This window comes from Nonomuraea sp. NPDC049784, from assembly GCF_040659615.1.
Lineage (GTDB): Bacteria > Actinomycetota > Actinomycetes > Streptosporangiales > Streptosporangiaceae > Nonomuraea.
This window is the reverse complement of the sequence record NZ_JBFAMX010000019.1, coordinates 1-53213: the sequence shown is the minus strand read 5'-3', so window position 1 is coordinate 53213 and position 53213 is coordinate 1. Positions and strand designations below refer to the sequence as shown.

45 protein-coding genes and 1 pseudogene are annotated in these 53213 nt (G+C 68.8%); 22 read left to right on the top strand and 24 right to left on the bottom strand.

Annotated elements, in window-relative coordinates; genetic code table 11:
* Positions 1 to 1065, bottom strand: a pseudogene (locus tag AB0J09_RS07785) (hypothetical protein); the annotation flags it as partial.
* A 137-nt stretch (positions 1066 to 1202) separates the two neighbouring features.
* On the opposite strand from AB0J09_RS07785, the gene AB0J09_RS07780 reads away from it, so the two are divergent.
* Both AB0J09_RS07780 and treS read left to right on the top strand, forming a co-directional pair.
* Entirely contained in the window at positions 1203 to 2837 is a 1635-nt protein-coding gene (locus AB0J09_RS07780; protein WP_360686848.1) for an asparagine synthetase B family protein, read from the top strand.
* A 279-nt stretch (positions 2838 to 3116) separates the two neighbouring features.
* Positions 3117 to 4808, top strand: coding sequence for a maltose alpha-D-glucosyltransferase (gene treS / locus AB0J09_RS07775; protein ID WP_360686845.1), 1692 nt, complete (start codon positions 3117 to 3119; stop codon positions 4806 to 4808).
* On the opposite strand, the gene AB0J09_RS07770 is transcribed toward treS, so the two are convergent.
* From AB0J09_RS07770 to AB0J09_RS07760, 3 genes are read right to left on the bottom strand one after another with little or no spacing between them, the layout of a single operon-like run.
* The gene (locus tag AB0J09_RS07770) at positions 4795 to 7062 is read right to left on the bottom strand and encodes an FtsX-like permease family protein (RefSeq protein WP_360686841.1); all 2268 of its coding nucleotides are present in this window, start codon (positions 7060 to 7062) and stop codon (positions 4795 to 4797) included. The two genes, treS and AB0J09_RS07770, sit on opposite strands and share 14 nt — an antisense overlap.
* Positions 7059 to 7787, bottom strand: a complete 729-nt coding sequence (locus AB0J09_RS07765) for an ABC transporter ATP-binding protein (RefSeq protein WP_360686838.1) — start codon at positions 7785 to 7787, stop codon at positions 7059 to 7061. The genes AB0J09_RS07770 and AB0J09_RS07765 overlap by 4 nt, the downstream gene beginning before the upstream one ends.
* The gene (locus AB0J09_RS07760) at positions 7784 to 8290 is read right to left on the bottom strand and encodes a PadR family transcriptional regulator (RefSeq protein WP_360686835.1); all 507 of its coding nucleotides are present in this window, start codon (positions 8288 to 8290) and stop codon (positions 7784 to 7786) included. The genes AB0J09_RS07765 and AB0J09_RS07760 overlap by 4 nt, the downstream gene beginning before the upstream one ends.
* A gap of 115 nt (positions 8291 to 8405) precedes the next feature.
* Here AB0J09_RS07760 and AB0J09_RS07755 point away from each other — a divergent pair, with 115 nt between their 5' ends.
* From AB0J09_RS07755 to AB0J09_RS07730, 6 genes are all read left to right on the top strand, one after another.
* On the top strand, positions 8406 to 9668 hold the full coding sequence (locus tag AB0J09_RS07755) for an ABC transporter substrate-binding protein (RefSeq protein WP_360686832.1): 1263 nt from the start codon (positions 8406 to 8408) through the stop codon (positions 9666 to 9668).
* A 7-nt stretch (positions 9669 to 9675) separates the two neighbouring features.
* Positions 9676 to 10998, top strand: a complete 1323-nt coding sequence (locus AB0J09_RS07750) for an ABC transporter substrate-binding protein (RefSeq protein ID WP_360686829.1) — start codon at positions 9676 to 9678, stop codon at positions 10996 to 10998.
* A gap of 12 nt (positions 10999 to 11010) precedes the next feature.
* Positions 11011 to 12387 carry an ABC transporter permease subunit gene (locus AB0J09_RS07745; protein ID WP_360686826.1) on the top strand — a complete coding sequence of 459 codons (1377 nt, stop codon included), beginning with the start codon at positions 11011 to 11013 and terminating at the stop codon, positions 12385 to 12387.
* Positions 12384 to 13283 carry a carbohydrate ABC transporter permease gene (locus AB0J09_RS07740; RefSeq protein ID WP_360686823.1) on the top strand — a complete coding sequence of 300 codons (900 nt, stop codon included), beginning with the start codon at positions 12384 to 12386 and terminating at the stop codon, positions 13281 to 13283. Before AB0J09_RS07745 ends, AB0J09_RS07740 begins: the two co-directional genes overlap by 4 nt.
* Before the next feature lie 61 nt (positions 13284 to 13344).
* Complete coding sequence (locus tag AB0J09_RS07735; RefSeq protein ID WP_360686820.1) at positions 13345 to 14718, top strand: M1 family metallopeptidase; 1374 nt, start codon at positions 13345 to 13347, stop codon at positions 14716 to 14718.
* 69 nt (positions 14719 to 14787) lie between these two features.
* Positions 14788 to 15465, top strand: coding sequence for a uracil-DNA glycosylase (locus tag AB0J09_RS07730; protein ID WP_360686817.1), 678 nt, complete (start codon positions 14788 to 14790; stop codon positions 15463 to 15465).
* 205 nt (positions 15466 to 15670) lie between these two features.
* On the opposite strand, the gene AB0J09_RS07725 is transcribed toward AB0J09_RS07730, so the two are convergent.
* Positions 15671 to 15961, bottom strand: a complete 291-nt coding sequence (locus tag AB0J09_RS07725; RefSeq protein ID WP_360686814.1) for an MTH1187 family thiamine-binding protein — start codon at positions 15959 to 15961, stop codon at positions 15671 to 15673.
* Positions 15962 to 16072: 111 nt separating this feature from the next.
* Positions 16073 to 16393 (bottom strand): hypothetical protein, encoded by a 321-nt coding sequence (locus tag AB0J09_RS07720; RefSeq protein WP_360686811.1) that lies wholly within the window; start codon positions 16391 to 16393, stop codon positions 16073 to 16075.
* A gap of 249 nt (positions 16394 to 16642) precedes the next feature.
* Between AB0J09_RS07720 and AB0J09_RS07715 the strand changes: the two genes are divergently transcribed.
* Positions 16643 to 18238 carry an FAD-dependent monooxygenase gene (locus AB0J09_RS07715; RefSeq protein WP_360686809.1) on the top strand — a complete coding sequence of 532 codons (1596 nt, stop codon included), beginning with the start codon at positions 16643 to 16645 and terminating at the stop codon, positions 18236 to 18238.
* Between the two features lie 196 nt (positions 18239 to 18434).
* Here AB0J09_RS07715 and AB0J09_RS07710 read toward each other — a convergent pair whose 3' ends face one another.
* The 5 genes from AB0J09_RS07710 to glgX form a co-directional block, all read right to left on the bottom strand.
* Positions 18435 to 19004 (bottom strand): hypothetical protein, encoded by a 570-nt coding sequence (locus AB0J09_RS07710; protein WP_360686806.1) that lies wholly within the window; start codon positions 19002 to 19004, stop codon positions 18435 to 18437.
* Positions 19005 to 19246: 242 nt separating this feature from the next.
* Complete coding sequence (locus AB0J09_RS07705) at positions 19247 to 20275, bottom strand: hypothetical protein (protein ID WP_360686803.1); 1029 nt, start codon at positions 20273 to 20275, stop codon at positions 19247 to 19249.
* A gap of 131 nt (positions 20276 to 20406) precedes the next feature.
* On the bottom strand, positions 20407 to 22122 hold the full coding sequence (gene treZ / locus AB0J09_RS07700; RefSeq protein ID WP_360686801.1) for a malto-oligosyltrehalose trehalohydrolase: 1716 nt from the start codon (positions 22120 to 22122) through the stop codon (positions 20407 to 20409).
* Complete coding sequence (gene treY / locus AB0J09_RS07695; RefSeq protein WP_360686798.1) at positions 22112 to 24241, bottom strand: malto-oligosyltrehalose synthase; 2130 nt, start codon at positions 24239 to 24241, stop codon at positions 22112 to 22114. The genes treZ and treY overlap by 11 nt, the downstream gene beginning before the upstream one ends.
* Positions 24234 to 26327: a glycogen debranching protein GlgX gene (glgX, locus tag AB0J09_RS07690; protein ID WP_360686795.1), complete on the bottom strand. Its 2094-nt coding sequence runs from the start codon at positions 26325 to 26327 to the stop codon at positions 24234 to 24236. The genes treY and glgX overlap by 8 nt, the downstream gene beginning before the upstream one ends.
* Before the next feature lie 190 nt (positions 26328 to 26517).
* Between glgX and mscL the strand changes: the two genes are divergently transcribed.
* Complete coding sequence (gene mscL / locus AB0J09_RS07685) at positions 26518 to 26937, top strand: large conductance mechanosensitive channel protein MscL (protein ID WP_360686792.1); 420 nt, start codon at positions 26518 to 26520, stop codon at positions 26935 to 26937.
* 85 nt (positions 26938 to 27022) lie between these two features.
* On the top strand, positions 27023 to 27598 hold the full coding sequence (locus AB0J09_RS07680) for a hypothetical protein (protein WP_360686789.1): 576 nt from the start codon (positions 27023 to 27025) through the stop codon (positions 27596 to 27598).
* On the opposite strand, the gene AB0J09_RS07675 is transcribed toward AB0J09_RS07680, so the two are convergent.
* Positions 27595 to 28506, bottom strand: a complete 912-nt coding sequence (locus AB0J09_RS07675; RefSeq protein ID WP_360686786.1) for a threonine/serine dehydratase — start codon at positions 28504 to 28506, stop codon at positions 27595 to 27597. The two genes, AB0J09_RS07680 and AB0J09_RS07675, sit on opposite strands and share 4 nt — an antisense overlap.
* A 43-nt stretch (positions 28507 to 28549) precedes the next feature.
* On the opposite strand from AB0J09_RS07675, the gene pip reads away from it, so the two are divergent.
* Complete coding sequence (gene pip / locus AB0J09_RS07670) at positions 28550 to 29521, top strand: prolyl aminopeptidase (RefSeq protein ID WP_360686783.1); 972 nt, start codon at positions 28550 to 28552, stop codon at positions 29519 to 29521.
* Here pip and AB0J09_RS07665 read toward each other — a convergent pair.
* Entirely contained in the window at positions 29475 to 30023 is a 549-nt protein-coding gene (locus AB0J09_RS07665; RefSeq protein ID WP_360686780.1) for a phosphatase PAP2 family protein, read from the bottom strand. The two genes, pip and AB0J09_RS07665, sit on opposite strands and share 47 nt — an antisense overlap.
* Positions 30024 to 30115: 92 nt before the next feature.
* The gene (locus AB0J09_RS07660; RefSeq protein WP_360686777.1) at positions 30116 to 30421 is read right to left on the bottom strand and encodes a hypothetical protein; all 306 of its coding nucleotides are present in this window, start codon (positions 30419 to 30421) and stop codon (positions 30116 to 30118) included.
* A gap of 78 nt (positions 30422 to 30499) precedes the next feature.
* On the opposite strand from AB0J09_RS07660, the gene AB0J09_RS07655 reads away from it, so the two are divergent.
* Positions 30500 to 31294 carry a universal stress protein gene (locus AB0J09_RS07655; protein ID WP_360686774.1) on the top strand — a complete coding sequence of 265 codons (795 nt, stop codon included), beginning with the start codon at positions 30500 to 30502 and terminating at the stop codon, positions 31292 to 31294.
* Positions 31295 to 31333: 39 nt separating this feature from the next.
* Here the strand turns inward: AB0J09_RS07655 and AB0J09_RS07650 are convergent, their stop codons facing one another.
* Together AB0J09_RS07650 and AB0J09_RS07645 are read right to left on the bottom strand one after the other, a co-directional pair.
* The gene (locus tag AB0J09_RS07650; protein ID WP_360686771.1) at positions 31334 to 32449 is read right to left on the bottom strand and encodes a glycosyltransferase; all 1116 of its coding nucleotides are present in this window, start codon (positions 32447 to 32449) and stop codon (positions 31334 to 31336) included.
* Complete coding sequence (locus AB0J09_RS07645) at positions 32446 to 33417, bottom strand: glucosyl-3-phosphoglycerate synthase (protein WP_360686768.1); 972 nt, start codon at positions 33415 to 33417, stop codon at positions 32446 to 32448. Before AB0J09_RS07645 ends, AB0J09_RS07650 begins: the two co-directional genes overlap by 4 nt.
* A gap of 18 nt (positions 33418 to 33435) precedes the next feature.
* On the opposite strand from AB0J09_RS07645, the gene AB0J09_RS07640 reads away from it, so the two are divergent.
* A complete protein-coding gene (locus tag AB0J09_RS07640) occupies positions 33436 to 34578 on the top strand; it encodes a Gfo/Idh/MocA family oxidoreductase (RefSeq protein ID WP_360686765.1) in 1143 nt (380 codons plus the stop codon).
* Complete coding sequence (locus tag AB0J09_RS07635; protein WP_360686762.1) at positions 34575 to 35678, top strand: zinc-binding alcohol dehydrogenase; 1104 nt, start codon at positions 34575 to 34577, stop codon at positions 35676 to 35678. The genes AB0J09_RS07640 and AB0J09_RS07635 overlap by 4 nt, the downstream gene beginning before the upstream one ends.
* Positions 35679 to 36862: 1184 nt before the next feature.
* Here the strand turns inward: AB0J09_RS07635 and AB0J09_RS07630 are convergent.
* Both AB0J09_RS07630 and AB0J09_RS07625 read right to left on the bottom strand, forming a co-directional pair.
* A complete protein-coding gene (locus AB0J09_RS07630) occupies positions 36863 to 37648 on the bottom strand; it encodes a sugar phosphate isomerase/epimerase family protein (protein WP_360686759.1) in 786 nt (261 codons plus the stop codon).
* A gap of 2 nt (positions 37649 to 37650) precedes the next feature.
* Positions 37651 to 38679 carry a zinc-binding alcohol dehydrogenase gene (locus AB0J09_RS07625; protein ID WP_360686756.1) on the bottom strand — a complete coding sequence of 343 codons (1029 nt, stop codon included), beginning with the start codon at positions 38677 to 38679 and terminating at the stop codon, positions 37651 to 37653.
* A gap of 377 nt (positions 38680 to 39056) precedes the next feature.
* Between AB0J09_RS07625 and AB0J09_RS07620 the strand changes: the two genes are divergently transcribed.
* From AB0J09_RS07620 to AB0J09_RS07605, 4 genes are read left to right on the top strand one after another with little or no spacing between them, the layout of a single operon-like run.
* The gene (locus AB0J09_RS07620; protein ID WP_360686753.1) at positions 39057 to 40427 is read left to right on the top strand and encodes an extracellular solute-binding protein; all 1371 of its coding nucleotides are present in this window, start codon (positions 39057 to 39059) and stop codon (positions 40425 to 40427) included.
* Positions 40424 to 41332, top strand: a complete 909-nt coding sequence (locus AB0J09_RS07615) for a sugar ABC transporter permease (protein WP_360686750.1) — start codon at positions 40424 to 40426, stop codon at positions 41330 to 41332. The genes AB0J09_RS07620 and AB0J09_RS07615 overlap by 4 nt, the downstream gene beginning before the upstream one ends.
* Entirely contained in the window at positions 41319 to 42164 is an 846-nt protein-coding gene (locus AB0J09_RS07610; RefSeq protein ID WP_360686747.1) for a carbohydrate ABC transporter permease, read from the top strand. The genes AB0J09_RS07615 and AB0J09_RS07610 overlap by 14 nt, the downstream gene beginning before the upstream one ends.
* A gap of 3 nt (positions 42165 to 42167) precedes the next feature.
* A complete protein-coding gene (locus AB0J09_RS07605; RefSeq protein ID WP_360686744.1) occupies positions 42168 to 43325 on the top strand; it encodes an ROK family transcriptional regulator in 1158 nt (385 codons plus the stop codon).
* A gap of 4 nt (positions 43326 to 43329) precedes the next feature.
* Here AB0J09_RS07605 and AB0J09_RS07600 read toward each other — a convergent pair whose 3' ends face one another.
* The gene (locus AB0J09_RS07600) at positions 43330 to 44088 is read right to left on the bottom strand and encodes a helical backbone metal receptor (protein ID WP_360686741.1); all 759 of its coding nucleotides are present in this window, start codon (positions 44086 to 44088) and stop codon (positions 43330 to 43332) included.
* A gap of 68 nt (positions 44089 to 44156) precedes the next feature.
* Here AB0J09_RS07600 and AB0J09_RS07595 point away from each other — a divergent pair, with 68 nt between their 5' ends.
* Entirely contained in the window at positions 44157 to 44960 is an 804-nt protein-coding gene (locus AB0J09_RS07595) for an SAM-dependent methyltransferase (RefSeq protein WP_360686738.1), read from the top strand.
* Positions 44961 to 44964: 4 nt separating this feature from the next.
* The gene (locus tag AB0J09_RS07590) at positions 44965 to 45861 is read left to right on the top strand and encodes a TIGR03619 family F420-dependent LLM class oxidoreductase (protein ID WP_360686735.1); all 897 of its coding nucleotides are present in this window, start codon (positions 44965 to 44967) and stop codon (positions 45859 to 45861) included.
* 46 nt (positions 45862 to 45907) lie between these two features.
* Here AB0J09_RS07590 and tpx read toward each other — a convergent pair whose 3' ends face one another.
* The 3 genes from tpx to icmF form a co-directional block, all read right to left on the bottom strand.
* On the bottom strand, positions 45908 to 46408 hold the full coding sequence (gene tpx, locus AB0J09_RS07585; protein ID WP_360686732.1) for a thiol peroxidase: 501 nt from the start codon (positions 46406 to 46408) through the stop codon (positions 45908 to 45910).
* Between the two features lie 133 nt (positions 46409 to 46541).
* Positions 46542 to 46919: a hypothetical protein gene (locus AB0J09_RS07580; protein ID WP_360686729.1), complete on the bottom strand. Its 378-nt coding sequence runs from the start codon at positions 46917 to 46919 to the stop codon at positions 46542 to 46544.
* 109 nt (positions 46920 to 47028) lie between these two features.
* Positions 47029 to 50220, bottom strand: coding sequence for a fused isobutyryl-CoA mutase/GTPase IcmF (gene icmF / locus AB0J09_RS07575; protein WP_360686726.1), 3192 nt, complete (start codon positions 50218 to 50220; stop codon positions 47029 to 47031).
* 126 nt (positions 50221 to 50346) lie between these two features.
* Here icmF and AB0J09_RS07570 point away from each other — a divergent pair, with 126 nt between their 5' ends.
* Complete coding sequence (locus tag AB0J09_RS07570; RefSeq protein WP_360686723.1) at positions 50347 to 51396, top strand: glucose 1-dehydrogenase; 1050 nt, start codon at positions 50347 to 50349, stop codon at positions 51394 to 51396.
* A 38-nt stretch (positions 51397 to 51434) separates the two neighbouring features.
* Here AB0J09_RS07570 and AB0J09_RS07565 read toward each other — a convergent pair whose 3' ends face one another.
* A complete protein-coding gene (locus AB0J09_RS07565; RefSeq protein WP_360686720.1) occupies positions 51435 to 52463 on the bottom strand; it encodes a CHAP domain-containing protein in 1029 nt (342 codons plus the stop codon).
* Positions 52464 to 52559: 96 nt separating this feature from the next.
* On the bottom strand, positions 52560 to 53213 hold a 654-nt coding region (locus tag AB0J09_RS07560), incomplete at its 5' end, for a hypothetical protein (protein ID WP_360686717.1).

Below are 53213 nucleotides of genomic sequence, written 5' to 3'. Positions count from 1 at the left end.
CGTGTCATCTTCCCATCTCCGCCAGGGGGGCGTCCCCGGCGGGCAGTCCACGCCCGCCGGCCACCGGTAGGAGGTCAGCACGTCGGGGTACATGAGGTGCTCGGGCAGGAGCTGGTCGAGCGTGAGCGTCCGGTCGATGCGCCCGCTGGAGAGCGGCAGCGGATTGTGCACCCTGGGCTGCACCCCGAACTGCAACCGCGGCCAGGCCACCGTGAGATCGGTCGTGAACCGGTGCTCGAACAGCTCGGCCGCCGCGGCGTACGCGGCCACGTCGCCCTGCGTGTGCCAGAAGACGGTGCGGATGCCGCGCTCGGCGCACCAGGCGAGCAGCGCCTTGAGCCCCTCGCCCGGCTCGCCGATGATCTCCTCGGCCCACGGTCCCCGCGTGACGGACTCGACCACCAGCAGGTGCGGCACCTCCAGCGGGAGCACCCTGGCGAAGTCGCGGGGCGTGAAGCCGGTCGTCTGCCGCCACTCGTAACGCAGCAGCGCCTCGACGTGCGGGTCGGCGATCACCGCGGCCGTCAGATGCGGCCGGGTGTTGGGTCCCGTCGGCACCCGGAAGGGCTTGAGCTTGAACGAGGCGCCCCCGACCGTCCTGGTCGTACTCGTGGCCTGGAACGCGGCCCCGGGGCGCTCGTCCTTGGGCTTGACGGCCGCGGGGGGCCTGCGCTTGGGCGCGATGGGTCGCTTGACGGGCTTGGCGGCGCCCCTGAGCCCCTTGGCCAGCCGCACCGGGTTGCTCTTGCCGCTCTTGATCGCGTCGCCGAGGCGGTTCCAGCGGGCGACCTTGATCGAGGACAGCTTCCAGTTGGCGACCTCGGCCTGGAAATGCTGCTCGGCCAGCTCCCTGCGCAGCTTCTCAGCGGTCGCCTCCTCGGCGGCGAGCCGTTCCTCGGCCTCACTCAGCCGCGCGGCCAGCGCCCTGGCCTCCTCGACGCTCTGCTCGGCGGCGGCCAGCTTGGCCTGGGCGGCGTCCAGCAGCCTGGCCAGCTCGGCCGCTCGTTCCGCCTGCGCGACGGCATCCCGCAGGGCTCTGCGCGTGCTCTCAAGCTCCGTGGTCACCAGGCCTCCTTCGTCGGCCCGGCGACCAGGACGCTGCGTTCAATTGTTCGCTCGCTCCGCTCGCTCACGGCCCTCCGCTCCCTCAGCCCGGCAAAGGATACTCTTTTGCCGGAAGCGTCTCGAAGGGGTGAGATCCGGTGCAGTTCAACGTGCGGCCCTACGTCTGCGGAGCTCTAGGCCGGATCGACACCGCCATGCTCGGCAAGCTGATCGCCGCCGGGCCGCGGGTCCTCCCGGCGCTCCAGTCGCCCGAGGCAGCCTTGTTCAGCTCCACGCCGCTGCCGCCCTACCACCGGGCCGGCCAGGCGTTCGCGTTCTCCTGGGGCGAGCGCAAACCCGCCGCCGCCGAGGACTGGATGGCGGTGGCGGAGACGTACGAGACTCCGGGGCTGATCGGCGACGGCGAGCGTGTCACGCTCCACACGGGCGCCCTGGGGCTCGTGGACGTCTACTACGTGCGCCACGGCGACGCGGTCTACTTCTCGTCCCTGATCCAGCCGCTGCTCAGCCTCGTGCCGATCGAGATCGACTGGTCGGCGTGGGCCTCGATCATCCAGGTGACCTTCCCGCTGGGCGAGGCGACGCCGTACGCCGACGTCAAGCGGCTGCCCGGGTCGAGCGCGCTGGTGTGGCGGCACGGCGGGTTCGCGACGGAGCGCAGGCTGCCCCGATGGCTGCGCACGGAGCCGTACGAGTCGTGGATCAGCCCGCGCGAGATCGTCGACCTGCTGCACGAGGTCTACCAGGACTACGACGGCCGCAAGCTGCTCGTCCCGGTCAGCGGCGGCTACGACTCCCGGCTGCTCGCCGGCGTGGCCAAGGCCCGCGGGATGGACGTCGAGTCGTGGACGACCAGCCCCGACGACGGCACCGACACCGACATCGCGTTCGCCAGGTCGATCACCAGGGAGCTGGGCATCCCGCACCGGGTGATCACCCAGGACGCCGCCGACTACCCTGGCGACGCGGTCGAGGTTGCCCGCAGGCTCGAGTACCTGACGCCTCACCACGCCTGGTACGCGCCCTTCGCCAAGGAGGTGCACGGCGCGGGCCGGATCCTCGTCGACGGCCTGGCCGGCGGGCCGCTGCTGAAGAACTTCATGGTCAGCGGGGCCGCGCTGGAGGCCAGGACGCAGGCGGAGCGCACCGCGGCCGTGTTCGGCTCGCTGTCCCTGGGGGCACCTTCCCAGCCGCTCCTGTCCAAGGCCGCCGCCCAGTGGATGGAGGAGACCGTTCGGGAGCAGTTCGCGGGCGCCACCTCCATGTTCCACGGTCACCGGGCCGAGCTGCCGCTCTCGGTGCTGCACACCAGGACCGTGCGGGGCATCGCGCGCTCGGCGGTCAACCTGGTGGGGCCCGAGGCGTCGTTCGCGGCGCCGTTCATCGACCCGCGTTTCTTCGACGCCGCGCTTTCTGTCGGCGTGGCCCGCAAGGACAAGGGCCGCTTCTACCGTGAGGTGCTCCACGCGGCCAATCCACGAGTGGCCGCACTGCCCTCCACCAATGTGGTCAAGCAGCCCCTCCAAAGGGTGCCGCTGCGGTCCACGGCCGCTCCCGCCCGAAATTATTCGCACCGCATGTTGGAGACTGTGGTGAGACGGGTGCCGGGACTGCTGTCCGACGAGCTGCACGAGGTGATCGCCGGCGGACCCGACGCTCTGACCAGGTTCAACGGATGGAACGACCGCTTCTGGGTGCGGGGATTGGTGCTGTTCGGACTATGGCTGAGCGACTTCGAGAACGACCTCTCGGACCTCGCGCCACCTTTTTAGTGAACTCTGGGTAACAGGGCGATTACATACGGATCTCTCGGGTATTAACCCCGGCACAGCAGAAGCGGGTTCCGGAAAGCCACCGGGCTGGTAGTGTTCGGCCCGTAAGCGCCGCACAAACGGGCACCAGATCACAAATCAGGTCTCGTTCAAGGGCAGTGGGGTTCGCAGGGATGACGACTCCACGCGGCGCGGTCACCAGATAAACGCCGGGGCAACCGGTGACTTCGTCCTGCCCACATCTCTTCCTGTGAGCGACATATGATCAACGCATCCCCAATGCCGGAGCCGATCTCCGAGGCGTTCGTCTCGGAGGATCCAGCCTGGTACAAGCGGGCGGTGTTCTACGAGATTCTCGTCCGGGGGTTCAAGGACTCCAACGGCGACGGCACCGGCGACCTGCGCGGTCTCATCGAGAAGCTCGGCTACCTCGAGTGGCTCGGTGTGGACTGCCTGTGGCTGTTGCCGCTGTATGAGTCGCCGCTGCGTGACGGCGGCTACGACATCTCGGACTATATGAAGATCCTCCCCGACTTTGGGGACCTGGGCGATTTCGTGCAGCTGATCGAGAAGGCGCACGAGCGTGGCCTCCGGATCGTCACCGATCTTGTGATGAACCACACAAGTGATCGCCACCCCTGGTTCCAGGCGTCCCGGCACGACCCCGAGGGTCCGTACGGCGACTTCTACGTGTGGTCGGACCACCCCACGGGGTTCCCCGACGCGCCGGTGATCTTCATTGGCGCCGAGGAGTCCAACTGGACCTACGACCCGGTGCGCAAGCAGTACTACTGGCACCGTTTCTTCCACCACCAGCCGGACCTGAACTATGACAACCCGGCGGTGCAGGAGGCCATGCTGGAGGTCCTGCGGTTCTGGCTGGACCTGGGCATCGACGGGTTCCGGCTGGACGCGGTGCCGTACCTGTTCGAGCGCGAGGGCACGGCGTGCGCCGGGCTGCCCGAGACGCACTCGTACCTGAAGAAGATCAGGGCCGAGGTGGACCGGCTCTACCCCGACCGGGTGCTGCTCGCGGAGGCCAACGGCTGGCCCGAGGACGTGGTGGAGTACTTCGGCGACCCCACCACGGGCGGCGACGAATGCCACATGGCCTTCCACTTCCCGCTCATGCCGCGCATCTACATGGCGGTCAAGAAGGAGACCCGCGAGCCGATCTCCGAGATCATGTCGCGCACGCCCAAGCTGCCGGAGAAGGCGCAGTGGGGCATCTTCCTGCGTAACCACGACGAGCTCACCCTCGAGACGGTGACCGAGGAAGAGCGCGACTACATGCACAAGGAGTACGCCAAGGATCCGCGCATGCGCGCCTACCTGGGCATCCGCCGCCGGCTCGCCCCGCTGCTCGACAACGACCGTGACCGGATCGAGCTGTTCACGGCGCTGCTGCTGAGCCTGCCGGGCTCACCGATCATGTACTACGGCGACGAGATCGGCATGGGCGACAACATCTGGCTGGAGGACCGCGACTCGGTCCGCACGCCGATGCAGTGGAGCCCCGACCGCAACGCCGGCTTCTCCTCGGCCGACCCGGGGCGGCTCTACCTGCCCGCGGTCATGGACCCGATCTACGGCTACCAGGCGGTCAACGTGGAGGCCCAGCAGCGCCACGAGGGCTCACTGCTCCACTTCACCCGCAAGATGCTGGAGATCCGCCGCAAGCACCCGGTGTTCGGCGTGGGGGCGTACACGGAAATGTGGTCGTCGAACCCGTCCGTGCTCACCTTCGTCCGCGAGGACCGCGACGACATCATGCTGTGCGTGAACAACCTGTCGAAGTTCCCGCAGCCGGTCGAGCTGGACCTGCGCAGGTTCGAGGGGATGATCCCGGTCGAGGCGCGGGGCGGTGTGCGCTTCCCGCCGATCGGCGAGTTGCCGTACCTGCTCACGCTGCCGGGACACGGCTTCTACTGGTTCGCCCTGAAGACCGAGAAGTCTCTCAGCGGGAAGTGACCGGCACCTGGGCACGGGCCGCGCGGCGGGCGGGAATGAGCGCCACCGCGAGGGCCGTGCCCACGGCGACCGCGACGGCGGCGACCAGCGTCAGGGCCGAGGGCGCTCGCCCGATACCCGCGCCGACGCCGCTCGTGTGGCCCTGCAGGTCGATCAGCCCGGTCACGACGGACATGCCCGCCGCGGCGCCCACGCCGACCCCGAGCACCACCAGCAGCCCCGTGCCCGTCACGAGCGTGGCCATGACCTGGCGCGGCGTCAGGCCCATGGCCTTCAGCACGGCCAGGTCGAACGCGTGGTCGCGCAGCCCGAGCGCGCTGGCGGTGAGCAGGTTGGCCAGGCCGATCAGCATCAGCACGGCGATCAGCGCCACGATCACCACCCGGATGACCGACAGCCGGTCCGCCGGGTTGACCGCGGCCTGGACGTCCAGGCTCTCGCCCGACTCGGCCAGCAGCCGTCCGCGTACTTCGGCCTTGTCGGCGCCCGGTTTGAGCGCGAGCGCGTAGAACTCGGGCGGCACCGAGTCCTTGGCCGCCAGGCTGTCGAGCCCCACCGAGATCACTTCGCCGTCCAGGTCGGGCTCGACGGTCCTGCCGACGATCCTGACGATCAGCGGCGTGCCGCCCACGGTCAACCGCACCCGGTCGCCGATCTTGACTCCGAGCAGGTCGAGCAGGCCCTGCCCGGCCACCGCCTCGCCCTGGCGGGCGTACATGCGCCCCTCGACCACGGGGAACGGGTACGGCTCCGTCGAGCTGCCGATGGCCCGCACGCGGACCGAGCGGGCCTCTCCGGGCGCCAGGGCGTTCACATCGGTGCCCGGATAGACCTGGGCCACGTCCCTGTCCAGTTCGGCGATGCGCTTGGCGTCGGCCGGCTCCAGCTTTCCGGGCCTGACGTACAGGCTGGCGTGCTGGCCGACCTGCTCGGGGTGGTCGGCGAAGTTGTCCAGCGTGGCCCAGACGCCGAGCCCGATCGTGATCATCATCATCGGCACGGCCAGCCCGAACGCCGTCAGGAACGCCGGCACACGCCGGGTGAAGGCGTCCCTGGTGCCGAGGACGAGCGCGGGCGGGAGGCGTACGAGGAGGGCCAGCCGGGCCAGCCGGGACAGGTGGCCGCGTGGCGGCAGGGCGGGCGCGTCGGGGATCGGCGGCGTGCGGCCGCCGCGCCACGCGGGCACGCCCACCGCGGCCAGCACCACCAGGGCCGTGCCCGCGACGATGGCCAGCACGGGGATGGGCGCCACGGACGTCGCGCCGAGCACCGCCGCCGTCACGCTCCAGCCCACCAGAGCGCCGATCGCGACGCCGAGCAGCCCGAGCGCGCCGTGCTCGACCAGGAGCAGCAGCGCGATCTGGCCCCTGGTGAAGCCCATCGACTTGAGCGTTGCCAGGTCGCGGAGCTGGCCCAGCACCCGCCCGCCGGCGGCGTTGGCCAGCGCGAGTGCGGCGGCCACGAGCCCGACCACCCCGAACAGCGCCAGCAGCGTGCCCAGCAGCCGGTTGTCCAGCTCCATGGCGGCCCTGACCTCGCGCCAGGTGTAGACGCGCTGGAGCTTGTCCTCCAGCATGACGACCACCCGCTGCGAGACGACCTGCGTGGCGTCGGGGTCGGCCAGGCGCAGGCCCGTCACCCACTCGCTGCGGCCCAGCATGGGTTCGATGCGGTCGAGCATGGCGGGCAGCACGTAGGCCAGGCCGGGCGTCCACTGAGGGTAGAAGCCCTGCTCGGCGGAGTCGGCGATGCCGCGTACGTACAGGGTGTGGCGCTCGCCGCTGAGCGCGATGATCGTGAAGGGGGCGCCGATCCTGAGCCGCAGCGAGGTCGCGAAGGAGCGCTCGACGACCACCCCGTCAGGCTGTGAGGGGTCCAGCCACCTGCCCTCGGCCACCACCGGGTGCGCCACCTGCGGCGGCGTGGCGGGCATCGCGCGCAGCGCCGCGGGCTCCTTCTTGCCGTCCTGCGCCACGGTCACGGGCGCCGAGCGGTACGGGCCCGCGACCTGCGTCACGCCGTCGATGCCGCCCAGGGCCACCTGGGGGCTGTCGTCGGTGTAGAGCCAGACGTGGGCGCCGTCGGTCTGGGCGAACAGGCTCCGCCACGGGTTCGTGCCGTCCTCGAGCAGGGTCGCGGCGGTGATCAGCGCGGCCACGATCCCGGCCACGGTCAGCACCGTCAGCACCGCCTGGGCCTTCCTGGCCCGCAGGTCGGCCTTGATCCACCTGCTGCCCGCGAGAGTGGCACTCATCGAAGATCGATCACCTCGCCGGCCGTTCTCGTGCGCCTGCGCGAGATGCGGCCGTCGTCCACGATCTCCCCGTCGAACAGGGACACCAGCCGGTCGGCCAGGCTGGCCACGCGAGCGTCGTGGGTGACCATGACGATCGTCTGGCCCTCCTTGTGGACGTCGCTGAGCAGGCGGAGCACGTCACGGGTGTTGCGGCTGTCGAGGTTGCCGGTGGGCTCGTCGGCCAGCAGCACGCTGGGCTGGTTGGCCAGCGCCCTGGCCAGCGCGACCCGCTGCTGCTCCCCGCCGGACAGCTGGGCGGGCGCGGCGTCGGCGCGGTCGGTGAGGTTGAGCGCGCCGAGCAGGCTCTCCCTCCGCTCTCGGGCCACCTTGGGCGAGGCCCCGGCCAGAAGCGCGGGCAGCTCGACGTTGTCGCCGACGGTCATGTTGGCGACGAGGTTGAAGAACTGGAAGACGAACCCGACCTTCTTGCGCCGCAGCAGCGCCCACGCGCTTTCCGAGAGCGTGTCGACCCGCTTGCCGTCGAGCCAGATCTCGCCGCTGGTCCTGGTGTCGAGCCCGCCCAGCATGTGGACGAGCGTGGACTTCCCCGACCCGGAAGGACCCATGATCGCGACGAACTCACCCGGCTCCACCTGCAGATCCACACCGCGCACGGCAGGCACGGGCACTGCGCCATCCTGGTAGATTTTGACCAGATTGACCGTTTTCACAACCGCGCTCATGCCAGATCCTCCTGGCAACGCTCCAGCCAGTCAAGATCCGCCTGCAGGTGGAGCATGGCGCCCTCGATAAGAAGCGTCGCCACCCGGTCGGTGGGCGACGTACGGGCCAGGAGGTCGTTGAGATCGCCCATGAGCGACAGGTAGTGGCGGCGCTGCCGGCTGATCAGCGCCATCCGGTCGGCGATGCCGGTGAGGGGGGCGAGCACGAGCTTCATGAAGAACTCGTCGCGCACCCTGGGGCCTTCCGTGGGCTCGTCCACCCAGGTGGTGAGCACCTCCCGGCCCTTGGCCGTGAGGTAGTAGACCTTCTTGTTGGGCCGGTTGGACTGTTCGACGTCCACCGCTCTGACGAGGCCGTCCTTCTCCAGCCTGCCGAGCGTGACGTAGATCTGGCCGATGTTGGGGGAGGGATAGGCGCTGCCGAACGTCTGCTCCAGCGCCTGTTTGAGCTCGTAGCCGTGAGCCGGCTCTTTAGCCAGGAGCGCCAGCAGGTGAAGCCGCACTGCCTCACCTCCCCGCCGTGTTACGAATGCGTTACGTAGGTATCCGTTGACCTACAGATTACATGTGTGCATAACATGAATGCATCTACCTAACACGTATGTAACCCCTCTGAACATGGAGGAAACAGAGGTGCGCTCGCTTCCGCTCTTCCTAGCCGTGCTCCTGGCTGCGGCCGGATGCGCTTCGGCGAGCAATGAGGGCAGCGGCGAGACGGGTACGGGCGGCACAGGCCCCATCACGTTCGCCACCGGCCGCGACACCACGGCGTACCTGCAACCCCTGCTGGACCGCTGGAACCAGGCCCACCCGGCCGAGAAGGTGACGCTGCTCGAGCTGCCCGAGGCCGCCGACGAGCAGCGCGCTCAGATGGTGGCCAACCTCCAGGCCAAGAGCGGCCGGTACGACGTACTGGGGCTCGACGTGGTCTGGACCGCCGAATTCGCGGAGAACGGCTGGATCATCCCCCTGGAGCGCGGGTTGTTCCCGCTCGACAGGTTCCTGCCGCCCGTCGTGGAGACGGCGGTCTACAAGAACAAGCTCTGGGCCGTCCCGTACACGAGCAACGCGGGACTGCTCTACTACCGGACCGACCTGGTCAAGAAGCCGCCGCGGACGTGGGCGGAGCTCCGCGACCAGGCACGGCAGGTTACGAAAAAGAATGACATTGGAGGCTATGCCGGGCAGTTTCTGGCGTACGAAGGGCTCACCGTCAACTTCTCCGAGGCCCTGCAGTCCGCCGGCGGGCAGATCGTCAGCCGGGACGGCACGGAGGTGACCCTCGATCCGGCCAAGGCTCAGATCGCGCTCGACTTCCTGCTTCAGGGTCTGCGCGAGGGCTGGATCCCCAAGGAGTCGCTGAGCTACAAGGAGGAGGAGTCGCGCCTGGCCTTCCAGGAGGGCCGGCTGGCCTTCGCCCGCAACTGGCCGCACGCGTACGGCCCCGCCAAGGCGAAGCTGGGCGACAAGCTGGGCGTGACCCGGCTGCCCGGGCTCACCGGTCCCGGGTCCAGCACGCTGGGCGGCGCCAACCTGGCGATCAGCGCGTACTCCAGGCATCAGCACACGGCGCAGGAGTTCATCCGCTACTTCACGAGCCTGGAGAACGAGCGCCGGGTGCTCACCGAGGGCTCGTTCCCGCCCGTGTGGACCGAGCTCTACGACGATCCCGCCCTGATCAAGCGCTTCCCCTACCTCCCCGTGCTCAAGGAGAGCATCCTCGCGGCCAAGGCCCGGCCGGTGAGCGCCAACTACAACCAGCTGAGCCTGGTGATCGCCAGTTCGGTCGCCAAGGCGCTCGGCAACCCCTCCAGCGAGTCCGCCGACGACGTCGCGGCCTCCATGAAGTCAGAACTCGAAGAGATCATCAGAACCCAGTGAGGCAGCCATGCGAAAAGCCAGAGCAGCAGTCATCCTTGCCGGGCTCGCGGTAGCCGTCGCCGCCTGCGGCAACGCCCCCACGACCACCCCCACCACTTCGGGCTCCGCGTCGGCCCCCGCCGCCGCCAAGCCGCTCCAGGGCGTGAAGCTCGAGGTCGCCGCCAAGTGGACCGGTGCCGAGCAGAAGAATTTCGAGCAGGTGCTCAAGGCCTTCACCGACAAGACCGGCGCCGAGGTCACGTACGCCTCCACCGGCGAGGACACCGGCGCCTACCTCGGCCCCCGCATCCAGGGCAAGAACCCGCCGGACGTGGCCATCCTCCCGCAGCCCGGCCTGGTGCAGCAGTACGCCGACCAGAACGCGCTCAAGCCGCTCTCCGACGACGTCATCAAGGAGATCGACACCAACTACACTCCGTACTGGAAGGAGCTCGGCTCCGCCGGCGGCAAGGTGTACGGCGTGCTGATCAAGGCGGCGCACAAGTCGCTGGTCTGGTACCGCGGGCAGGCGTTCGACGACGCGGGCGTGCAGCCTGCGACCACCTGGGACGAGCTGGTCAAGAACGCGCAGACCATCGCCGACTCCGGCACCGCGCCGTTCTCGCTCTGCGCCGCCTCGGGCTGGACGCTGACCGACCTGTTCGAGAACGTCTACCTGTCCACCGCCGGCGCCGAGAACTACGACAAGCTCTCCAAGCACGAGATCCCGTGGACGGACCCGACCGTGACGACCGCGCTGGAGAAGATCCAGCAGATCGTCGGCAAGAAGGAGTTCCTGCTCGACGGTAGCTCCGGCGCCCTCCAGACCGACTACCCGACCTGCGTGTCCAAGGTCTACGGCAACAAGAAGTCCGCCATGGTCATCGAGGGTGACTTCGTGGCCGTCGAGGCCGCACAGTCGGGCGCCAAGGTCGGCGAAGAGGCGAAGTACTTCCCCTTCCCCAAGGCCGGTGACACGGCGCCCGTCGTACTGGGCGGCGACGTCGCGGTCGCGATGAAGGACTCCCCAGGCGCGATGGCGCTGCTGCAGTTCCTGGCCTCCAAGGAGGGCGGCGAGATCTGGGCCAAGCTGCCCGGCTACCTGTCGCCCAACAAGAACGTCTCCCCCGACAACTACCCCGACGAGCTGACCAAGCAGCTCGGGCAGACGATCGTCTCGGCCGGCGACGCCGTCCGCTACGACATGTCCGACCTCGCGCCGAGCGCGTTCGGCGGCACCGACGGCAAGGGCGAGTGGAAGGTGTTGCAGGACTTCCTGCGCAACCCGAGCGACATCAAGGGCGCACAGACCGCACTCGAAGCCGAGGCCAAGAAGGCCTGGAAGAAGTAAAGAGGTAAGGCCGTGACCGAACGGTTGGACGGCCCGCAGGCCCCGTCCGCGGAGATCGCGGACGGGTCCTCCACCGGACCGGCTGAAACCCCCCGTACCAAGAGACGCCTCGGCCCATCGCCGACGGTCGCCATCGCCTTCCTCCTCCCGGCGGCGCTGCTGCTGGGCATCTGGGTGGTCTACCCGATCGTCTACTCCATCTTCCGGAGCCTGTTCGACTCGGCGGGCACCGGATTCGTGGGACTGGGCAACTACGCCACGATCTTCTCCGACTCCGGCACGCTCACGACGATCCGCAACAACCTCATCTGGGTCGTCGTCGCGCCGATCGTGGTCACCACGCTGGGCCTGATCTTCGCGGTGCTGACCGAGCGGATCAGGTGGTCGACGGCGTTCAAGCTGATCGTGTTCATGCCCATGGCCGTCTCGCTGATGGCGGCCGGCGTCATCTTCCGTCTCGTCTACGAGCAGGACCCCGCCAAGGGCCTTGCCAACGCCGTGCTCACCACGGTGCACGACACGTTCTCCTCCTCGCAGGGCTACCCGGAGGCGCGCCCACGCGAGGGCGACCAGTCGCCGGTCGCCGCCGACGGCGGCGCGGTCGTCACCAAGCAACCCGTCCAGGCGGGCCAGCCGGTGCTGATCCCGATCGTGGGCGTCAAGCCGAACGTGCTGCCGGGCAACGCCCAGGCCGCCAAGGCCCCCGCGGCCGCCGGCGACCTCTCAGGGACCGTCTGGTTCGACTTCACGCCGGGAGGCGGCGGCAAGAACGGCGAGGTCGACAGCTCTGAGAAGGGCCTGCCGGGCATGACCGTCGAGGCCGTGCAGAACGGCAAGGTCGCCGGAACCGCCACGACGGCCGACGACGGCTCGTTCCGCTTCCAGGGCCTGCCCGCGGGTTCCTATGTCGTACGGCTCCCGCAGTCGAACTTCCAGGCCTCCTACGGCGGCCTGAGCTGGCTGGGCCCGGCGCTCATCACCCCGGCGATCATCGGCGCGTTCGTCTGGGTGTGGGCGGGTTTCGCCATGGTGCTGATCGCGGCCGGCCTCGCGGCGATCCCGCGTGACGCGCTGGAGGCGGCCCGCATCGACGGCGCCACGGAGTGGCAGGTGTTCCGCAAGATCACCGTGCCGCTGCTGTCGCCGGTGCTGCTCGTCGTCTTCGTGACGATGATCATCAATACGCTGAAGGTGTTCGACCTGGTCTTCATCATCGCGCCAGGCTCGGTCCAGCCGCAGGCGAACGTGATCGCGCTGGAGATGTGGCGCGTGTCGTTCGGCGGCGGGAACAACCAGGGCCTGGGCAGCGCGCTGGCTGTCTTCCTGCTCATACTGGTCCTCCCCTTCATGATCATGAACATCCGCCGGTTCAGGAGGGGAGACTCATGACGACCGCGACCGCTACCGCGCCAACAGGGCTGGAGACGGGGGCGCCGCGCAGGGGCGTGCTGGGCAAGATCGTGGACCGGATCGGCGGCGGCGCCGTCCAGGTCGTGATGGTGGTCCTCGGCCTGTTCTGGCTGGTGCCGACGCTGGGACTGCTGGTCGTCTCGATGCGTACGACACAGGTCAACACCGCAGAGGGCTGGTGGACGGTCTTCACCAAGCCGGCCGAGCTGACCCTCGCGAACTACAAGAACCTGCTGGCCAGCGGCTTCACCTCGTCCTTCTGGAACACCGTGGCGATCACGGTGCCGACCACGATCCTGGTGATCGGCATCGCGGCCATGGCCGCCTACGCGTTCGCCTGGATGGAGTTCCCCGGGCGCGACCTGGGGTTCCTCGTCGTGGTCGGGCTGCTGATCGTGCCCATCCAGATCGCGCTGATCCCCGTCGCCTCTTTCTACGGAGGCATCGGGATCTTCGGCTCGATCCCGGGCGTGGTGCTGTTCCACACGGCATTCGGGTTGCCATTCGCGATCTTCCTGCTCCGCAACTTCTTCGTCGGCATCCCTTCCTCTCTGCTGGAGGCGGCGCGGATGGACGGAGCGCCCGAGTGGAAGATCTTCGTGTCGGTGGTCTTCCCGCTGGGCAAGCCCGCCATCGCCTCGCTGGGCATCTTCCAGTTCCTGTGGGTGTGGAACGACATGCTCATCGCGCTGGTCTTCGCCAACACCGAGAACCAGCCGATGACCAAGGCCCTGCAGTCTCAGATGCGGCAGTTCGGGTCGAACGTCGACATCCTCTCGTCCGGTGCGTTCCTGTCGCTGATCATTCCGCTGGTCCTGTTCTTCGCGTTCCAGCGGTACTTCGTCCAGGGCATGATGGCCGGATCCGTGAAGTGACACGCTTGCGGGCGCCCGCCGGTTCCGGCGGGCGCCCGCACCGCGGCTCTATGATCCTTCAATGAAGCGCCTTCTCGCTCTCGCCGCAGCAGCCTTCATCTCCCTACCCCTCACCCCCGCCATAGCGCAGGAGGCCCAGCCCGGCACACCGGGCGCGGGCGACCCGTACTTCCCCGACCAGGGGAACGGCGGTTACGACGCCGGCCACTACGACCTCACGCTGGGCTACGACCCGGGCCCTGACCGCCTGGCCGGGGTGGCGCGCATCTCCGCCCGGGCCACGCAGGCGCTGAGCCGCTTCGACCTCGACCTCGTCAGCACACTCTCGGTGCGCTCCGTGACGTTGGACGGCCGGCCCGCCACGTTCTCCCAGAGCGGCTCCGAACTGGTGATCACACCCCGTTCCACGCTGCCCGCCGGGCGGGACTTCTCCGTCATCGTCCAGTACGACGGCAAGCCCGAGCACGTCGTCGACCCGGACGGCTCCATGGACGGCTGGATCAGGACAAACGACGGCGTCTTCAACGCCAACGAGCCCCAGGGCGCGATGACCTGGTATCCCGGCAACCACCACATGACCGACAAGGCCACCTACCGCTTCACGGTGACCGTGCCCAGGAGCCGGGTGGCGGTGGCCAACGGCGACCTGGTGTCGAAGGTGACGAAGGACGAGCGCACGACGTACGTCTGGAACTCCCGCGAGCCTATGGCGAGCTACCTGGTCACCGTGTCGATCGGGAAGTTCCAGCTCACCGATACCCGGGTCGGCGGCTACCGCGTGATCACCGCCGTGGACTCCAAGCTCGCCGACAGCGCGAAGAACTTCGCCGAGCGGCACGCCCCCGTGCTCGACTACTTCAGCTCGCTCTTCGGCCCGTACCCGTTCTCCTCCACCGGCGGGATCGCCGACGACGCACCCGAGGTCGGCTACGCCCTGGAGAGCCAGAGCCGGCCCATCTACCCCCATGTGCCGAGCGAGTCGCTGCTGGCCCACGAGCTGGCACACCAGTGGTTCGGCGACTCGGTGACGCCGACGCTCTGGCGCGACATCTGGCTCAACGAGGGCTTCGCCACGTACGCGCAGTGGCTCTGGGCGGACAAGCAGGGCACCCGCACCGTGCAGAGCTCGTTCGACGCGGCCTACGCGCGGGCGGCCGACGACGAGTTCTGGCAGACGCCCCCTGCCGACCCGGGCGGCCCGGCCAACCTCTTCCACGACCCGGTCTACGACCGCGGCGCGATGACACTGCACGCCCTGCGCCGCACGGTGGGCGACGAATCGTTCTTCAAGATCCTGCGCACGTGGGCTTCTGAGCACAAGTACGGCAACGCCGACACCGCCGCCTTCATCGCTCTTTCGGAGCGGGTGTCCGGTAAACAACTCGACGCCCTCTTCGACGCCTGGCTCTTCAAGCCGGGCAAACCGTCGTTGTGATCATTCTGGTACGGCTTGAGCCGACGTTTCGGCAGCAAGCCGTACCAGACCTAGATAAGCTCAACGGCCATGGCCGGTCGTCCACTGAACGAAGTCGTCGAAGCCGGATGGGCCCGTGCGCTCGAGCCCGTCGCCGAGCGGATCTCCGAGATGGGCGAGTTCCTGCGTAAGGAAATCGCCGAAGGCAGGCAGTACCTGCCCGCGGGCGCGCACGTGCTGCGTGCTTTCAACCAGCCCTTCGACGAGATCAAGGTCCTGATCGTGGGTCAGGACCCCTACCCCACGCCCGGCCACCCGGTCGGCCTGTCGTTCTCGGTGGCCCCCGATGTGCGGCCGCTGCCCGGCAGCCTGGTCAACATCTACAAGGAGATGGAGACCGACCTCGGCCTCCCCCGCCCCTCCAACGGCGACCTGACGCCATGGGCCGAGCAGGGTGTCCTGCTGCTCAACAGGGTCCTCACCGTGATGCCCGGCAAGCCCGCCTCCCACCGGGGCAAGGGCTGGGAGCAGGTCACCGAGCAGGCCATCCACGCGCTCGTGGCACGCGACAAGCCGATGGTCGCCATCCTCTGGGGCCGCGACGCGCGCAACCTGGCGCCCATGCTGGGCGACATCCCGCGCATCGAGTCCGCCCATCCCTCCCCGCTCTCGGCCCGCAGCGGTTTCTTCGGCTCGCGCCCGTTCAGCCGGGCCAATGAACTGCTCGTCCAGCAGGGCGCCACCCCTGTCGAGTGGAAGCTGCCCTAAGAGCTCGGGGGTGCGGCCGGCGGTTGACTCGGACAAGGCTTCTTGCAGCCCTCGGATCGTGTAGGTCTGGATCACGCGTGAAGTCCACCCGGGCGCTCTTGGGGTCGGTCAGGGTGACGCAGGAGGCCGCCATGGCGCCACCGAAAAGCCACAAGCGCGTGTGCCCCTGCGGCCTGGGTGTTTCCCGGCATGCCCCCTACGCAAGCTACGACAGGTGACGTTCCAGGGACTCCACCTTGGAGCTCATGGCATCCGTGACCCCGGGTCGGATGTCAGCCTTCAAAACCAGGCTCACTCGCGGGGCGACCTCGCCCACCGCTTCCGCGGCACGCTTGATCACGTCCATGACCTCGTCCCACTCGCCCTCGATCGTGGTGAACATCGCGTCCGTTCGGTTGGGCAGCCCGCTGTCGCGGACCACCTTGACGGCGCGGGCGACGGGCTCAGCGACCCCTTCGCCGACGCCCAGCGGGGTGATGGAAAATGCGACAATCACTGCCTGCTCCCTTGCGACCTGCCCGTGGAATTCGATCTTAGCGAGCTCCCGAGGCAGCCCCAAAGCGCGAAAAGCCACGACGTCTCAGAACGCCGTGGCCGCCGCCGCACGTCACACGTGGTCGTGCTCTTCTTCCTCGTCCTCGCTCGGCCCTTCCGACGGCTCCACCCCGAGCACCGCCTCACGCGGTTCGATCTCGGTGATGTGATCGACGAGCTGCAGCACGTGGTCGGGCTCGATCAGCCACTGCAGCGCCGAGGCGCCGGTCTCGTCGGAGGCGACGAGCTCGGCCTGCTCGGTGCGCTCCTCTTCGGTCAGGTCGGCATCGGGGTGCCTGATCTCGGCCAGCGCCGCCGCCTGTAGCGCGTCCACGTCGAGCACCTCGACAGTCAACTCGACCGTGAGCCGCAGGTATTTCGGTTCATCACTCATGGCGACGATGTTATGGGTTGTCGCCACCGGAGGCGGCGCCTCGGGGCTCAATCAAGGCAGCAACCTGGATGTCAGGTTGTGCGGCTCGGTGCCGGTCGGGACTGCCGGCCAGTCCTTGATGCCGACGTGGACCGGGGAGAGGCGTGCGCCCTCCAAGTTCGAGATATGTCTTGACTGTCCCTCCAGACGCGACATATCGTGTCGCTCGACCGCAAACGCGATACTACGCGTTCCCGGAGGTGGAGAAGCATGGAACAAGATCGGGTTGCCGTCCTGGTGGTGGGCGGTGGGTACGCGGGACTGAGCACGGCGGCACTCCTGGCATGGCGCGACGTACCGGTCATGCTGGTGGAGAAGCATCCGAGCACCTCGGTCCAGCCGAAGGCGTTCGGCGTCGGCCCGCGAGCCGTCGAGCTGCTGCGTCCCGTACCTGGCATAGAGCAGGAACTCAGCGACGTCTGGGCCGGCATCGGCGAGAGCATGCGCATCGCGATCGCCAAGAGCCTTGCCGACCCGAACCCTCACATGATCATGAACGACGAGCGCGAGGATTTTGCCTTCCTGGCCGACATCACGCCCGTCGCGCAGGTGGGGGCACCGCAGGCGGAGATCGAGCGGATACTGCGGTTCAAGGCCGAGGAGCTAGGCGCCGACCTGCGTTTCTCGACCGAGCTGATCTCGCTGGAACAGGACGAGGACGGTGTGACGGCGCTCATCCGTGACGCGAGCGGGGAGCACCTCGTGCGGGCCGACTACATGGTGGCCGCCGACGGATACCGGAGCCCGCTTCGGAGCCTCCTGAACGTGCCCACCTCAGGCAAGGGCGAGCTGGGCCGGATGTGCTCGATCATGTTCGACGCCGACCTGACCGGGCTGGTGCGCGAGCGCGAGGTCACGCTCTGGTACCTGCAGAACGACGCCTTCACCGGCGTGATCGTGACCGGCACCGGGGTGGGGGCGCACGTGCTGGGCGTCAACTACGCCGAGGGCGAGAGCGAGGCCGGCTTCACCGAGGAGCGCTGCATAGACCTGGTACGGATAGCGGCCGACCGGCCCGATCTGGACGTCCGAGTGCTGGACAAGGCGTCCTTCGCCATGGCGCATGTGCTGGCTGACACGTACCGCGTGGGCCGGGTCTTCTTCGCCGGGGACGCGGCCCACACCATGCCGCCGACCGGCGGGCAGGGCGGCAGCACGGGGCTCCAGGACGGCTGCGACCTCGCCTGGCGACTCTGGCTGGTCGTCACGGGCCAGGCCGGACCCGCGTTCCTCGACACATACGACGCCGAACGCCGCCCGATCAGCATCCTGACGGCCGACGCCCAGCTCGCCAACCTCGGCGTACGCATGCCTCCCGCGGCCCGTGTCGGCTACCCGGAACCCCTCGACGATCCCGTGGGCGCCATCATCGGGTTCCGCTATCACTCCACGGCCATCCTGGACGAACCCGGCGACGACGGCTCGATCCTGGAGGACCCACGCATACCGAACGGACGTCCTGGCAGCCGCGCCCCTCACGTGACCCTCGACTGGGAGGGACAGCGCATCTCGACCATCGACCTGTTCGGCTCCGGTTTCGTGCTGCTGGCCGACAAGGAGGGAGGCCAGGTGTGGATGGACGCCGGGCGGGTGGTTAAGGAACGGCTCGGGATCCAGCTCACGCGGGTGATGGTGGATGAGGAGCTGATGGACGTGGAGGGGCGCTTCCGAAAGCGGTACGGGGTCAGCGGGGGCGGCGCCGTACTGGTCCGGCCGGACGGCTACGTGGCCTGGCGCTCCACCGGCCCCGCCCCGAACCCGGCAGCGACCCTGGAGCACGTCCTGAGGCAGGTCCTCAGCCGCTAACCCACCGGCCCGCCCGCCACGGGACGGTTCCGGCACCGCTTCCGCCTCCGGTGCCGGGCCCACCACCGCTCGTCCCGCCATTCTCCGCGGCCGTGCCCAACCCCGGCTCGTCCACCGACCTCCGGCGCCAGGCCCAGTTGGCCCGTCCGCCCGGCTCCAACCGGATTTGAGCGTGACCCTCAGATCAGCAGCCGGCTCAGCCGAGGAGCACTTCCTCCCGACGAGTCCGCAGCCGGTGACGCAGTCCCTCCAGTTCGCGACAGCGCTCCCCCAGCCGCTTCACCAGGTCATGGACGGCGTCCATCCCCTCAACGCCAGCCATCATCCTGCCGAGGGCCTCCACCTTCCGGACGAACTCGTCCACCACCCCCTCACCACGCAGGACCTCGAACCCGGCCGCCCTGGCGCATTCCCAAGCAGGCAGCTCGACGTTCAGCTCGGCCAGCAACCGCCCGATCTCCAGCAGCTCAGCGCCCCGAGGATCGGCCGACGCGGCCAGCCGCCGCTCCTCACGTGCCAGCAGTTCCTCGTAGAGGGCACGCGCCGGCCCCACTTCTGCCAGCTCCTGATCCACCTCTGCGAGCACGACCCCGTAAGCCCGCAGCTTCGCCTCCTCGACGGCTGCCTGCTCCTGATCCCACACCTCGATCGCATCGAGCTGCTGCCGGGCCTCGCGCACCAGGCCGGCGATGACCGCGCGCCGCTCGTGCAGCTTCTCCCACCTGTGGGCTCGCTGGCGGGCCGTACGCAGATCTTCGTCGATCATCTCAAACGGGATCACGTCACTTGGACGGTCAGACGTCCCATTTTGGTTCAGGACAATCAGGACTTTTATTAACAAATCACGCAACAGCCGTCACATCTGTCCCATCCGTTGCAGCCCGCCGGCGTCTCAGGCCTGGGTGCGGACGGGCCTCCGATGAGACGCCGCCCCCAGCTCAGTGCTCACTGGGCGCTCGTCCGCACTGGCTTGTCGGTGGCTCGGAGGACACCGCTCCAACGAGGGCGTCAGGCTGCGATGCCCGGAGGCGCCATTCGGGCTGGGGAATGCGGACGGATCGGGGCTGGGGGCTGAGGTTCGGTTGGGCGGTGGGGGGCGATCAGCGTCAGTGGAGGGTGGACGGTTGTCTGGGTGGCGCATAGCCAGTCGTTCAGGGAGCCGGGAAAGCCTGAAGGTGGGCCGACCTTGAGGCAGGTGATCTGGCCTGTGCCGGGAGCCGGGCCGATCTTCAAGCGGCGGATGGTGCCTGTGCGGCCCAGTTCGCCCAGCTCCGCGTCGTACGGCGTCAGCTGGACGCCGAAGGGCAGGCCGCCGTCCGGCTGGTCCGAGGCGTGGATTTGGAGGAAGTCGTCGATCTCGCGCTCGGTGGCTTCCGGGTGGGTGGTGACGTATGCCAGCTGGTCTGCCACCAGACGATGGGCCACTGTGCGCAGGAGGTTGGTCGCGCACAGGTTGTGGGCGCAGGCGGCGCCGTCGAGGGTGATCTCCGGGAGGGCGAAGCGGCGGAGGCCTCGGGACGTGACGCGGAGGCAGTTGCACACGCCCGTGTCCGCCGGGTCCCAGGGTGGGCAGGTCGCGGCGTCGTGGACCTGCACGTCCCAGGACAGCCAGTCGTCGTTGAGGCGGAAGTCCGTGGGCTCGCCCGCGCAGCTGCCGCAGGTGAGGATGGTCGAACCCGTCAGGGGGTCGAGCAGCAGGCCGTCGCATTCGCGGGCCAGCGCGCGGGCGGCGGCTCTCGCGGCCTGGACGCTGGCAGGGAGCTTGTGCGCGGGCGCGGTCGTGGAGACCACCACATGTTGCTTGGTACGTCGTAGGCGGCGTCTTTCGTCGTCGGTGAGGTTGGCCGCTGTCGGTTTCCACGGGGTCCGATGGTGGGTCACCGTCAGGACCCCGCTGCCCATGGCGCCGATCGCGACTCTCCGGTAGGGGCCGCTGATGCGCCAGGGCAGGAACGACTCGACGTCGAACAGCAACTGCTCCATGGCCACGATGAAGAGGGACGTGAGCGTGCCAGGCAAGGGGAGGACGATCTTCATAGGTGAGTGCTCCAAGGAGGGGAGTCGGTGAGGCACTCAGGATCATCGGTGAACGGGGACCGCTTGGGTGGAGTGGAGCGGGGTTCTGTGGATGGGGCCCGGAGTTGCGATCGTCCCTGTGGATAACGGGGTCAGGGGAGGGTGGGTCTGCTGATGGCCATGGACTGGGCCGGGAGGCGCAGGTTCTTCCCGTCCGCCACCACCGGCTCGTCCGACGCCAGCAGCACCGTCCCCGGCGGCACCGGCACCGTGACCGACTCCTGTGCGAAGTTCACCGCCACGGCCAGCGACCCCCGCCACATCAGCAGCCACTTCTCCAGCGGATCCACCTCCACCCGAACCCGATCCAGCCGCGGATCCGACAGCTCCGGCAGCGCCTTGCGCAGCGCGATCAGGTCGCGGTACCAGCACAGCAGCGACCAGTGCTCCTCTTCCTTGGCCTCGCTCCAGTCCAGCTTCGACCGCAGGAACGTCTCCTCCTCCGAGGGGTCGGGCGCGTCCCACACGTACCCGAACCCCTCGAACTCGCGCTCCCTTCGCGCGCCCTCGCTCTCGCGAAGCGCGGGCTCCACGTGATCGGAGAAGAACAGGAACGGCGTACGCGCCCCCCACTCCTCCCCCATGAACAGCATCGGCGTGAACGGGGAGGTCAGCAGCAGACCCGCCCCCAGCTTGAGCGCGGAGACAGGCAGCCGATCGCCCTTGGGGCGGTTGCCTATCTGGTCGTGGTTCTGGACGCAGGCCACCAGCCGGTGCCCCGGCACGCCCGCGAAAGAGCCGCCGTGGGAGCGGCCGCGGAAGGTCGAATAGCTCCCGTTGTGCAGCACGCCCGAGGTCAGCACCTTCGCCAGCGCCGGCAGCGAGGCGAAGTCCGAGTAGTAGGCGTGCGACTCCCCGCTCACCGCGCAGTGCAGGGCATGGTGTACGTCGTCGTCCCACTGAGCGGTCATGCCCAGGCCGCCGGCGTCCAGCGAGCGCACCATGCGCGGGTCGTTCAGGTCGGACTCGGCGATCAGCGACAGAGGGCGGCCGACCGAGCAGGCCAGCGCGTCGACCTCCTCCGACAGCTCCGCCAGCAGGTGCCGGGCGCGGCGGTCGTGCAACGCGTGAACGGCGTCCAGCCGCAGCCCGTCGATGTGGTAGTCACGCAGCCACTGAACGGCGTTGCCGACGAAGTACCGCCGCACCTCGTCGGAGTCCGGCCCGTCCAGATTGACGGCATCGCCCCAGTAACTGCCCTTAAATCCAGAAAAATAGGGCCCGAACGGGTGCAGGAAGTTCCCCGACGGCCCGAGGTGGTTGTAGACGACGTCCAGGATGACCCCGATCCCGGCCCGATGACACGCGTCCACGAACGACTTGAGCCCGTCAGGCCCCCCGTACGTCTCGTTGACCGCGTACAGATCCACCCCGTCATACCCCCAGTTACGCCCCCCGGGCACGGGCGCGACCGGCATGACCTCCACGAAGTCGACGCAGAGCTCCACGAGGTGCGGCAGCTTCTCGATGGCCGCCGAGAACGTCCCCTCCTGCGTGAACGTTCCCACGTGCAGCTCGTAGATCACGCCTCCCCGCAGGTCACGACCCTTCCAGTCGTAGTCGGACCAGGTGAAGCGAGCGTGGTCGTACACCGCGCTGGACCCGAAGATCCCCTCCGGCTGCCGCCGCGACCTGGGATCCGGGTACGGCCCTTCACCGTCCACCATGTACGCGTACCGTGTGCCGTGCGAGGCCCCCGCCACCGCGACCGACCACCAGTCCCCCTCCCCGCGCGACATCGCGTGGCGGACATCCCCGACGGACAGTTCGACAGTCGTGGCCTTGGGTGCCCAGACCTCAAAGATCATGTCTCTCCAGAAGTGAGACCGGATACTGACCGAGCAGGTGCGCGAGCGGGATCCGGCCCGTGTGGAGGGCGCCGGTGAGCAGGTCGCGCCAGTTGCCGGCGGGGAGCGTCAGGGACGTGGAGCCCCACCCCGACCGAGCAAGCCGCACAGGTAGCCGGGTGGCGACCGCGACGGCCTGAGGACGATCGCCCCGGGCGAAGGCGATCACGTGTTCCGCGGAGGGCCCCTCCGCCTCCAGCGGCCGGTACGGCGCCGCGCCCCCGAGACGGCGGCGCAGCCGCAGCGCCTGCGTCGTCACCAGCAGCTTGGCGGCGTCCCACGAGGTCTCCGGTTTGCGGGGGTACGTCACGGGCCGCCGGTTGTCGGGATCGACCAGCGAGAAATCGGTCGTCTCGTTGCCTTGGTACACATCGGGCACCCCCGGCATCATGAGCTGCACGAGCTTGGCTCCGAGCGAGTTCGACGTCGCGAAGGGCTCGATGCGTGCGGTGAACTCGCCCACGGGCAGCCGCACGGCCGCCGCCGCGAACTCCCGCAAGCCTCGCTCGTAGGACGGATCCGGATTTATCCAAGAAATGGCGGTCTTGGCCTCGCGCGCCGCCTTGAGCAGGTAGTCCGTGAGCCGCTCGGCCGAGATCGGCCAGGCCGCCATGAGGTTCTGCCAGGCCAGGTAGTCAAGATGGGGGTCGAAGCGCACCGAGGACGACCACGACGACACCGCGGCGGCCCACTCCCCGGGCATCTCCGACAGCACCGACAGCCGGGCGCGCACGTCCTCGGACCGCTTCGTGTCGTGCGTGGACAGCGTGGTCATCGTGTACGGCCACATCTCGGCGCAGAAGTCGTGGAACTCCTCCACCGGCACCCCAAACGCGTCCGGCTCCCCACCCACCTCGTTCAGGCACGCCAGCGGATACCACCGGTAGAGCGCCGTGTCCTCCACGCCCTTGGCCATGACCGGGCCGCACGACTGCTGGAAGCGCACGATCGCCTCGGCGGAGCCGTACAGGACCTCGCGGGCGAGCGGCAGCACGGCGGGCGAGCACGCCTCGGCGGCCAGCTCGACGATCTCGGCGGACTCGGGCGGCGGCGGCTCGCCCGGCACCACGTACGCGCGATAGACCGGCATCGCGGCCAGCAGCTCGCGCACGGCGGCGGGGTCCTGGCCGGCGGCGTCGGCGAGGCGTGCGACCTCGGCGCCGAAGAACAGGTCGAGCACCTCCCGCTTGGCCTGCGCCATCACGGGCCGGTACTCGGAAGGTTGCCCGGTCATGTCCGCGAAAAGCTGGACAAGGGGAGCTTTCCCGGCGGGATCCACGAAGAGGCCGTTGACGCGATTGAGCACGTCGTAGCCGGTGGTGCCGTCGCAGGCCCAGTCGCCCGGCAGCCGCTCGGGCCCGATGAGGATCTTCTCGACCACGGTCCAGGTCTCGCCCGCCCTGGCGCGCAGCCGTTCGAGGTAGCCCCGCGGATCGGCCAGCCCGTCGGGGTGATCGACGCGCAGCCCGTCCACCAGCCCCTCGTCGAGCAGCCAGAAGATCACCTCATGGGTGGTGAACAGCACGGACGGATCCTCGACCCGCAGCCCGATTAACGATGACACGTCGAAGAAACGCCGGTAGCCGGGCCCCTCGCGCCAGTCGACCAGCCGGTAGTGGCCGGGATGGGGGTAGGCGTGGTCGTGGTAACGCAGCACGTCGCCGTCCACGTGAGGCTCCGTGTCGTCCCCCAGCACGGGCAGGGCGACCTCCCCCTCGGACCAGTCGATGTCGAACCAGTTCGCGTACGGCGAGGCGGGCCCGTACTTGAGGACCGACCAGAACTGCGCGTTGACCGTGTTCATGTGGTTCGGCACGATGTCCACCACGATGCCAAGGTCATGGGCGGCGAGCTGCTGCGCCATCTCCCTGAACCCCGTCGCCCCGCCGAACTCCTCCCTGATCCTGGAGTGGTCGGTGACGTCGTAGCCGTGACGCGACTCGGGCGTCGCCTGCAGAACCGGCGACAGGTAGACGTGGCTGACGCCGAGATCGCGCAGGTAGCCGGCGATCTCGGCCACCTCGGCGAAGCCGAAGTCGGGGGTCAGCTGCACCCGGTAGGTGGAGGAGGGCCTAGACACGACGCAGCACCCGCACACTGCGTCCCGGCACCTCGATGGCCTCGCCGCCGCGGCACATCCGCGCATCGAGCTTGATCGGCATGGCGGTGTCGATCTCGGTCTGCCACATCTCTCCGTAATCCTTGGGGATCGTGAATTTGATGGTGTCGTGGTGGGCGTTGAACAGCAGCAGGAACGAGTCGTCCCTGATCGGGCGGCCGCGACGGTCCGGCTCGGTGATGGCCTCGCCGTTGAGGAACACGGCCAGCGACTTGGCGTATCCGACGTTCCAGTCGCTGTCGGTCATCTCCTCTCCTGTGGGGGTGAGCCACGCGATGTCGTTCTGGCCGCGTACCGGCTTGCCGTAGAAGAAGCGCCTGCGGCGGAAGACCGGATGCCTCTTGCGCAGCGCGGCCAGACTCTGGGTGAACTCCAGCAGCAGCCAGTTCTCCCGCACGTCCGACCAGTCGACCCAGGTCAGCTCGTTGTCCTGGCAGTAGCCGTTGTTGTTGCCCTTCTGCGTGCGGCCCAGCTCGTCGCCGTGGGAGAGCATCGGCACGCCCTGTGACAGGAAGAGCGTGGTGAGGAAGTTGCGTTTCTGCTGCTCGCGCAGCGACTCCACGACGTCGCCGGCGGGGCCCTCCTCGCCGCAGTTCCAGGACCTGTTGTCGTCGGTGCCGTCGCGGTTGCCCTCCTTGTTCGCCTCGTTGTGCTTGAAGTTGTACGAGACGAGGTCCTGCAGGGTGAAGCCGTCGTGGCAGGTGACGAAGTTGATCGAGGCGGCGGGACGGCGGCTGTCGTCCTGGTAGAGGTCGCTCGACCCGGTGAACCTGGAGCCGAACTCGGGCAACGTGGCAGCCTGCCCGCGCCACAGGTCGCGGATCGTGTCGCGGTAGCGCCCGTTCCACTCCGTCCACCGAGACGGGAAGTTACCGACCTGGTATCCGCCCGGCCCGACGTCCCACGGCTCGGCGATCAGCTTGACCTGCGACAGCACCGGGTCCTGCTGCACCAGGTCGAAGAACGAGCTCAGCCGGTCGACCTCGTGCAGCTCCCTGGCCAGCGTCGAGGCCAGGTCGAAGCGGAACCCGTCGACGTGCATCTCGATGACCCAGTAACGCAAGGAGTCCATGATCATCTGCAGGACGTGCGGCGAGCGCATGAGCAGGCTGTTGCCCGTGCCCGTGGTGTCCACGTAGTACCGCTTGTCGTTCTCGACCAGCCGGTAGTAGTTGAGGTTGTCGATCCCCCTGAGCCCCAGCGTCGGCCCCAGGTGGTTGCCCTCGGCGGTGTGGTTGTAGACGACGTCGAGGATGACCTCGATGCCCGCCTCGTGCAGCGCCCTGACCATGGCCTTGAACTCCAGCACCTGCCCGCCGCGCTGCCCCTGGCTGGAGTAGCGGTTGTGCGGCGCGAAGAAGCCGATCGAGTTGTAGCCCCAGTAGTTGGACAGGCCGCGCTGCTCCAGGATGTGGTCGGTGACGAACTGGTGCACCGGCATGAGCTCCAGCGCCGTCACGCCGAGCTTGGTGAGGTGGTCGAGGATCTCTGGGTGGCCGAGCGCCGCGTACGTGCCGCGCAGGTGATTGGGGATCTTCGGGTGGCTGATCGTCAGGCCCCGCACGTGGGCCTCGTAGATCACTGTGTCGTGGTACGGCGTCGCGGGCGGCCGGTCGTGCCCCCAGCCGAAGAACGGATTGATCACGATGGAGCGCGGCACGTACGGGGCCGAGTCCATGTCGTTGCGCGTGTCCGGCTGGCCGAACCGGTAGCCGTAGACCGCCTCGTTCCAGCTCACGCCCCCCTCGATGGCCATGGCGTACGGGTCGAGCAGCAGCTTGCCCGCGTTGCACCGCAGGCCGTGGGCCGGGTCGTAGGGCCCGTGGACGCGGTAGCCGTACCGCTGGCCCGGCCCGATCCCCGGCAGGTAGCCGTGCCAGATGAACCCGTCGACCTCGGTGAGCGGCACCCTCGACTCGACGTTGTCCTCGTCGAACAGGCACAGCTCAACCGCGTCCGCGACCTCGGTGTAGAGCGAGAAGTTCGTGCCCGCGCCGTCATAGGTCGCCCCGAGGGGATAGGGGTCACCCGGCCAGATCTCGATCATCGAGGCTCCCTTGCGGTCTCTCCCATGTTCCGTTCCCTCGCTCAACCCGACAAGCCGCTTTGTTCCTTCCACTGTCGCCACGTCATTACTCCAGCTGAAAAGGGTGAGCCGTCCCCGACGGCGCGGTATCGGAGGCGGCCCACGCATCCAGCATGGTTTGCCACAGCCGATCCTGGCTACGTGCTGGCCCATGGGCGGCTTCAGAAGGTTCTTACTCCGGGGCAACATCGTCGAGCTCGCGGTGGCGGTGATCGTCGGCGCCACCTTCAGCGGTCTGGTGCAGGCCCTCGTCACCGATCTGATCACCCCGCTGATCGGCGCCATCACGGGCGGCAGGCAGCCGAACTTCTCCGACTACTCCTTCACGATCAACGGCAGCCAGTTCAAGTACGGCGACTTCCTCAATCATCTGCTCAGCTTCCTGGTCGTCTCCGTGGTCATCTACTGGCTGATCGTGGCCCCGATGACCCGGTTGATCAGCCTGTTCGACCGGGACAAGAAGGCCGCGACCAAGCAGTGCCCCGAATGCCTCACCGACATCCCGGCAGAGGCCCGCCGGTGCGCCGCGTGCACGGTCGAGCTGGTGCCGGATTCGGAGAAGCCCACGTAGGTTTGCCCAAAGATGGCCCGCGCGGCTTTCCGGCACTTGGGCGCAGTGATGCGCGGGCAGGGTGCCGGTCCGACAAGATGGACCGATGAGCGTTGAGTTGATGGTGTGGGACGAGCCGGTGCCGATCAGCAGGGACCAGGCCCGCGCCACCTATCTGGCGGTGAAGCGCACTTCCCCCGTGGCCGGGGGAGAGGTGCCCGACGTCGCCAAGGAGCTGCCCGGGGAGGTCACGCTCTATCCGGGCCACGTGCTCGTGTCGATGGACCTGGACACGATGGACGAGACGTCCGCGCAGGTCTTCACGGTCGCCCAGGCACACGGGCTGGTCTGCTACGACCCGCAGCGCGACCTGGTGCACAACGTGGCGCCGCTCGGCGTGTACGAGGGCATGCAGCTCCACACGGGCGACGGCATGATCGTCCACGACCCGGACCTCGGCCTCGTCCACGACGTCCTGGCCACACTGTCGGCGCAGAACCCGTTCGTGGCCCTGGTCAACTTCGGCCGCCACTTCCTGCAGGTCTCCCCCGGCTACGAGCTGGAGTACAAGGAGGGCACGCTGATCCGGACCATGGTGCCCGAGCTGGAGGAGGTGCAGGCGGCCTTCAACGAGTACGCCACGGGCGACCGCTCATTCCTGAGCCGCCACGAGTGGACCTAGATCACCTGCCTGAGTAGGGCGGGATCGACGTTCCCCCCGGACAGCACAACCACCGTGCGCCCTGCCGGGACCCGGCCGGACAGGAGCGCCGCCGTGGTGACCGCCCCGCTGGGCTCGGCCACGAGCCGCGCCGACCGCGCCAGGTGGCCCATGGCGGCCCTGATCTCGTCCTCCGACACGGTGACGATCCCGTCGAGCCGCCGGCTGAGGTGCGCGAACGTCAGCTCGGACAGCCCCGTGCGCAGCCCGTCGGCCATCGTCTTGAACGTCCTGGCCGCCCCCCATTGCACCAGGTGCCCGGCGGCCAGGCTCTCCGCGGCGTCGGCGGCCAGCTCGGGCTCGACCCCGATCACCTTGGCCTCGGGCCGCAGCGCCTTGACGGCCGTGCTGACCCCGGAGGCCAGCCCGCCACCGCCCACAGGCACGAGCACCACCTCGACATCGGGCGAGTCCTCGACGATCTCCAGTCCGACGGTCCCCTGTCCCGCGATCACCAACGGATGGTCGTAGGGCGGCACCAGCGTCATCCCCCGCTCCTGCGCCAGCTTCTCGGCGACGACCTCCCGCTGCTCGGGCGGCACGATGACGGTCTCCGCGCCCCATCCTTCGATGGCGGCCAGCTTCACCTGGGGCGCCCCCTCGGGCACGACCACCACGCACGGCACCCCGAACTCCTTGGCCGCATAGGCCAGGGCCTGCCCGTGATTGCCGGACGAGTGGGTGACGACGCCGTCGGGCCGCAACGAGGCCACGGCGTTGTAGGCTCCCCGGATCTTGAACGCTCCAACGGGCTGCAGGCTCTCCGGCTTCACCCACGCCTCGCCCATCCGCACGAGCGGCGTCCGCACCGCCACTCCCTTGATTCGGCCGGCCGCGGCGCGGATGTCATCAATGGTCACGAGCTCCATGCGATCATCCTACGGACCGGCAATTGAGGCAGGATCGGGGACCATGAGAACGCTGTACCCACCCATCGAACCGTACGAGTCGGGCCTGCTGGATGTGGGCGACGGCAACCAGATCTACTGGGAGGTCTGCGGCAATCCCAACGGCAAGCCCGCCGTCATGCTGCACGGGGGCCCCGGCGGCGGGTGCACGGCCAAGCACCGGAGCCAGTGGGACCCGGAGCTCTACCGGATCGTCCTGTTCGACCAGCGAAACTGCGGCCGCAGCCTGCCCCACGCCAGCGACCCGGCCACCGACCTCGCGGCCAACACCACCTGGAACCTGGTGGCCGACATGGAGAAGCTGCGCGAGCACCTCGGCATCGACAGGTGGCAGGTGTTCGGCGGCTCCTGGGGAAGCGCGCTGGCGCTCGCGTACGCGCAGGCGCATCCCGGCCGTACGACCGAGCTGGTCCTGCGGGGGATCTTCATGCTGCGGCCCCACGAGCTGCGCTGGTTCTACCAGGAGGGCGCCTCCTACTTGTTCCCCGACCTGTGGGAGTCGTACGTGGCGCCCATTCCGCCCGAGGAGCGCGGCGATCTCATGGCCGCGTTCCGCAGGCGGCTCGAGGGAGACGACGCGGCCGCCAGGCTGGCCGCGGCCAAGGCGTGGACCCGGTGGGAGGCGGGCACGATCTCGCTTTTGCCCGACCCGGACCGGGTCGAGGAGTACGGCGAGGACAAGCATGCCGTCTGCTTCGCCCGCATCGAGAACCATTACTTCCATCACGGCGGCTGGTTCGAGCCCGACCAGCTCATCAGGGACGTACACAAGATCCGGCACATCCCCGCCGTGATCGTGCAGGGCCGTTACGACGCCTGCACGCCCATGGCCACCGCCTGGGACCTGCACAAGGCCTGGCCGGAGGCCGCCTTCCAGGTCGTCCACGACGCCGGGCACGCCTTCACCGAGCCGGGCATCACAGACCGGCTCATCGAGGCGACAGACGGCTTCTCGCGAGCCGTACCGCGGGAGTGACGGCCCCCACCACCAGCAGTGCGAACAGCGGCGCCAGCGTCAGCCCGACGAGGTAGCCCGCGACCACGTCGTGCGGATAGTGCACGCCCACGAAGACCCGCGAGAACGCCATGACCGCCGCCAGCGGCAGCACCACCCACGCGAGGGCGCGCCAGGCCAGCACGAGCGTGGCCGCGGCGCCGGCCGCGATCACCGAATGGTTGCTGGGGAAGGACCAGTCGGCGGAAGGCGGGCAGGCGGCGATCGTCGTGATCCCGCCCCGGCACGGCCGGTCCTCCCTGACGATGTTCTTGACGACCTCGCTCACGACGTACGCGAACACCACCCCGGCCGGACCCGCGATCACCAGCGCCAGGTCACGGGCCGGACCCCGCCACGCCCGGAGGGCGGCGACCGCGAACAACGCCACGAACAGGAATAACCCGGCGTCCGTCCCCACTTCGGCGAGCGTGTGCAGCCATCCAGGCGTGGTCATGGCGAAGTCGACGATGTCGCGGTACACGGGTGTCCAATCCGTTAATCAGCAGTGGACACGACCTTACGAACTATCGCCGTCAAATGCCTCGACCATATGGCCGAAATATCGGGAGAAGTCTAGAGGAGGAACTGCCGGATGAGGGCTGCCTGCTGGCTCTCCAGCTCGCCTCTGGTGATGAGTCCCCGGTCGAACGCCTCGGCGGTGGCGTCGCGGGAGGCGACGTAGTAGGCGGCCATGATCTCGCTGCGGAGCGGCGTGAACCCGCGCTCCACGCAGTCGGAGAAGATGGTGACCTTCTGGTCCACGGTGTCCGCGGCCACCGTGCAGGCCAAATCATGCTCCCTGAGCTGCTGAACCGCTTCACGGAGCGTGACCATAACGGACCCGTTGAAGTTGAAGCGAGTATCAAGGGTGATCTTCACTTTTTTACGCCTCCACAGGTTTACAACGTTCCGATCAAGGCCGCGTATTCCCAGCTCAGAGCGGGTAGGAGGGCTGTCGTGATCGGAGAGCACGTGATCGTCGGCTACACCACCGACCAGGGCGGGCGGGATGCGCTGGCCCTCGGCGCGGCGATCACACGCGTCACGGGCGGCGAGCTGACGGTGGCCACGATCTACCCGCCGGGCAGCCCGGGGCTGGCGGTGGAGGCGCAGGCCAACCTGGCGCACGCGGCCGAGGAGCTGGGGCCCACCCCGGCCGAGTACATCACGTACGAGAGCAGGGGCACGGGCCGCGGGCTTTCGGTGCTGGCCAGCCGGATCAGGGCCGACCTGATCGTGGTCGGCTCGGCGGACGGCGGCCAGCGTGGCCGCATCGCGATCGGCTCAACCTCCGACCACCTGCTCCACCTGTCGTCGGAGGCGGTCATGCTGACGCCCGCCCAGTACGTCCCCGTCAACGGGCCGGAGCGCCTCACACTCGCCTACGTGCACCGGCCGCAGTGCGACGAGGCGGTCGAACGCATCGCGCAGGCGGCGCTGCGGCTCGGCATCCCGCTCCGGCTGATCACTCTCGACCTGCGCACGGAGGACCAGGGCAAGCTCAGGGACGACCTCGCGCTGGCGGTGCGGCTGGCGTGGGAGTCCACGGGGATCGAGGCGGAGTCGGAGGTGGCCGAGGGGCACGACGTGGCCGCCGCGCTCGCGGACGTCGAGTGGGCCCCTGGCGAGTTGCTGGTGTGCGCGGCGAGCGAGGACGCGCAACCGCACCGGGTGTTCCTGGGCGAGCTGGCCATGAAGGCGCTGCGGGCCTCGCCCTGCCCGGTCATCGTGCTACCCCGCGGCTTCGCCTGACCCCCGGCGCGGATGAGGTCCGTTGGAGAGCGGGCAACGTCAACGGGCTGTGACTCGCTCGTACAGCTCCAGGTAGCGCTCCGCCATGACGGACGGCGAGAAGCGGTGCCGGGCCTCCCTGCGGCACTCCTCGGGATCGATCTCGTCCACCCGCAGCACCCACTCCGCCAGCTCCTCCTCGGAGTCGGCCAGAAACCCGGTGCGGCCGTGATCGATGATCTCGGGCAGGCAGCCGCGGCGCAGGCCGACCGGAGGCACTCCGAGCGCGAGCGCCTCGACGACGGCCGTGCCGCCCGGCTCGTCCCACTGGATCGGGAAGAGCGCGGCCCTGGCCGAGGCATAGAGGTCGTCCCTGGCCGGGCCGCCCACCGCGCCGACCCACCTGACCAGCTTCCCGTCGAGGTAGCGGGACACCTGGTCGAGGTGGTAGCGGACGTCAGGGTGGCTGTGCAGCGGGTGGTACGGGTTCTGGACGACGACGTCCAGCTCGGCGGGGGTGTCCCGGCCGCTGACCGGCCCCGCGAGCACCAGTGGGAGGCCGAGCTTCTGGCAGATCCTGGCCGCCACGTGCTGGCCCTTGAGCGCGCAGATCCGGCCCATGACCACCAGGTGCTCGCCCTGATCGACCCGCAGATCGCGGTCGGCGAGCGGGCTGGCCAGGTAGACGGCGCCGAGCGAGGCCGCGCGCAGGGCGTCGGGGGCGCGGGCGAGCTGCGACTGCGAGACGCCGTTCACCGCGATCCCCGGCGGGAAGGCGCCGTAGAAGGCCGGATGCTTGTGCAGGTCCCAGTGAAGGGTGTGCAGGACGGGCGGTCCGCCGAGCGCCGACAGCACCGCGGGCCCGACGACCTCCACATGGTCGTGGACGAGGTCGATGTCGTCGCGGGCGCGCAGCTCGGCCACCACCCTGGCCTGGTGCGCGTGCGCGATCCCCATGACCTGGTTGTACGGCTTCTGCAGCTCTGTGAACCGACCGTCGTCGAAGACGCTGATCAGCTCGTCCGCTGCGAGCGTGCTGGACCCGACGGAGGCCAGGACGACCCGCACGCCGCGCTCGCGCAGCGCGGGCACCAGCGTGGCCACCACGTTCTCGATCCCCCCGTAGCCGGGGGGCGGGACCGCGAGCCACGGCCCCGCGTTCACCAGGACTTTCATGCCACATCCTCCTCAAGCACGAGGGAGGCGAGCGGAGGTCGCTCCGCCACGGCCATGTCCACCAGGTCAACCCCTTCGAGCCCGAACTGCAGCATCGTGTGCGCTGGAGGTTCGGCCGGCAGTACCCGGCCCTGCCGCTCCAGGCGGGACCAGGCGGTGAGCATGATCTGCCCGGCCATCCGGCCGAGCGCGGCCATCGACTGGTGCGAGTGCGTACGCGTGCCCAGGTCCACCTGGGCCATCGCGTCCAGCCCGATGAGCTGGAACAGGTCGACGAGGAGCCCGAACTCCACGCCGTACTCGGTGACGAACGGCACCTGTTCCAGCACCTCGCGCCTGGCGGCGTACTCGCCGCCGAGAGGCTGGGCGAACCCGGCCAGCTCCGGCCAGAACATGTTGAGCAGGGGCCTGGCCACCAGCTCGGTCACGCGCCCGCCCGCGCCCCGGCGCACGACCCCGTCGTCGCCCGTGAACGGCCGCTCGTACATCCCCTTGACGAAGTGGATGTCGCCGTTCACCAGCAGCGGCCCCACCAGGCCGGACACGAAGTGCGCGGTGAAGTTGCGCAGGTCCGCGTCCACGAACACGACGATGTCGCCGCTGGAGGCGGCCAGCCCCTTCCACAGCGCCTCGCCCTTGCCGGTCAGCGGCGGCAGGTGCGAGAGCACCTGGTCCTGTGCCACCACGCGGGCGCCCGCTTCGCGCGCCCGTTCGGCGGTGGCGTCGGTGGAATTGGAGTCGACGACCAGGATCTCGTCGACGAGCGGCAGGCGCTCGACGAGGTCACGGCGGATCACACGGACGATGTCGCCCACCGTGAGTTCTTCGTCACGCGCCGGAAGTACGACGCTTACCGTCGTGGATCCCTTGGCCAGCATTAAGGCACCGACCGGCCACTCGGCTGCTGTGCTCGAGTGCGGACCGTACCACTCCTGGACCCTGGCCAAGGCTAGAAGATCTGTCTCCATGCAGTCAGCCCCGATCTCATGAGGTCACGACTTCTGCCCGATCTATGCGCCTTTGAACCTCATTGTTTGGCCGCGAGTAGACGTGGCATATGCCGGATTGTGTCCCCAATGACTCGCGTCGGCATCATAGGTGCCGGAAATGTCGCAGCTCGCCACGCAGATGTACTATCCGGCTTCCCCGATGTCACGATCGCTGGGATCGCCGACACCGATCCCCACAAGGCCGAGGCGCTGGCCTCAAGGCATGGCACCTCCGCCTTTGGCGGCCATGCCGACCTACTCAGTGCCGGCGGTCTTGACGCCGTCTACGTATGTGTGCCTCCTTTTGCGCACGGTAACCCGGAACAAGATGTTCTGTCGTGTAATCTGCCGATTTTTGTAGAAAAACCCCTTTCTCTCGACCTCCAAACCGCAGAAATCATCGCGTCCGAAATCGAGCGGAGATCTTTGCCGTCCGCGGTCGGCCACCATTGGCGCTATCTCGACATCGTCCAGCAGGCCCGCGACCTTCTCGCCGAGCGTCCGGTACGGCTCGCCCTGGGCCACTGGCTCGACAAGGTGCCCCCGGTCGCCTGGTGGCTGGACCCGAGCATGTCCGGTGGCCAGATCGTGGAGCAGGCGGTCCACGTACTGGACCTGGCGCGGGTCCTGGTGGGCGAGGTGACGATGGTGCACGCCGTACCCGCGGACAACAAGAGCGACGGCGAGGTGGACCGGGCGACGGCGGCGGTGCTGCGCTTCGCCGACGGCGCGGCCGGGCTGCTGGCCACCTCCTGCCTGCTCGCCCAGAAGCACCGGGTGGGCCTGGAGGTGTGCGCCGAGGGCCTCGCGCTGGAGCTCAGCGAAACGCGGCTGCTCGTGGACGGCGAACGGGTGATCGAGGACGACGGCCTGGCGAAGACGCGGGTGGATCGGGAGTTCATCAACGCCGTGCAGGGTAAGGACGCCGACGTACGCGTGCCGTACGGTGAGGCCCTGCGGACCCATCGCCTGGCGCTGGCGCTCGCACGGTCCGCTGCCGAACGGAGGCCGGTGATGCTCAATGAGTGCGAGGGAGCGCCGTCGCCTGGACTGAGGAGCGGCGGGAGCGAAGCGACCAAAGCGACGAGGGAAGGCGACGGCTCCCCAGCGACCGAGCCGCCTCACGGAGTGAGGCCATGAACGCAGTGCTCAGCATTGAGGGGCCCGGCGAGGTTTGCCTGGTGCAGGAGAAGCTGCCCGAGATCCCCGAGGGCGGGTTCATGGTGGCGACCACCCACAGTGGCGTCTCGGCCGGCACCGAGCTGACCTACGTCAAGGGCACCAACCCCTACCTGTCCTCGAGCTGGGATCCGGCGCTCGGGCTGTTCACGGAGGGCGCGCCGTCGGTGAGCTATCCCGTGCGCGGCATCGGCTACATGCAGGTCGGCCTGGTGGTGGAGACGCGCACGCGGGCGGTGAGCGAGGGCGCGCTGGTCGCGATGTGCTACGGGCACCGCACGGCATACGTGGCGGACCCGATGAACGACAGGTTCGTGGCGCTGCCCGACGACCTCGACCCGGTACTCGGCGTCTACGTCGCCCACATGGGCCCGATCTGCGCCAACGGCCTCCTGCACGCCGCCCACGACCTGCACGGCCCGGCCGTGCAGCAGCTCGGCGACGGCGTGCGCGGTCGGCGGGTGGCGGTCGTGGGCGCCGGCGTGGTCGGGCTGCTGACGGCCTGCTTCGCCATGTCCTGCGACGCGGCCGAGGTCGTGGTCGTGGACGAGACCCCGGCCAGGCTCGCGGTCGCCGAAGCGCTCGGCGCGAACGTCCTGGCGGCCGACAACGATCCGGCGATGGACCTGAAGCGCCGCTGGCGGCACGGCCGCGACGACCGGGGCGCCGACGTGGTGTTCCAGTGCCGGGGCCAGACCAGGGCGCTGGCGCTCGGCCTCAGGATGCTCCGCCCCCAGGGCACGCTGGTGGATCTCGCCTTCTACACCAAGGGCGCGGATGAGGTGCGGCTTGGCGAGGAGTTCCACCACAACGGGCTGACGGTGCGCTGCGCCCAGATCGGCCGGGTGCCGCGCGGCCTGGCGCACGCCTGGGACAGGGAGCGGCTCTCGCACGAGACGATCTCCCTGCTGAGGCGGCACGGCACGCGGCTACGCGAGCACGTGATCACTGACCTCGTCGGCTTCGCCGAGGCCCCCCAATTCCTTTCCGAGCTCGCGTCCAGACGCCGGCAGACCCTTCAGGCCGTGCTCTGCGACCACGTCGAGGATGAGAGCGGCTGACCAGCTGAAGTCGCGGCAGCCGTGGCCGTGCAACGTGAACGGGTCGAAGTACTCGCGGAACCCGGCGTGCGAGACCGCGTTGATCATCCCGTCGGCGACCAGGCCGGCCAGGTCGGGACGGCGTTCGTTGAGCCCCTGCCACACCAGCCAGGTGAGGTTGATCCAGCTCGGGCCGCGCCAGTAGCGGGCCGGGTCGAACTCGGGCGCCGCCGGGGAGTAGCTGGGCAGCGCCCCGTCCTTGAGCGAGAAGCGGTCGAGCGCGGTCGAGATCAGCGCGTCGGCGACCTCGGCGGGCAGGCCGGGGAGCATGAGCGGGGTCAGCCCCGCGGTGCTGTTCGAACGGATCAGCTCGCCGGTGCGCACGTCGCGGGCCTGGAAGAGGCCGCCGTCGAAGAGGTGCTCGACCATGGCGGCGGTCATCGCGGCCGCCTCGCGCTCGTGCGGCTCGGGGTCGAGGCCGAGCACGTCCGCGATCTTGGCCAGCGTCGCTTCCGCGGCCCCGTACGCGGCGTTGAACAGCGGGCACTCGACGTGGAACTCCCCCGGCCTGCGGTAGCCGGAGTCGCGGTAGGCACGGGCGAGCGAGACGTACCGCTCGTAGTCGCGGTCGGTGGGCCGCTCGTCGGCGCTGACCGTGGCGAGGTCCCTGCGGACGAAGCCCGCGGTGGCGGACCGCACGGCCTGCAGCGGCAGGTCCCAGGCCGGGCTGTTGTCCATGCCCGACTCCCAGGGGTGCACGATCGAGATCAGCCCTTCAGGCGAGCGCCTGGCCGCGCGCAGGAACTCCTGCTGCGCCACGAGCCGCGGGTAGATCCGGCGCAGGAACGCGGTGTCGGGCTCGGCCAGGTGCGTCTTCCACGCGGCCAGCGCGTGGACCGGCGGCTGGATGATGCCGGAGGTCGCCGACCCGGAGGGAGCGCGGGACTCCCAGAACTCCGGCCCCGGGAAGTATGCGCCCTCCGGCACCGTGGGGTTGAACACGATGTGCGGCACCCTGCCGTCGCGCCACTGCGCGCCGAACAGGGAGAGCAGCTCCACCCTGGCCCTTCGCGGCGACCACCGGGCGTTCCCGATCGCGATGAAGGCCGAGTCCCAGCTCCACTGATGCGGGTACAGACGGCGGGAGGGAACCGTGTAGCCGCCGTCCCAGTTCGCCACCAGGACACGCACGGCGTCGCGAAGGATCATAGGTATTTCCTGACGAAGGCTGCGGTTTGGGGAAGGACGATCTCGGGCTCACCCCGCAGGCGGCATTCCAGGGCGAGGTAGCCGTCGTAGCCGACGGAGTCCAGCGTGGCGAGCTGCGCACCCCAGTCGAGGTGGCCGGTGCCCGGCTGGTTCCTGTTGGACTCGCTGATCTGCATGTGCGCGATGTAGGGGGCGGCCTCGGCCAGGGAGCGGCAGGGGTCGTCCTCCTCGATGTTCATGTGGTACGTGTCGCCGACGACCCTGATCGAGTCCATGGAGCAGTAGGAGACGGCCTCGGCCAGGGTGTTGACCATGTGGTTCTCGTACCGGTTGAGCGGCTCCAGCATGATCAGAACGCCGTTGCGCTGCGCGTGCTCGCCCAGGATGCCCAGCGCCTCGGTCAGCACCTCGCGGTCCTCCTCGGGACTGCGCGGCGGCTCGAACGGCGGCAGCCGGCGCGAGAACTGCCCCCAGGAGGCGGGCGTCATGACACCGATGCCGCCCAGCTCGCCGATCACCGTGAGCTGCGACCTGAGCTGCTGGATGGCGTCCTTGCGTTTGGCCGCGTCGAAGTCGCCGATGAAGTGCGGCATGTCCACGCAGACCGTCGGCATGACCACGCCGTCGGCCTTGGCCCGCTTGAGCTCGGTCAGGCGGCCCGCGAAGTGGAAGTCTCCCTTGCCGCGCAGCTCGATGGCGTCGAACCCGGCATCGACCGCGAACGCGAACTTCTCCTGCAGCGTGCGGCCGGGCAGAAGCTGCTCCTGGACGGCGAGCTTCACTGTCACTCCTCGAAGGTGAAGACGAGCTGGAGCACCTCGGACTGGTGCTTGTCGATCAGGTCGAAGGCCTCTGCGGCCCTCTCGACGGGGACGACGTGGCTGATCAGATCACCGACCTCGACCTGGCCCTCGTGCACGAGAGCCATGAAGGTGCGCTGCAGGCGCTCGACGTCCCACCGGTGCGCCAGCCACGAGGCGACGCCGCCGATCTGGGAGGAGACGAGCTGCACCTGGTTGTGGTGGAACTCCTCGCCCAGCCGCAGCCCGACGCCGTCGCCCTGGTAGAACCCGGCGGCCACGACCCTGCCGCCCTTGCGGACGGTCCTGATGGCTTCGTGCAGGCCCTGGTGGGTGCCGCTCAGCTCGATCACGCTGTCGGCGCCCTCGATGCGCTTGCGCATGTACTCGGCCACGGAGCCCGCGCGCACGTCGATCACCTCTGCCGCGCCGAACTTCCTGGCCAGCTCCAGCCGGTCGGGGATGGCGTCGGCCGCGAGCACCCTGGCGCCGCTCAGCACGGCCAGGCGGGTGGCGAGCAGCCCGATGACGCCCTGCCCGAAGATCGCGATCTGGTCGCCGAGGTGCACGTCGGCCGCGTGGACGGCGTTGAGCGCGATGGCGCCCACGCGCGCGAACACCCCGGTCAGCGGGTCGGCACCGGGCGGCAGCACGTGGCCGACGAGCTTCTCGGCCGGGACGACGGCCTCGGCACGATGACCCCAGATGCCCCACACGATGCTGCCGACAGGGGGATCCGCGACGTCGGACGCCGCCTCGACCACCTCGCCGACCTCCTGGTAGCCCCAGCCGGTCAGCGGGTAGGCGTGGGTCTGACCGTCGACGAAGAGCCGGCGCTCGGTGTCCCAGTGGCGGTTGAGATATGGATTTGTGCCGCGATAGGCGGTGAGCTCGGTGCCTGCCGAGACGCCGGAATAGATCGTACGGACTCGTACTGAGCCCGGCACCAGGTCGGCGGGTGACTCCAGGCTGACGCGGACACGGCCTGGCTCTTCAAAGGTGATGACGCGCATTCCCCATCACTTACGCTTATTGATCAAACAAAAGTCAAAGATTTAGTACTTGTTTGCATACGATAGTTGCGCTCGGAACACTCTTAAGTCTACGACTTCAGCCGGTAAGCGCTGCTGCAATTGGGGTTTCTGCCAGCGTGTCTTCCGGAAAGCGACCTTATCGGCAAAGCTCACCTAGCCTCACACCTGGGGTTTCTAGGGCGTGAGCCGACCTCCGGATGACCGAAATCGCATAAAGTAGATCTTTTTGCGGAGAAGATCCCGATCTGTGCGCGTAGGCACGGAGTGAGTACAGACCGGTCTCGTATCGACTACCGCACGTTGCCGGGATCACGGCGAGGGTAAGGGCGGCATATCCCCTACCGGAGGAGCGTGCCATGCCGAAGAAGGTAACCGCCGTCCTCTCCCTCGCGCTGCTGGCAGCCGCTTCGCTGGCGGCGTGCGGCGACGGCGGTGGCGAGTCGTCCGCGAGCAACCAGATCACCGTCTGGACCGAGGAGAACCTCAACGACCGGATGGCCGTACAGAACCAGATCGTCGCCGAGTTCACCAAGAAGACCGGGATCAAGGTCAAGCTGGTCGGCGTGGCCGAGGACCAGTTCAGCCAGACCATGACGGCCGCCGCCGCGGCCGGAGACCTGCCGGACGTGATCGGCGCCCTGCCGCTGTCGGCCGTGCGCGAGCTGGAGGCCAACGACCTGCTCGACACCGAGACTCCGGGCAAGGTCGTCGATCAGCTCGGCAGGGACTCGTTCTCGCCGCGGGCCCTGGAGCTCGACAGCTCGGGGGGCAAGCTGCTCGCGGTGCCCAGCGACGGGTGGGCGCAGCTCATCCTCTACCGCAAGGACCTGTTCGAGAGGGCGGGGCTGCAGCCGCCCGACACGTACGAGCGGCTGGAGGCGGCCGCCGCCAAGCTCAACACGGGAGGGGTCGCGGGCATCACGCTGGCGATCGCGCCCAAGGACTCGTTCACCGCGCAGAGCTTCGAGCACGTCGCGCTGGCGAACGGCTGCCAGCTGGTCGACAATTCCGGAAATATCACCCTTGACTCGCCGCAGTGCGTGAGGGCGTTCGAGTTCTACGCGAAGCTGGCGAAGGACTACTCCGTCAAGGGCAAGCAGGACGTCGATTCCACCAGGGCCACCTACTTCTCGGGCAAGGCGGCCATGACCATCTGGTCGTCCTTCATCCTGGACGAGCTGGCGGGCCTGCGTAAGGACGCGCTGCCGAGCTGCCAGGAGTGCCGCGCCGACCCGCAGTGGCTGGCCAAGAACACCGGGGTGGTCACGGCGCTGAAGGGGCCCGACGGGAGCACGCCCGCGCAATACGGCGAGATCGTCTCGTGGGCGATCACCCGTGACGCCGCCAAGGACTCCGCGGCCAAGTTCGTCGCGTACATGATGAACGAGGGTTACGAGGGCTGGATCGGCATGGCGCCGGAGGGCAAGTTCCCGATCCGCAAGGGCTTCGAGGACAAGTGGAACAAGCTGCCCGCCGGGGTCGACTCCAAGAAGCCGCTGGCCGACATCTACCCGGCCGACGTGCTCGACGCCCTGCGCAAGAGCCCCGACACGTTCGCCCGCTGGGGCATCCCGCAAGGCCAGGGCAAGCTGGTCGGCGCCATCATGGGCGAACTGCCCGTGCCCAAGGCGCTGAGCGGGGTCGTGGACGGGTCGCTGACCCCGCAGGCCGCCGCCACACAGGCCAAGACGGACGTTGAGACGATCAAGCGCGGGATCCGGCAGTGACCCGCACGCTTCGGCAGCAGGAGGGGCGGGCCGGGCTCGCGCTCATCTCGCCCACGCTCATCATCACGCTGGTCGTGGTGGTGCTGCCGTTGCTGTGGGCGATCATGCTGGCGTTCCAGGACGCGCGGCTGATCAACATCAGGCGGGCGGGCCTCTTCGGGCACTACACGCTGGAGAACTTCTCGTACGTCGTCTCCGAGCCCGGCTTCTGGTCGTCCCTGGTCAACACGCTCGTCTACACCGTCGCCGGGACGGCGTTGTCGATCGCGATCGGGCTGGTGACGGCGCTGGCCCTCCGGGACAGGTTCAAGGGGCGGACCCTGGTCAGGGCCTCGATCCTGATCCCGTACGTGGCGCCCGTGGTGGCCGTGGCCTTCCTGTGGGAGACGATGCTCAACCCCCAGTACGGCATCGTCAACACCTGGCTCCACGAGCCGATCGCATTCCTCACCCAGGCGAAGGGCGAGTTCCTCGGCGTGCAGGTGCCGGTGGCGCTGTTCACGGTGATCGCCTTCGAGGCGTGGCGGTATTTCCCGTTCGCGTTCCTGTTCATCCTGGCCAGGCTGCAGGCGCTGCCCGCCGAACTGGACGAGGCGGCGGTGGTGGACGGGGCCACGCCGACCCAGCGGTTCCGTTACGTGATCATGCCGCAGCTCTGGCGGATCATCGCGCTGCTGTCGGTGCTGCGGTTCGTGTTCACGTTCACCAAGTTCGACGACGTCTACCTGCTGACCGGCGGCGGAGCCGGGACCGAGGTGGTCAGCGTGCGGGTCTACAACTTCCTGACCGCACGCGACGACATCGGCGCCTCGGCCGCGCAGGCGATCGTGCTGGCGGTCTTCCTGGTCGTGTTCCTGACCATCTACCTGCGGTTCTTCGGCGGGGGTGAAGGTGAGCAGAGATAGGTTCGAGCGCGCGCTCTTCCGAGTGCTGAAGCCGCTGGTCATCGTGGTGCTCTTCCTGATGACCGCGTTCCCGTTCTTCTACATGGTGATGTTGTCCGTACGCGACATCCAGGAGCTCATCCTGGACCCCGGCTCGCTCTGGCCGCGCAGCTTCACCCTCGACACGTACGTGGACGTACTGACCAAGCAGGGTTTCCTGACCTTCCTCAGGAACAGCGCGATCGTGGCGGTCGCCTCGGTGGCGTTCACGCTCCTGATCTCGATCCCGGGCGCGTACGCGGTCGCGCGGCTGCGTTTCTTCGGGCGGCGGAAGGTGCACTTCCTCTTCCTGGCGGTGTACCTGTTCCCGGCGATCGTGCTGGCCATTCCGCTGTTCGTGCTGTTCACGATGCTGGGGCTGAGGGGGTCGCTTTTCGGGCTAATCGCCGTGTATATCGCGCAAACCGTCCCCGTCACGGTATACATGCTCCGCAACTACTTCGAGACCGTGCCGCAGAGCGTGGAGGAAGCGGCCGCGATCGACGGGTGCACGAGGCTGTCGACCATCTGGCGCGTGGTGCTGCCGCTGTCCAAGCCCGCGCTGATGGCCACCGGCCTCTACGCGTTCATGATCGCGTGGAACGAGTTCCTGTTCGCCCTGCTCTTCCTCGTGGAGAAGCGGGAGAGCTGGACCGTTTCCCTGGGGCTCTCTCAACTGGCGGGCAGCATAGAGATCCCCACAACGGTCCTGATGGCAGGATCGGTGGTGCTGACGCTGCCCATCGTGATCGTGTTCTTCGCCAGTGAGCGACTGCTGACGGAGGGCCTCACGGCGGGAGCAGAGAAGGGATAGATCATGCTGACGGCAGGGCAGATCCTCCAGCTCATCCGCAATGGCACCTGCCGTACACGCAAGGAACTCATCGAGTACACCGGGCTGTCCCGATCGACGATCACCGATCGGGTCGACCGGCTCATCGACGCCGGATACATCCATGAGTCCGGCGTCGGCACCTCCGGGGGCGGGCGACCGCCCTCGGTGCTCGACGTGGACGCCACCAGGCGCCTGATGCTGGTGGCGGACCTGGGCGCCACCCATGCCAGGGTGGCGCTCACCGACCTGGCCGCCAGGCCAATGGCCGAGGAGAGCACTGAGATGCGCATCGAGCTCGGGCCCGAGGCCGTCCTGTCGTGGGTGCGGCAGGCGTTCCAGCGGATGCTCGACAGGACCGGGCGGCCGGCGAGCGAGGTGTGCGGCATCGGGCTCGACGTGCCCGGCTCCGTGGACCACACCAGCGGGCGGGTGATCAGATCGTTCCTCATGCCGGGGTGGGACGACTATCCGGTGGGCGGGGCGATCGGGGAGACGTACGACGTGCCCATCCTGGTCGAGAACGACGCCAACGCGATGGCGCTGGGCGAGTGGTGGTCGTCGTGGCGGGACACGGACTCGCTGATCCTCATCAAGGTGTCGACCGGCATCGGCACCGGCATCGTTCTCGATGGGCAGATTTATCGGGGAGTCGAGGACGCCGCCGGAAACATCGGGCATGTGCGGTTGCGCGAGACCGACGACCAGGTGTGCACGTGCGGTTCCCGCGGTTGCGTGGCCTCGCTGGCCAGCGGCCACGCCCTCGCCGTCGACCTGGGTCAGGAGTCCAGCCGCGACGTGGTGCGCCTCGTGCAGGCCGGCGACCCCGAGGCCATCGCGCGCACTCAGGAGGCGGGCCGCACGCTGGGCATCGTGCTGGCCACCGCGGTCAGCCTGCTCAACCCGGGCGTGCTGGTGCTGGCCGGGGACATGGCGGAGACCAGGGAGCACTATCTGACGGGCATCCGGGAGATCGTCTACCGCCGCAGCCTGCCGTACACGACCAGGAATCTGGAGATCGTCCCCACCTCGCTGGGAGGCCAGGCGGGGATCGTGGGTATGGCGGTGATCGTGATGGAGCACGTGCTCTCCCCCGCCTCCGTGGACGCGGCCCTGACCGCCCCTACGGACGCGGCGAGCTGACCGGTCAGCCGAGTGCGCGCCGCAGAGCCTCGGGCGCTCGCACGAGCGAGGGGCCGTACCAGGTGAGCAGCCGCCCGCTGACCAGCGCACAGCTGAGCCCGGGGAAGCACTCCGGGCCGTCCGTCTCCGAGAACGCGTAGGGCTCGTCGGGCAGCACCACCAGGTCTGGCCGCCGCTCGACCAGCTCGGGCAGCGGGATCTTGGGGTATCGCTCCTCGTGACCCGCGTAGAGGTTGTCCACGCCGAGGTGCCTGAGCACGTCGCCGGTGAACGTGTCGCGCCCCACCACCATCCACGGCCGCCGCCAGATCGGGACGATGGCCGTCCTCCTCGGCCCTTCCGCGGGCGCCTGCCACGCCTCCTCCGCAGCGTCCAGCCACGCGGGGCGTCCGGTACGGCACGCCTCCCTGAACATGCGATCCAGCGAGGCGAAGGCCTCCTCGAGGGTCTCGATCCTCGTCACCCAGACCGCGATGCCCGACTCGCGCAGGGTCTCGATGTCGGGCGCGCGGTTCTCCTCGGCGTTGGCCAGGACCACGTCGGGCCTGAGCCGCCTGATCGCGTCGAGGTCCGGGTTCTTGGTACCCCTGACTCTGGCCACGTCGAGCTCGGCGGGGTGCGAGCACCAGTCGGTCGCCCCCACCAGCGCCTCCGGCACGGTCGCGGCCACCGACTCGGTCAGCGAGGGCACCAGGGACACGATCCGCCGCACGGTATCGGGAATCTTCAGGGGCACACCGGTGTCGTCCACATCTAGATTCAACCGAATGTCGGTCTGTAACCGTAGAATCCAAGGCGAAGATCGTTAACTCTTGATCGGGGGAATGACGGTTGGAGAGAGAGTCACCAGCCTTCGATCCGCACACGCCCAACGTTGCCCGGCTCTACGACTACTTCCTCGGTGGCAAGGATCATTTCCCGGCCGATCGGGCGGCGGCGGCGAAGATCCTCCAGGTGGCTCCGGAGTTACGCGCGGCGGTCAGGGCCAACCGGGCGTTCATGAGGCGGGCGGTGCGCTTCCTCGCCGGGTCCGGCGTCACACAGTTCCTCGACATCGGCACGGGGCTGCCGGGCCAGGACAACGTGCACGAGGTGGCCAGGGAGATCACCCCTGAGGCCAGGGTGGTCTACGTCGATCGTGATCCCGTGGTGCTGGTGCATGCCAGGGCGCTGCTGGCCGGCCAGGGCGGTACGACCGCGGTGGGCGGCGACCTCCGCAAGCCCGACGAGATCCTGAAACATCCTGACGTGATGGAGGCGATCGACTTCAGCCGCCCCGTCGGCGTGCTGCTGACGGCGATCATGCATTACATCAGCGACTCCGACCGGCCCCATGAGCTCGTCGCGAGCCTGCGCGACGCCATGGCCCCGGGCAGCTACCTCGTCATGTCCCACGGCACCAGCGACGCCCGCACCGCGGCGGTGGACACGATCACCGAGGTCTACGAGAGCACCGACGCCCCGCTCACGCTCAGGAGCCGCGAGCGGATCGCGGCGCTGTTCGAGGGGTTCGAGCTGGTCGACCCCGGCCTCGTCTGGCTGCCGGAATGGCGTCCCGACCAGGCCGACACGATCGACTTCGCCGACGGCCCCGAGTCGTCGCTGATCTTCGGCGGCGTCGGCAGGAGGGGCTGAGCTGATGGACATCGGGCTGGCCGTTCCCCAGTTCGGCAGGTTCGCCGCGCTGTCCAGCGTGTCGCGGGTGACGCGGGAGGCCGACTCGATGGGGTTCGCCGGTCTGTGGGCGGGCGACCGGCTGATGACACCGCTGCGGCCGAAAGACCGCTATCCGGGGGGCGACATGCCGGAGGCGCACCGGGTGTTCCTGGATCCGTTCGCGGTGCTGTCGGTGGCCGCTTCCGCGACGTCCTCCGTACGGCTGGGCACGAGCGCGCTGAACGCCTGCTGGTATCCCCCCGTGGTCCTGGCCCGCTCGCTCACCACGATCGACCATCTCAGTGGCGGGCGGCTCGTCGCCGGCCTCGGTCTGGGCTGGTCGTCCGACGAGTACGCCGCCGCGGGGGTGCCGTGGCAAGGGCGGGCGAAACGCTACGACGCCACCCTGGACGCGCTGGAGGTGATCTGGGGCACCGACCCGGTGTCGTTCGAGCACGAGCTGTGGACGATCGTGCCCAGCCACATCGAGCCCAAGCCCGCCAGCCGGCCGCCGCTCTACCTGGCCGGGTTCGCCGAGCCCGCGCTGCGCCGCATCGGCCGCCGGGCCGACGGCTGGCTCACGGCGGCGCTCCCGATCCCCATGCTCGCCGCGATGTGGCGGACGGTGTGCCGGAGCGCCGAGGAGGCCGGGCGCGATCCCGCCGCGCTACGCATGGTGCTGCGCGCCAACCCGGTCATCACCGATCAGGGCGCTCCGCCCAGGAGCGGCACGGTCGCCCAGGTCTCCGCGTACCTCGCCACCGCGGCGGAGGCCGGGGTCCACGAGATCATCCTGGACCTCCAGCACACCGCCACGAGCGACGAGCACCTGCTGGACCTGGCCGGCGACTTCCAGGCTCGCTTGAACGCGGCGCCGTAGGCAGCGGGGCGCGCGGCTTACTTGAGCGCGGTTTACTTGACGCGGCTTACTTGAGCGCGGACAGCGCGGCCTCGTAGTCGGGCTCCTGCGTGATCTCCGGCACCAGCTCGGAGTAGACCACCTTGTTGTCGCCGTCGAGCACGACCACGGCACGCGCGGCCAGCCCGGCCAGCGGCCCCGACTCCTGCGCCACGCCGTAGTCGGCCAGGAACTCGCGGCCCCGCATGAGCGAGAGCATGGTCACGTTGTCGAGCCCCTCGGCGCCGCAGAACCGCTTCTGCGCGAAGGGCAGGTCGGCGGAGACGCAGAGCACGGCCACGTCGGGGTGGTCGGCGGCCACCTGGTTGAAGCGGCGCACGGACGCGGCGCAGACGCCGGTGTCGACGCTCGGGAAGATGTTGAGCACCTTGGTCTTCTGGCCGAAGTCCCCCAGCGACTGCTCGGCGAGGTCGCCGGCCACCAGCTTGAACGCGGGCGCGCTGTCGCCGGGCTTCGGGAAGGTGCCGCCTACGGCGATGGGGTTGCCCTTGAAAGTGACGTCGGACATGAAAGCCTCCTGGTTAGCGATGTTCCCGCCTCGTGATCCTATCCGCGCCGTCCGCTCGCCCCGCTCCCCGCCCGCGTGTCCCCCGCGCGCACGATCGCATGCCACCCGTATCGGCCAGCGCGGCGTGCGCTGGTCAGGCCCAGTTGTTGCGGGCGGCGTGCCAGCCGAGTTGTGCGCGGGTGCGCACCCCCGCCAGGTCCATCAGCGCCCGCAGCCGCCGCTGGAGCGTGCGCAGCGACAGGTCGAGCTGCCCCGCCACCGCCTCGTCGGGTAACACGTAGATCTTCCCGTCGGCCTGCAGGACCTGGACGCCGCCCTGGGCGCCGTCCGGCCGGTCCACGTTGACGACCTTCTGATCGACATAGTGGACCCGGTCGCCGGTGATGAGGGTGATCTCCGTCTCCTGGGGCGCGGGCTCCCGCGAGTCCGCGTGCGCGCCCGTGGGTACGGCCAGCGCCGTCGCCGCGAGCGCGGCTGCGGTCAGCGCTCTGGCGGGGAAATTGAGGGGCATGGGGTGGATTCCACCCTTGCGGCCATGCCCCCGGGAAGGTCATCGGCGTGGCGAAAACCCGCCCTGGCGGAAGCCCGTCACAAGGCCTCGACGGGATGCCCGGTGCGGATCAGACGTTGCGGCGGTACTGCCCGCCCGCCTCGAACAGCGCCTCCGTGATCTGGCCGAGCGAGCAGTGGCGGGCCGCCTCCATCAGGACCTCGAACGCGTTCCCGTCCGACATCGCCACCTCGCGCAGCCGGGCGAGCTGGGCGGGGCCCTCGGAGCGGTTTCGCTCGTGGAAGGCGCGCAGCCGGTCGAGCTGGGAGCCCTTCTCCTCCTCGGTGCCCCTGGCCAGCTCCAGCTTGTGCTCCGGCGGCTGCTCGTCCCCGTTGCGGAACGTGTTCACCCCGATGATGGGCAGCGAGCCGTCGTGCTTGCGCATCTCGTACAGCATGGACTCGTCCTGGATCTTGCCGCGCTGGTAGCCGGTCTCCATGGCTCCCAGCACGCCGCCCCGGTCGGACAGCCGCTCGAACTCGCCGAGCACCGCCTCCTCCACCAGGTCCGTCAGTTCCTCGACGATGAACGAGCCCTGCAGCGGGTTCTCGTTCTTCGCCAGACCCCACTCGCGGTTGATGATGAGCTGGATCGCCATGGCCCTTCGCACCGAATCGGCCGACGGGGTGGTCACGGCCTCGTCGAAGGCGTTGGTGTGCAGGCTGTTGCAGTTGTCGTAGATGGCGATCAGGGCCTGGAGGGTGGTGCGGATGTCGTTGAAGTTCATCTCCTGGGCGTGCAGAGATCGGCCCGAGGTCTGGACGTGGTACTTCAGCTTCTGCGAGCGCTCGGCGGCGCCGTACCGCTCCCTCATGGCCACCGCCCAGATGCGGCGGGCCACGCGCCCGAGCACGCTGTACTCGGGGTCCATGCCGTTGGAGAAGAAGAACGACAGGTTCGGGGCGAAGTCGTCGATCTTCATGCCCCTGGCCAGGTACGCCTCCACGTACGTGAAGCCGTTGGCCAGGGTGAAGGCGAGCTGACTGATCGGGTTGGCCCCTGCCTCGGCGATGTGGTAGCCGGAGATCGAGACCGAGTAGAAGTTGCGCACGCCGTTCTGGATGAACCACTCCTGGATGTCGGCCATCATCCTGAGCGAGAACTCGGTGGAGAAGATGCAGGTGTTCTGGCCCTGGTCTTCCTTGAGGATGTCGGCCTGGACCGTGCCCCTGACCGTGGCCAGCGTCCTGGCGCGCAGCTCGGCGGCCTCCTCGGCCGACGGCGCGTGCCCGTGCTCCGCCTGGAAGCGGTCGAGGGCCTGGTCGACGGCGGTGTTGAGGTAGAAGGCCAGGATCGTGGGCGCGGGGCCGTTGATCGTCATGGACACGGACGTGTTGGGCGCCGACAGGTCGAACCCGTCATAGAGCACCTTCATGTCGTCGAGCGTCGCGATGGATACCCCTGAGGTGCCGACCTTTCCGTAGATGTCGGGCCGGAGGTCCGGGTCGTGGCCGTACAGCGTCACCGAGTCGAACGCCGTGGACAGCCTGGTCGCGGGCTGGCCCTCGGACAGCAGCTTGAAGCGCCTGTTGGTGCGGAACGGGTCACCCTCCCCCGCGAACATCCTGGTCGGGTCCTCGTCGTCACGCTTGAACGGGAACACCCCGGCCGTGAACGGAAACGCCCCCGGGAGGTTCTCGCCGCGCAGGAACCTCAGCAGGTCGCCGTGGTCGCTGTAGCGGGGCAGGGCCACGCGCGGGATGCGGTTTCCCGAGAGGGTCTCGCGCCAGAGCGGGGTGTGGATCTCGCGGTCGCGGACCTTCACCACCAGCTCGTCGGCGGTGTAGCGCTCCTTGACGGCCGGCCAGGTGTCGAGCAGGGCCCGGCTCTCGTCGGTGAGCTCCCGGTCCGCCTGCGCCTCCAGTTCCTCGAGCCGCGCGTCGTCCAGGAGAGTGCGCACGGCGGCGAGCTGCTGGCGGCGGCGGGCGACCTCGGCCTGGGCGAGCGTCTCCGTGTGGTACGCGCGCACGGTGTCGGCGATGTCGGCCAGGTACCGGACCCGGGCGGGCGGGACGATGGCGGCCGACGCCTGCGAGGTGCGCCCGGACACCTGGGACAGCAGCCCGGGCCCCGAGTCGGCCAGCAGGAGAGGCTTGAGGTGCTGGTAGAGGGCGGTGACCCCGGCGTCGTTGTAGCGGGCGGCGATGGTGCCGAAGACCGGCATGTCCTCCGGCCTGACGCTGAATGCCTCGCGGTTGCGTACGAGCTGGCGACGCACGTCACGCAGGGCGTCCTCCGCGCCACGCCGCTCGTACTTGTTGATCACCACGGCCTCGGCGAAGTCCAGCATGTCGATCTTCTCGAGCTGTGAGGCCGCTCCGAACTCGGGCGTCATCACGTAAACGGGCACGTCCACGTGCGGCACGATCCCGGCGTCGCCCTGGCCGATGCCGGGCGTCTCCACGATCACCAGGTCGTAGCCCGCGGCACGGCAGGCGGTGATCACGTCGTCGATGCAGGCCGGCACCTCGTTGGCCGCGCCTCTGGTGGCCAGGGAGCGGAAGTAGGTCTGAGGGCTCAGGCTGTTCATCCTGATGCGGTCCCCCAGCAGCGCGCCGCCGCCGCGCCTGCGGGTGGGGTCGATGGCGACGACCGCGATGCGCAGCTTGTCGTCGTTGTCGACGCGGAACCTGCGTACGAGCTCGTCAGTCAGCGAGGACTTGCCCGAGCCGCCTGTGCCCGTGATGCCGAGCACGGGAGCGCGCTTCTCCGTACCGGCGGCTTTGAGGCCCTCGACCAGCTCAGCGGTGGCGCGGCCCGACTCGATGAGCGTGATCGCCCGGGACAGCGCCGCCTGGTCACCCGAGACCACGGCCTCCACCGACGGCGGGTCGCCCAGCTCGACGTCACAGTCCTCGATCAGCTTGTTGATCATGCCGGGGAGCCCGTACTTCTGGCCGTCCTCGGGCGAGAAGATGCGGGTGACGCCGCGCGAGTGCAGCAGCTCGATCTCCTCGGGGACGATCACGCCCCCGCCGCCGCCGTACACCTTGACGTGCCCCGCCCCGCGCTCGCGCAGCAACTCCACGAGGTACGTGAAGAACTCCACGTGCCCGCCCTGATAGGAGCTGATCGCCACCCCCTGGACGTCCTCCTGGATGGCGGCGGTGACGATCTCGTCGACCGAGCGGTTGTGCCCGAGATGGATGACCTCGGCGCCCTGTGACTGGAGGATGCGCCGCATGATGTTGATCGCCGCGTCGTGGCCGTCGAACAGGGCCGCGGCGGTCACGAAGCGCACTGGGTGTTCCGGGACGTGCACGCCTATTCACTCCTTCGTGAGGGCTCTCCTTCGAAAGATACTAGGACGTCCTACTATTTCGATAGTATGACGTCCTACTATTTGCCGTGTCCGTCTGGGGTAGAGGGCTCCAGGGGGTGAGGCCGAATGCGTGCGCTGACATTCGCGCCGGGCAAGAAGGGGACGCTCGCCGTCGAGGAGGTGCCAGATCCCACGCCAGGCAAGGGCGAGCTGCTCGTGCAGGGGCTGGCGCTGGGCGTCTGCGGGACCGACAGGGAGCTGACGACGGCCGAGTACGGCTGGCCGCCGCCAGGCAGTGAGCGGATGGTCATCGGGCACGAGTCGCTCGGCCGGGTGCTGGAGGTGCCCGAGGGGTCCGCGTACTCGCCGGGCGACCTGGTGGTGGGCGTGGTACGACGGCCCGACCCCGTGCCGTGCGGGGCGTGCGTACGGGGCGAGTTCGACATGTGCCGCAACGACCGCTACACCGAGCGGGGCATCAAGCAGCTCGACGGGTACGGCTCCGAGCGCTGGACGGTCGAGGCCGGTTACGCCGTGCGGCTGGATCGTTCGCTGGAGAGCGTCGGCATGCTGGTCGAGCCCGCCTCGGTGGTCGCCAAGGCGTGGGAGCAGATCGAGCGGATCGGGTCGCGAACCTGGTTCGAACCCCGGACGCTGCTGGTCACCGGAGCCGGCCCGGTCGGGCTGCTGGCGGCCCTGATGGGGCGTCAGCGAGGGCTGGAGGTGCACGTGCTCAACCGCGCCCCAGCAGGGCTCAAGTCGCGGCTGGTGGAGGACCTTGGGGGGACCTACCATTCGGGTACGTCGCTGAAGGAGTTCGCCTCAGACAAGCCCGACATCATCATCGAGTGCACAGGGGCTGGGGCGCTCGTCATCGAGGCCATGATCAGCACGGCCGCCGCGGGCATCGTCTGCCTGGCCGGTCTCTCCCCCGGGGGGCGTACGCACCAGGTGGACGCGGGGGTGATCAACCGGGACATCGTGCTGGAGAACGACGTGGTCTTCGGCACCGTGAACGCGAACCTGCGGCACTACAGGGACGCCGCCGTCGCCCTGACCAAGGCCGACACCGGGTGGCTGGAGCAGCTCATCACGCGGCGGGTCCCGCTGTCACGCGCCCTGGAGGCCTTCCAGCCGGGCGACGACGTCAAGGTGGTCATCGACCTCACGGACTGACGGCCTTCGCGGCTTTTCGTGTGCTTGGGGGGCTCGCGTCAGCTGGGCTCGTAGGGCTTGCGTCTCGTCTGCGCGGGATGCCTGGACGCCGTGCCCGCTGGGACGCGTGTCCTGCGGGCCGAGGGCGTCGGGGTGGGATGCGGCTTGGGTTCCGCGTTTTCGGAGGTCGGCGGCTTGCCACGGGCGGGCGCCCGTTCGCGAACGGGCGCCTTCTCACGGGCCGGCGTCTTCTCACGGGCCGAGGTCTTCTGACGCGCCGGGGCCTTCGCTTGGGCTGAGACAGGCTCGCGGGCCTGCCCCCGTTCGGCCGGGGCGGCTGTGCCGGAGGGTGCTTGTGGGTTGATTGGTGCGTTCCAGGGCCAGAGAAGGCGACGGTGGGTGCCGCGGCGGCGGCCGGAGACGCGGAGGGAGAGGACGACGGTCATCAGCACCATCGCGGTCAACAGCGCGGGCGGCGTGCCTAAGACGTCCAAAGGGGACCCGTGTCCCGGGCCCGAGCGCGGCGCCGGCACGAAGGGCCGTTCGGTCGAGCGGATCTCGCCCAGCTTGTCGGCCCCGGCCTTGACCAGGCGCGGTATGCCGTACCCCACGACCTTGTCGGTCTCCCTGGTCTTGCGCTTGAGCCAGACCCCGTCCACATTCGCCTCGATGGTGTGGATCTTCGAGCCGCTGACGCTCTCCACGACCCCCACGTGGTCGATGCCCTTGTAATTCTTGCCGCCCCGCCAGTCGAAGAAGACCAGCGCTCCCGGCTCGGGCTTTTGGCTCCACGCCCCCTGCCTCATGAACCAGGCGGCATGGGAGGGCGTCCAGGCGAACTCGCCCACATATTGGCTGATGCCGGCCTTGTCCGCGGCCCAGGCGATGAACATGTCGCACCACGGCGCGTCGCGGTACTGGGTGTCTTGGACGCGATCCGCGTACCACTGGCCGAACTTGGTGAACTGGCCGCTCTTCTCCTTGTAGCCGAGTTCCTGCCGCACCGTCTTCAGCAGCTCGTCCGCGATCGGGTCCAGGGTGACTCCTCGAGAAAACCGACAAATCACGATGGACTGTAGTAGCGCCATCGCGAAATTGCGCGGACCACCCGGAAAGTGTCGTGCTATGAGCCGAAATTTCGGCTTTGTGGCTGGTGAGACAGCTGAGACTGTCTACTATCCTCGCTAGGAGCCGGCGCCCACCCGGAAGACGGCCGCGTCACCCGCGCCCGGCGCGACGACGTCGGCCACGATCACGGTCACGTTGTCCGGCGAGCCGCCCTCGTTGGCCAGATCGATCAACCGCTGGACGGCCGCGCCCGGGTCTGCCACCGTGGTCAGCACCTCGTGCAGCACCTCGGGACCGAGCACGGTCGTGAGCCCGTCAGAGCAGAGGAGGTAGCGGTCATCAGACTCGGCTTCGCGCAGCGCCATGTCAGGCTCGGCCCTACCCTCGCTGCCCAGCACGCGCAGCACCATCGAACGCCGGGGGTGCACGGCGGCCTGATCCTCCGTTATCCGCCCTTCGTCCACCATCGACTGCACAAGTGTGTGATCCTTGGTCATCTGGTAGAGAGCGCCGTCGCGAAGCAGATATCCGCGGGAGTCACCGAGATGAGCCAGGGCGAACCGGTAGCCGTCCCACAGCATGGCGGTCACCGTGGTCCCCATCCCCCTGCGCGCGGGGTCGATGTCGGCCAGCTCGACCAGCCGGCGCGCCGCCTCGTGCACGGCGCCATCCAGCGCAGCGTCGGTACGGGCCAGGGTGAGAGCGCCCGTGACCCGGCCGACTACACCCAGCGGCACGATGACGTCGGAGGCGGCGCCCAGTGCCTGGAG

What these genes read in the sequence shown, in the direction of transcription:
- AB0J09_RS07675 (WP_360686786.1), bottom strand. Translation starts at nt 28,506, where the DNA reads ATGGAGCTCGTGACCATTGATGACATCCGCGCCGCGGCCGGCCGAATC.
- mscL (WP_360686792.1), top strand. Translation starts at nt 26,518, where the DNA reads ATGGGCGGCTTCAGAAGGTTCTTACTCCGGGGCAACATCGTCGAGCTC.
- glgX (WP_360686795.1), bottom strand. Translation starts at nt 26,327, where the DNA reads ATGATCGAGATCTGGCCGGGTGACCCCTATCCCCTCGGGGCGACCTAT.
- AB0J09_RS07590 (WP_360686735.1), top strand. Translation starts at nt 44,965, where the DNA reads ATGGACATCGGGCTGGCCGTTCCCCAGTTCGGCAGGTTCGCCGCGCTG.
- AB0J09_RS07620 (WP_360686753.1), top strand. Translation starts at nt 39,057, where the DNA reads ATGCCGAAGAAGGTAACCGCCGTCCTCTCCCTCGCGCTGCTGGCAGCC.
- treZ (WP_360686801.1), bottom strand. Translation starts at nt 22,122, where the DNA reads ATGATCTTTGAGGTCTGGGCACCCAAGGCCACGACTGTCGAACTGTCC.
- tpx (WP_360686732.1), bottom strand. Translation starts at nt 46,408, where the DNA reads ATGTCCGACGTCACTTTCAAGGGCAACCCCATCGCCGTAGGCGGCACC.
- AB0J09_RS07755 (WP_360686832.1), top strand. Translation starts at nt 8,406, where the DNA reads ATGGAGGAAACAGAGGTGCGCTCGCTTCCGCTCTTCCTAGCCGTGCTC.
- AB0J09_RS07635 (WP_360686762.1), top strand. Translation starts at nt 34,575, where the DNA reads ATGAACGCAGTGCTCAGCATTGAGGGGCCCGGCGAGGTTTGCCTGGTG.
- AB0J09_RS07770 (WP_360686841.1), bottom strand. Translation starts at nt 7,062, where the DNA reads ATGAGTGCCACTCTCGCGGGCAGCAGGTGGATCAAGGCCGACCTGCGG.
- AB0J09_RS07565 (WP_360686720.1), bottom strand. Translation starts at nt 52,463, where the DNA reads ATGGCGCTACTACAGTCCATCGTGATTTGTCGGTTTTCTCGAGGAGTC.
- AB0J09_RS07710 (WP_360686806.1), bottom strand. Translation starts at nt 19,004, where the DNA reads ATGATCGACGAAGATCTGCGTACGGCCCGCCAGCGAGCCCACAGGTGG.
- AB0J09_RS07650 (WP_360686771.1), bottom strand. Translation starts at nt 32,449, where the DNA reads ATGAAAGTCCTGGTGAACGCGGGGCCGTGGCTCGCGGTCCCGCCCCCC.
- AB0J09_RS07720 (WP_360686811.1), bottom strand. Translation starts at nt 16,393, where the DNA reads ATGAGTGATGAACCGAAATACCTGCGGCTCACGGTCGAGTTGACTGTC.
- AB0J09_RS07625 (WP_360686756.1), bottom strand. Translation starts at nt 38,679, where the DNA reads ATGCGCGTCATCACCTTTGAAGAGCCAGGCCGTGTCCGCGTCAGCCTG.
- AB0J09_RS07680 (WP_360686789.1), top strand. Translation starts at nt 27,023, where the DNA reads ATGAGCGTTGAGTTGATGGTGTGGGACGAGCCGGTGCCGATCAGCAGG.
- AB0J09_RS07715 (WP_360686809.1), top strand. Translation starts at nt 16,643, where the DNA reads ATGGAACAAGATCGGGTTGCCGTCCTGGTGGTGGGCGGTGGGTACGCG.
- treS (WP_360686845.1), top strand. Translation starts at nt 3,117, where the DNA reads ATGCCGGAGCCGATCTCCGAGGCGTTCGTCTCGGAGGATCCAGCCTGG.
- AB0J09_RS07735 (WP_360686820.1), top strand. Translation starts at nt 13,345, where the DNA reads ATGAAGCGCCTTCTCGCTCTCGCCGCAGCAGCCTTCATCTCCCTACCC.
- AB0J09_RS07580 (WP_360686729.1), bottom strand. Translation starts at nt 46,919, where the DNA reads ATGCCCCTCAATTTCCCCGCCAGAGCGCTGACCGCAGCCGCGCTCGCG.
- AB0J09_RS07705 (WP_360686803.1), bottom strand. Translation starts at nt 20,275, where the DNA reads ATGAAGATCGTCCTCCCCTTGCCTGGCACGCTCACGTCCCTCTTCATC.
- AB0J09_RS07730 (WP_360686817.1), top strand. Translation starts at nt 14,788, where the DNA reads ATGGCCGGTCGTCCACTGAACGAAGTCGTCGAAGCCGGATGGGCCCGT.
- AB0J09_RS07645 (WP_360686768.1), bottom strand. Translation starts at nt 33,417, where the DNA reads ATGGAGACAGATCTTCTAGCCTTGGCCAGGGTCCAGGAGTGGTACGGT.
- AB0J09_RS07750 (WP_360686829.1), top strand. Translation starts at nt 9,676, where the DNA reads ATGCGAAAAGCCAGAGCAGCAGTCATCCTTGCCGGGCTCGCGGTAGCC.
- AB0J09_RS07640 (WP_360686765.1), top strand. Translation starts at nt 33,436, where the DNA reads ATGAGGTCACGACTTCTGCCCGATCTATGCGCCTTTGAACCTCATTGT.
- AB0J09_RS07605 (WP_360686744.1), top strand. Translation starts at nt 42,168, where the DNA reads ATGCTGACGGCAGGGCAGATCCTCCAGCTCATCCGCAATGGCACCTGC.
- AB0J09_RS07765 (WP_360686838.1), bottom strand. Translation starts at nt 7,787, where the DNA reads ATGAGCGCGGTTGTGAAAACGGTCAATCTGGTCAAAATCTACCAGGAT.
- AB0J09_RS07740 (WP_360686823.1), top strand. Translation starts at nt 12,384, where the DNA reads ATGACGACCGCGACCGCTACCGCGCCAACAGGGCTGGAGACGGGGGCG.
- pip (WP_360686783.1), top strand. Translation starts at nt 28,550, where the DNA reads ATGAGAACGCTGTACCCACCCATCGAACCGTACGAGTCGGGCCTGCTG.
- AB0J09_RS07570 (WP_360686723.1), top strand. Translation starts at nt 50,347, where the DNA reads ATGCGTGCGCTGACATTCGCGCCGGGCAAGAAGGGGACGCTCGCCGTC.